The organism is Erwinia aeris (genome assembly GCF_041224955.1).
Classification (GTDB): Bacteria; Pseudomonadota; Gammaproteobacteria; order Enterobacterales; family Enterobacteriaceae; genus Erwinia; species Erwinia aeris.
Genome location: NZ_JBGFFX010000003.1, coordinates 115,344 through 172,875, shown reverse-complemented (window position 1 = coordinate 172,875; position 57,532 = coordinate 115,344). Strand labels below are relative to the sequence as shown.

General features: G+C 53.0%; 52 protein-coding genes, 1 tRNA gene and 2 pseudogenes (2 of these 55 only partly in view). 35 read left to right on the top strand and 20 right to left on the bottom strand.

Annotated features, from left to right (window positions below; translation table 11 throughout):
* Both asd and mscM read left to right on the top strand, forming a co-directional pair.
* On the top strand, window positions 1-732 hold the 3' portion of the coding sequence (asd, locus tag AB6T85_RS06945; protein WP_253455913.1) for an archaetidylserine decarboxylase. Its footprint begins 168 nt before the window's first position; the window shows 732 of its 900 coding nt (coding positions 169-900); its start codon lies beyond the left edge, outside the window; the stop codon is at window positions 730-732.
* Between the two features lie 9 nt (window positions 733-741).
* Window positions 742-4,071 (top strand): miniconductance mechanosensitive channel MscM, encoded by a 3,330-nt coding sequence (gene mscM, locus AB6T85_RS06940; RefSeq protein WP_253455916.1) that lies wholly within the window; start codon window positions 742-744, stop codon window positions 4,069-4,071.
* A 41-nt stretch (window positions 4,072-4,112) separates the two neighbouring features.
* Here the strand turns inward: mscM and epmA are convergent, their stop codons facing one another.
* A complete protein-coding gene (gene epmA / locus AB6T85_RS06935; RefSeq protein ID WP_253455919.1) occupies window positions 4,113-5,090 on the bottom strand; it encodes an elongation factor P--(R)-beta-lysine ligase in 978 nt (325 codons plus the stop codon).
* Between the two features lie 262 nt (window positions 5,091-5,352).
* Here epmA and frdA point away from each other — a divergent pair, with 262 nt between their 5' ends.
* The 5 genes from frdA (at window position 5,353) to AB6T85_RS06910 (ending at window position 9,227) form a co-directional block, all read left to right on the top strand.
* Window positions 5,353-7,134: a fumarate reductase (quinol) flavoprotein subunit gene (gene frdA / locus AB6T85_RS06930; protein WP_253455921.1), complete on the top strand. Its 1,782-nt coding sequence runs from the start codon at window positions 5,353-5,355 to the stop codon at window positions 7,132-7,134.
* Window positions 7,127-7,861 carry a succinate dehydrogenase/fumarate reductase iron-sulfur subunit gene (locus AB6T85_RS06925; protein ID WP_253455924.1) on the top strand — a complete coding sequence of 245 codons (735 nt, stop codon included), beginning with the start codon at window positions 7,127-7,129 and terminating at the stop codon, window positions 7,859-7,861. Before frdA ends, AB6T85_RS06925 begins: the two co-directional genes overlap by 8 nt.
* Before the next feature lie 11 nt (window positions 7,862-7,872).
* Complete coding sequence (gene frdC / locus AB6T85_RS06920) at window positions 7,873-8,277, top strand: fumarate reductase subunit FrdC (RefSeq protein WP_253455926.1); 405 nt, start codon at window positions 7,873-7,875, stop codon at window positions 8,275-8,277.
* On the top strand, window positions 8,277-8,630 hold the full coding sequence (gene frdD, locus AB6T85_RS06915; RefSeq protein WP_253455928.1) for a fumarate reductase subunit FrdD: 354 nt from the start codon (window positions 8,277-8,279) through the stop codon (window positions 8,628-8,630). Before frdC ends, frdD begins: the two co-directional genes overlap by 1 nt.
* Window positions 8,631-8,702: 72 nt before the next feature.
* Window positions 8,703-9,227: a lipocalin family protein gene (locus tag AB6T85_RS06910; protein WP_253455930.1), complete on the top strand. Its 525-nt coding sequence runs from the start codon at window positions 8,703-8,705 to the stop codon at window positions 9,225-9,227.
* Between the two features lie 54 nt (window positions 9,228-9,281).
* Here the strand turns inward: AB6T85_RS06910 and AB6T85_RS06905 are convergent, their stop codons facing one another.
* On the bottom strand, window positions 9,282-9,416 hold the full coding sequence (locus AB6T85_RS06905) for an entericidin A/B family lipoprotein (protein WP_034939964.1): 135 nt from the start codon (window positions 9,414-9,416) through the stop codon (window positions 9,282-9,284).
* A gap of 259 nt (window positions 9,417-9,675) precedes the next feature.
* On the bottom strand, window positions 9,676-10,242 hold the full coding sequence (gene efp, locus AB6T85_RS06900) for an elongation factor P (protein WP_125290277.1): 567 nt from the start codon (window positions 10,240-10,242) through the stop codon (window positions 9,676-9,678).
* 41 nt (window positions 10,243-10,283) lie between these two features.
* Here efp and epmB point away from each other — a divergent pair, with 41 nt between their 5' ends.
* On the top strand, window positions 10,284-11,312 hold the full coding sequence (gene epmB, locus AB6T85_RS06895; RefSeq protein ID WP_369895114.1) for an EF-P beta-lysylation protein EpmB: 1,029 nt from the start codon (window positions 10,284-10,286) through the stop codon (window positions 11,310-11,312).
* 56 nt (window positions 11,313-11,368) lie between these two features.
* On the opposite strand, the gene AB6T85_RS06890 is transcribed toward epmB, so the two are convergent.
* Window positions 11,369-11,719, bottom strand: coding sequence for a DUF4156 domain-containing protein (locus tag AB6T85_RS06890; protein ID WP_253455934.1), 351 nt, complete (start codon window positions 11,717-11,719; stop codon window positions 11,369-11,371).
* Window positions 11,720-12,612: 893 nt separating this feature from the next.
* Between AB6T85_RS06890 and AB6T85_RS06885 the strand changes: the two genes are divergently transcribed.
* On the top strand, window positions 12,613-14,730 hold the full coding sequence (locus AB6T85_RS06885; protein ID WP_369895112.1) for an autotransporter outer membrane beta-barrel domain-containing protein: 2,118 nt from the start codon (window positions 12,613-12,615) through the stop codon (window positions 14,728-14,730).
* Window positions 14,731-14,790: 60 nt separating this feature from the next.
* On the opposite strand, the gene groL is transcribed toward AB6T85_RS06885, so the two are convergent.
* The 3 genes from groL to AB6T85_RS06870 all read right to left on the bottom strand — a co-directional run bounded on the left by groL (window position 14,791) and on the right by AB6T85_RS06870 (window position 17,448).
* Window positions 14,791-16,437 (bottom strand): chaperonin GroEL, encoded by a 1,647-nt coding sequence (gene groL, locus AB6T85_RS06880; protein ID WP_125290274.1) that lies wholly within the window; start codon window positions 16,435-16,437, stop codon window positions 14,791-14,793.
* A gap of 44 nt (window positions 16,438-16,481) precedes the next feature.
* Window positions 16,482-16,775, bottom strand: coding sequence for a co-chaperone GroES (locus AB6T85_RS06875; protein WP_125290273.1), 294 nt, complete (start codon window positions 16,773-16,775; stop codon window positions 16,482-16,484).
* Window positions 16,776-16,986: 211 nt separating this feature from the next.
* On the bottom strand, window positions 16,987-17,448 hold the full coding sequence (locus tag AB6T85_RS06870) for an FxsA family protein (RefSeq protein WP_253455937.1): 462 nt from the start codon (window positions 17,446-17,448) through the stop codon (window positions 16,987-16,989).
* Between the two features lie 314 nt (window positions 17,449-17,762).
* Here AB6T85_RS06870 and aspA point away from each other — a divergent pair, with 314 nt between their 5' ends.
* From aspA to AB6T85_RS06845, 5 genes are all read left to right on the top strand, one after another.
* A complete protein-coding gene (aspA, locus tag AB6T85_RS06865) occupies window positions 17,763-19,193 on the top strand; it encodes an aspartate ammonia-lyase (RefSeq protein WP_253455939.1) in 1,431 nt (476 codons plus the stop codon).
* Window positions 19,194-19,308: 115 nt separating this feature from the next.
* Window positions 19,309-20,610, top strand: coding sequence for an anaerobic C4-dicarboxylate transporter (locus tag AB6T85_RS06860; RefSeq protein WP_301253285.1), 1,302 nt, complete (start codon window positions 19,309-19,311; stop codon window positions 20,608-20,610).
* 188 nt (window positions 20,611-20,798) lie between these two features.
* Window positions 20,799-22,775, top strand: a complete 1,977-nt coding sequence (locus AB6T85_RS06855; protein WP_369895110.1) for a protein-disulfide reductase DsbD — start codon at window positions 20,799-20,801, stop codon at window positions 22,773-22,775.
* A 63-nt stretch (window positions 22,776-22,838) separates the two neighbouring features.
* Window positions 22,839-23,417, top strand: a complete 579-nt coding sequence (gene dicD, locus AB6T85_RS06850) for a division control transcriptional repressor DicD (RefSeq protein WP_253455949.1) — start codon at window positions 22,839-22,841, stop codon at window positions 23,415-23,417.
* A 330-nt stretch (window positions 23,418-23,747) separates the two neighbouring features.
* Window positions 23,748-23,823: transfer RNA gene (locus AB6T85_RS06845), tRNA-Phe, on the top strand.
* A gap of 268 nt (window positions 23,824-24,091) precedes the next feature.
* Here AB6T85_RS06845 and AB6T85_RS06840 read toward each other — a convergent pair.
* Window positions 24,092-24,298 (bottom strand): annotated as a pseudogene (locus AB6T85_RS06840) (integrative conjugative element protein, RAQPRD family); the annotation flags it as partial.
* A gap of 231 nt (window positions 24,299-24,529) precedes the next feature.
* On the opposite strand from AB6T85_RS06840, the gene AB6T85_RS06835 reads away from it, so the two are divergent.
* On the top strand, window positions 24,530-25,366 hold the full coding sequence (locus AB6T85_RS06835) for a hypothetical protein (protein ID WP_301253281.1): 837 nt from the start codon (window positions 24,530-24,532) through the stop codon (window positions 25,364-25,366).
* Between the two features lie 103 nt (window positions 25,367-25,469).
* Here the strand turns inward: AB6T85_RS06835 and AB6T85_RS06830 are convergent, their stop codons facing one another.
* The 6 genes and pseudogenes from AB6T85_RS06830 to AB6T85_RS06805 all read right to left on the bottom strand — a co-directional run bounded on the left by AB6T85_RS06830 (window position 25,470) and on the right by AB6T85_RS06805 (window position 31,751).
* Window positions 25,470-25,754: a hypothetical protein gene (locus AB6T85_RS06830; RefSeq protein WP_253455955.1), complete on the bottom strand. Its 285-nt coding sequence runs from the start codon at window positions 25,752-25,754 to the stop codon at window positions 25,470-25,472.
* A gap of 63 nt (window positions 25,755-25,817) precedes the next feature.
* A pseudogene (locus AB6T85_RS06825) lies at window positions 25,818-25,993 on the bottom strand (IncC plasmid conjugative DNA transfer DtrJ family protein); the annotation flags it as partial.
* A 396-nt stretch (window positions 25,994-26,389) separates the two neighbouring features.
* A complete protein-coding gene (locus AB6T85_RS06820) occupies window positions 26,390-28,489 on the bottom strand; it encodes a peptidase domain-containing ABC transporter (protein ID WP_369895109.1) in 2,100 nt (699 codons plus the stop codon).
* A complete protein-coding gene (locus AB6T85_RS06815) occupies window positions 28,482-29,756 on the bottom strand; it encodes an HlyD family secretion protein (RefSeq protein ID WP_253455960.1) in 1,275 nt (424 codons plus the stop codon). The genes AB6T85_RS06820 and AB6T85_RS06815 overlap by 8 nt, the downstream gene beginning before the upstream one ends.
* On the bottom strand, window positions 29,746-30,204 hold the full coding sequence (locus tag AB6T85_RS06810) for a toxin-activating lysine-acyltransferase (RefSeq protein WP_253455963.1): 459 nt from the start codon (window positions 30,202-30,204) through the stop codon (window positions 29,746-29,748). Before AB6T85_RS06810 ends, AB6T85_RS06815 begins: the two co-directional genes overlap by 11 nt.
* On the bottom strand, window positions 30,201-31,751 hold the full coding sequence (locus AB6T85_RS06805) for an MchC protein (RefSeq protein WP_253455966.1): 1,551 nt from the start codon (window positions 31,749-31,751) through the stop codon (window positions 30,201-30,203). Before AB6T85_RS06805 ends, AB6T85_RS06810 begins: the two co-directional genes overlap by 4 nt.
* Before the next feature lie 544 nt (window positions 31,752-32,295).
* Between AB6T85_RS06805 and AB6T85_RS06800 the strand changes: the two genes are divergently transcribed.
* From AB6T85_RS06800 to AB6T85_RS06790, 3 genes are all read left to right on the top strand, one after another.
* Window positions 32,296-32,601 carry a hypothetical protein gene (locus AB6T85_RS06800; RefSeq protein ID WP_369895108.1) on the top strand — a complete coding sequence of 102 codons (306 nt, stop codon included), beginning with the start codon at window positions 32,296-32,298 and terminating at the stop codon, window positions 32,599-32,601.
* A 48-nt stretch (window positions 32,602-32,649) separates the two neighbouring features.
* Entirely contained in the window at window positions 32,650-33,105 is a 456-nt protein-coding gene (locus tag AB6T85_RS06795) for a hypothetical protein (protein WP_253455971.1), read from the top strand.
* 67 nt (window positions 33,106-33,172) lie between these two features.
* The gene (locus AB6T85_RS06790; RefSeq protein WP_369895106.1) at window positions 33,173-34,276 is read left to right on the top strand and encodes a nucleotide disphospho-sugar-binding domain-containing protein; all 1,104 of its coding nucleotides are present in this window, start codon (window positions 33,173-33,175) and stop codon (window positions 34,274-34,276) included.
* Window positions 34,277-34,709: 433 nt separating this feature from the next.
* On the opposite strand, the gene AB6T85_RS06785 is transcribed toward AB6T85_RS06790, so the two are convergent.
* The gene (locus AB6T85_RS06785; protein WP_369895293.1) at window positions 34,710-34,967 is read right to left on the bottom strand and encodes a helix-turn-helix domain-containing protein; all 258 of its coding nucleotides are present in this window, start codon (window positions 34,965-34,967) and stop codon (window positions 34,710-34,712) included.
* Between the two features lie 115 nt (window positions 34,968-35,082).
* Here AB6T85_RS06785 and AB6T85_RS06780 point away from each other — a divergent pair, with 115 nt between their 5' ends.
* The 12 genes from AB6T85_RS06780 (at window position 35,083) to AB6T85_RS06725 (ending at window position 47,409) form a co-directional block, all read left to right on the top strand.
* A complete protein-coding gene (locus AB6T85_RS06780) occupies window positions 35,083-35,343 on the top strand; it encodes a helix-turn-helix domain-containing protein (protein ID WP_253455977.1) in 261 nt (86 codons plus the stop codon).
* Between the two features lie 195 nt (window positions 35,344-35,538).
* Window positions 35,539-35,958 carry a translesion error-prone DNA polymerase V autoproteolytic subunit gene (gene umuD, locus AB6T85_RS06775; RefSeq protein ID WP_253455981.1) on the top strand — a complete coding sequence of 140 codons (420 nt, stop codon included), beginning with the start codon at window positions 35,539-35,541 and terminating at the stop codon, window positions 35,956-35,958.
* Between the two features lie 3 nt (window positions 35,959-35,961).
* The gene (locus tag AB6T85_RS06770; protein WP_369895104.1) at window positions 35,962-36,342 is read left to right on the top strand and encodes a hypothetical protein; all 381 of its coding nucleotides are present in this window, start codon (window positions 35,962-35,964) and stop codon (window positions 36,340-36,342) included.
* Window positions 36,343-36,430: 88 nt separating this feature from the next.
* Window positions 36,431-37,069 carry a transcriptional regulator gene (locus AB6T85_RS06765; RefSeq protein WP_369895103.1) on the top strand — a complete coding sequence of 213 codons (639 nt, stop codon included), beginning with the start codon at window positions 36,431-36,433 and terminating at the stop codon, window positions 37,067-37,069.
* A 377-nt stretch (window positions 37,070-37,446) separates the two neighbouring features.
* On the top strand, window positions 37,447-38,223 hold the full coding sequence (locus tag AB6T85_RS06760; protein WP_369895291.1) for a transcriptional regulator: 777 nt from the start codon (window positions 37,447-37,449) through the stop codon (window positions 38,221-38,223).
* A 191-nt stretch (window positions 38,224-38,414) separates the two neighbouring features.
* The gene (locus AB6T85_RS06755) at window positions 38,415-38,957 is read left to right on the top strand and encodes a fimbrial protein (protein ID WP_301730322.1); all 543 of its coding nucleotides are present in this window, start codon (window positions 38,415-38,417) and stop codon (window positions 38,955-38,957) included.
* Window positions 38,958-39,021: 64 nt separating this feature from the next.
* Window positions 39,022-39,705 (top strand): fimbrial biogenesis chaperone, encoded by a 684-nt coding sequence (locus AB6T85_RS06750; RefSeq protein WP_369895100.1) that lies wholly within the window; start codon window positions 39,022-39,024, stop codon window positions 39,703-39,705.
* Window positions 39,706-39,898: 193 nt separating this feature from the next.
* On the top strand, window positions 39,899-42,343 hold the full coding sequence (locus AB6T85_RS06745; protein WP_369895099.1) for a fimbria/pilus outer membrane usher protein: 2,445 nt from the start codon (window positions 39,899-39,901) through the stop codon (window positions 42,341-42,343).
* A gap of 43 nt (window positions 42,344-42,386) precedes the next feature.
* Complete coding sequence (locus tag AB6T85_RS06740) at window positions 42,387-43,331, top strand: fimbrial protein (protein WP_301730325.1); 945 nt, start codon at window positions 42,387-42,389, stop codon at window positions 43,329-43,331.
* A 281-nt stretch (window positions 43,332-43,612) separates the two neighbouring features.
* Window positions 43,613-43,969, top strand: a complete 357-nt coding sequence (locus tag AB6T85_RS06735; RefSeq protein ID WP_301730326.1) for a hypothetical protein — start codon at window positions 43,613-43,615, stop codon at window positions 43,967-43,969.
* A gap of 58 nt (window positions 43,970-44,027) precedes the next feature.
* A complete protein-coding gene (locus tag AB6T85_RS06730; protein ID WP_369895097.1) occupies window positions 44,028-45,320 on the top strand; it encodes an HlyD family secretion protein in 1,293 nt (430 codons plus the stop codon).
* Entirely contained in the window at window positions 45,310-47,409 is a 2,100-nt protein-coding gene (locus AB6T85_RS06725; RefSeq protein ID WP_253456004.1) for a peptidase domain-containing ABC transporter, read from the top strand. The genes AB6T85_RS06730 and AB6T85_RS06725 overlap by 11 nt, the downstream gene beginning before the upstream one ends.
* Before the next feature lie 53 nt (window positions 47,410-47,462).
* Here AB6T85_RS06725 and AB6T85_RS06720 read toward each other — a convergent pair whose 3' ends face one another.
* Together AB6T85_RS06720 and AB6T85_RS06715 are read right to left on the bottom strand one after the other, a co-directional pair.
* Window positions 47,463-48,047 carry a YceI family protein gene (locus AB6T85_RS06720; protein WP_253456007.1) on the bottom strand — a complete coding sequence of 195 codons (585 nt, stop codon included), beginning with the start codon at window positions 48,045-48,047 and terminating at the stop codon, window positions 47,463-47,465.
* A 218-nt stretch (window positions 48,048-48,265) separates the two neighbouring features.
* Window positions 48,266-49,123, bottom strand: coding sequence for an SDR family oxidoreductase (locus AB6T85_RS06715; protein ID WP_369895095.1), 858 nt, complete (start codon window positions 49,121-49,123; stop codon window positions 48,266-48,268).
* 112 nt (window positions 49,124-49,235) lie between these two features.
* Between AB6T85_RS06715 and AB6T85_RS06710 the strand changes: the two genes are divergently transcribed.
* On the top strand, window positions 49,236-49,637 hold the full coding sequence (locus tag AB6T85_RS06710) for a winged helix-turn-helix transcriptional regulator (protein ID WP_301252146.1): 402 nt from the start codon (window positions 49,236-49,238) through the stop codon (window positions 49,635-49,637).
* 166 nt (window positions 49,638-49,803) lie between these two features.
* On the opposite strand, the gene treF is transcribed toward AB6T85_RS06710, so the two are convergent.
* Entirely contained in the window at window positions 49,804-51,447 is a 1,644-nt protein-coding gene (gene treF, locus AB6T85_RS06705) for an alpha,alpha-trehalase TreF (RefSeq protein ID WP_253461146.1), read from the bottom strand.
* 503 nt (window positions 51,448-51,950) lie between these two features.
* Here treF and AB6T85_RS06700 point away from each other — a divergent pair.
* The 3 genes from AB6T85_RS06700 (at window position 51,951) to AB6T85_RS06690 (ending at window position 54,893) form a co-directional block, all read left to right on the top strand.
* The gene (locus AB6T85_RS06700; RefSeq protein ID WP_253456016.1) at window positions 51,951-53,249 is read left to right on the top strand and encodes an MFS transporter; all 1,299 of its coding nucleotides are present in this window, start codon (window positions 51,951-51,953) and stop codon (window positions 53,247-53,249) included.
* Window positions 53,250-53,373: 124 nt separating this feature from the next.
* Window positions 53,374-54,003 carry a LysE family transporter gene (locus tag AB6T85_RS06695; protein WP_301252144.1) on the top strand — a complete coding sequence of 210 codons (630 nt, stop codon included), beginning with the start codon at window positions 53,374-53,376 and terminating at the stop codon, window positions 54,001-54,003.
* On the top strand, window positions 54,003-54,893 hold the full coding sequence (locus AB6T85_RS06690) for a LysR family transcriptional regulator (protein ID WP_301252142.1): 891 nt from the start codon (window positions 54,003-54,005) through the stop codon (window positions 54,891-54,893). The genes AB6T85_RS06695 and AB6T85_RS06690 overlap by 1 nt, the downstream gene beginning before the upstream one ends.
* 28 nt (window positions 54,894-54,921) lie before the next feature.
* Here AB6T85_RS06690 and AB6T85_RS06685 read toward each other — a convergent pair whose 3' ends face one another.
* Complete coding sequence (locus AB6T85_RS06685; protein WP_125290242.1) at window positions 54,922-55,701, bottom strand: L-threonylcarbamoyladenylate synthase; 780 nt, start codon at window positions 55,699-55,701, stop codon at window positions 54,922-54,924.
* 244 nt (window positions 55,702-55,945) lie between these two features.
* Between AB6T85_RS06685 and AB6T85_RS06680 the strand changes: the two genes are divergently transcribed.
* The gene (locus AB6T85_RS06680) at window positions 55,946-56,476 is read left to right on the top strand and encodes a GNAT family N-acetyltransferase (protein WP_369895093.1); all 531 of its coding nucleotides are present in this window, start codon (window positions 55,946-55,948) and stop codon (window positions 56,474-56,476) included.
* Window positions 56,477-56,503: 27 nt separating this feature from the next.
* On the opposite strand, the gene AB6T85_RS06675 is transcribed toward AB6T85_RS06680, so the two are convergent.
* Window positions 56,504-57,532: the 3' portion of an SDR family oxidoreductase gene (locus tag AB6T85_RS06675; RefSeq protein WP_253456026.1), read on the bottom strand. Its footprint extends 39 nt past the window's final position; 1,029 of the gene's 1,068 nt are visible here — the last part of the coding sequence; its start codon lies off the right edge, out of view; the stop codon is at window positions 56,504-56,506.

The following is a 57,532-nucleotide window of genomic DNA, read 5'->3' as shown; positions in this document are numbered from 1 at the left end:
ACCGCCAGCTACCGGACCTTTAACGATTTCTTCGTGCGTCCGCTGCGTGACGAGGCTCGCCCGATTGAAACCGATCCTAATCTACTGGTGCTGCCATGCGATGGCGCAATCAGCCAGCTGGGCCATATCGACGAGGATCGCATCTTCCAGGCGAAGGGCCATACCTATACCCTGGAAGCGCTGCTGGCGGGCGACGTCGCGATGACCGATATGTTCCGCAACGGCGAGTTTGTCACCACTTACCTGGCGCCGCGCGACTATCACCGCGTGCATATGCCGTGCAACGGCATCCTGCGTGAGATGATCTACGTGCCGGGCGATCTTTACTCCGTGAACCCTTTGACGGCGCAAAATATCCCTAACCTGTTTGCCCGTAACGAACGCGTTATCTGCCTGTTTGATACCGAGTTCGGCCCGATGGCGCAGATTCTGGTCGGTGCCACTATCGTCGGCAGCATCGAAACCGTCTGGGCGGGCACGGTAACGCCGCCGCGCGAAGGCGTGATCAAACGCTGGCGCTGGCCGGGCGCGGAAGAAGAGGGATCGGTAGTGCTGCTGAAAGGCCAGGAGATGGGCCGCTTTAAGCTGGGATCGACCGTTATCAACCTGTTCGCCGAAGGTAAAGTGAAACTGGCGGAAAGCCTGACGCCGGAAACCACCACGCGTCTGGGCCAGCCGCTGGCTATCGCGCTGCAAAAAACCAGTGCTGAAGAAGTCTTACATCACCCATAGCAGAGACGTATGTTACGCCTGATAGTTATTCTTTTCGTGGGCTGGACGCTGCTCCAGCCCGCCTGGGCCGCCAGCGCCCCCGACGCTGCGCAGATTAAACAGGCCCTGGAAGAGGCGAAGTCCAGTCAGGACACGCCCAATCAGGCGGAAATCGTGGATGCGCTTCAGTCAGCGCTAAACTGGATCGATGACCAACAAAAGTCGCAGGCCAACGCCAGCGACTATCAGCAGGTTATTGACGATTTTCCCCGCCTTTCCCGCGAATTACGCCAGCAGCTGGTCGTGCTGGGCGACAGCAGCAAAACGGTGAGCGCTACCATGACGGCGGCGGAGCTGGATCAGGAGATCCTGCAGATCAGCAGCCAGCTGCTGGAAGAAGGCCGCCAGGCGCAGCAGGAGCAGGATCGCGCCAGGGAAATCAGCGACTCTCTGGCCCAGCTGCCGCAGCAGCAAACCGACGCCCGACGCGCGCTGAATGAGATTGAACGGCGCCTTCAGGCTCAGCCCACCCCCACCACGCCGCTCGCTCAGGCACAGCTCTCCGCTCGCCAGGCAGAGTCGGCAGCGCGTAAAGCCCGCGTCGATGAGCTGGAGCTGGCGCAGCTGTCGGCCAACAACCGTCAGGAGCTGGCGCGGATGCGCGGCGAGCTTCACCAGCGTAAAGCCACCCAGCTGGATGCGTATCTGCAGGCGCTGCGCAATCAGCTGAACAGCCGCCGTCAGCGCGAAGCCGAAATCGCGCTGGAAAAAACGGAACAGCTGGCGGAAAACAGCGGCGAGCTGCCGCAAAGACTCAGCGAACAGTTCCGTATTAACCGGGAGCTGTCCGCCGCGCTGAATGAACAGGCGCAGCGCATGGATCTGGTCGCCTCGCAGCAGCGTACCGCCGTTAATCAAACTATTCAGGTTCGCCAGGCGCTGAGCACTATCCGCGAGCAGTCGCAGTGGCTCGGCGTCTCCACGGTGCTGGGTGAAGCCCTGCGCGCGCAGGTGGCTCGCCTGCCGGAAATGCCCAAACCGCAGCAGCTGGATAACGATATGGCCCAGCTGCGCGTCCAGCGGCTGCGCTATGAAGATCTGCTGGAGCGCCAGCAGCAGCTGCGTCAGCTCCGCCAGGATGACGGCACGCCGCTAACCAGCGAGCAGCGCCGCATCCTCGACGCCCAGCTGAAAACCCAGCGCGAGCTGATTGGCTCGCTGCTTTCCGGCAGCGACAACCTGATCCTGGAAGTGACCAAGCTTAAAGTCGCCAACGGTCAGCTTGAGGACGCGCTGCGGGAAATCAAAGAGGCGACGCATCGCTATCTGTTCTGGACGGCGGATGTCGGCGCGCTGCATCTCGACTTCCCGCTGCTGCTGATGCGCGATCTACGCAATCTGCTGTCGCTGAATACGCTGGGCCAGCTGGGCGGCGCGCTGGTGATGATGTTTACCAACCGGGAAACCGTGCTGCCCATTATCGGTGCGGTTTTGCTGGTAGGCTTCAGCCTGAGTTCGCGCCGACACTATCGTGATTTCCTGGACCGTTCCGCCAGTAAGGTGGGCAAAGTCACTCAGGATCGCTTTGGGCTGACCATGCGCACCGTGTTCTGGTCGATTCTGGTGGCGCTGCCGCTGCCGGTGCTGTGGATGGCGCTGGGCTACGGTTTGCAGCACGCCTGGCCCTACCCCGTCGCCGTGGCGATTGGCGACGGCATCACCGCCACCGTGCCGCTGCTGTGGGCCTTTATGATCAGCGCGGGCTTTGCCCGCTCTAAAGGATTGTTTATCGTCCACTTCCGCTGGCAGCAGAATCGGGTGGCGCGCGCGATGCGCTTCTATACGCTCTGCATCGGCTTTGTGGTGCCGCTGATTATGCTGCTGATAGGCTTTGATAACCTGGACGAGCGCCATTTCTCCGCCACGCTGGGCCGCCTCTGCTTTATCCTGATCTGCGGCGCGTTGAGCCTGGTGACCATCAGCCTGAAACGCGCGGGCATTCCTCTTTACCTGGATAAAGAGGGCAACGGCGAAAACTTTATCAGCAATATCTTGTGGAACATGATGATCTGCATTCCGCTGATCGCCGCGCTGGCTTCCTGCATCGGCTATCTGGCCACCGCGCAGGCGCTGCTGGCCAGGGTGGAAACCTCGCTGGCTATCTGGTTCCTGCTGCTGATTATCTATCACATTATTCGCCGCTGGATGCTTATTCAGCGTCGCCGCATCGCTTTCGATCGCGCGCGCAACCGACGGGCGGAAATACTGGCCCAGCGCGCCAAAGGTGAAGAGGAAACCACGGCTACGCAAAGCACGGAAACGGAAGTCGACGAGCCGGTTATCGATCTGGACGCCATCAGCGCCCAGTCGCTGCGGCTGGTACGCTCCATCCTGACGCTGATTGCGCTGGTGTCGGTTATTGTGCTTTGGTCAGAGATCCATTCGGCGTTCGGCTTTCTGGAGAACATCAGGCTGTGGGATGCCAGCACCACGGTGCAGGGCGTGGAAAGCCTGGAGCCGATCACGCTCGGCTCGGTGCTGATTGCGATCCTGGTGCTGATTATTACCACGCAGCTGGTGCGTAATATGCCGGCGCTGCTTGAGCTGGCGCTGCTCCAGCACCTTAATCTGACGCCCGGTACCGGTTATGCCATCACCACGCTGACCAAATACACGCTGATTCTGGTTGGCGGCCTGGCCGGGTTCTCAATGATCGGCATCGACTGGTCGAAGCTGCAATGGCTGGTGGCGGCGCTGGGCGTGGGGCTGGGCTTTGGATTACAGGAAATTTTCGCCAACTTTATTTCCGGCCTGATTATCCTGTTTGAAAAGCCGATCCGCATCGGCGATACCGTTACCATTCGCGATCTGACCGGCAGCATTACGCGGATTAACACGCGCGCGACGACAATCACCGACTGGGATCGCAAAGAGATTATCGTGCCGAATAAGGCCTTTATTACCGAGCAGTTTATTAACTGGTCGCTCTCCGATTCGGTTACACGTGTGGTGCTGACTATTCCTGCGGCGGCGGAAGCCAACAGCGAAGAGGTGACCAACGTGCTGCTGACCGCCGCGCAGCGCTGTCAGTACGTGCTCGACACGCCGCCGCCGGAAGCGTTCCTGGTGGATTTGCAGCAGGGCATTCAGCTGTTTGAGCTGCGCATTCACGCGGCGGAGATGGGCCACAGGATGCCGCTGCGCCACGAGCTGCATCAGCTTATTTTGCAGGGCTATCACGAGCACGGGCTGGAGATGCCTTTCCCACCGTTCCAGGTGCGTATGGAAACCATCGGGCGCAAAACGCCGGTCAACAACGGCGTGCCGGCGGCCAGAACGTATAAATCAGGCGGGCTGTAGACGCAGGCCAGGGCGCAATCCCTGGCCTTTTTTCTGGCGACTTAACAGCGGTCGACGGAGAACGCGATCACTTCGCTCAGCTGCGACGCCTTAAGCGCCAGCATCACAATGCGATCCACGCCCAGCGCCACGCCGGAGCATTCCGGCATGCCGTGCGCCAGCGCGTCCAGCAGATTAGTGTCAATCGGCTGCTGCGGCAGGCCAAGCGCGGCCCGCTTGCGGTTATCCTGCTCAAAACGCTGGCGCTGCTCGCGGCTGTCGGTCAGCTCACGGAAGCCGTTGGCCAGCTCAATGCCTTTGAAATAGACCTCGAAGCGTTCCGCCACGCGGTGATCTTCAGTGCTGATCTCCGCCAGCGCCGCCTGGCTGGCCGGGAAATGGTACACAAACGCCGGTTTCTCTTTGCCGATTTGCGGCTCCACGCCCGTGACAAACAGCAGCTGAAGCAGCGTGTCGCGGTCTTCCTCGCGGTTAGCCAAATCGCCCACGCCCAGCTTTTCCGCCACTTCACGCATTTGCGCTTTATCTGCCGACAGCGGATCCATCTCCAGATGACGCAGAAAAGCCTGCTGATAGGAGAGCGTTTCCGCAGGCGCGCACTCCAGCACCTGCTGTAGCAGATCGTCCACCTCGTTCATCAGCCGGTACATATCGTAATGCGGCCGATACCACTCCAGCATGGTGAACTCAGGGTTGTGATGGCGTCCCGCTTCCTCATTACGGAAGCAGCGGCAAAGCTGGAAAATCGGCCCGCTGCCCGCTGCCAGCAGCCGCTTCATATGGTATTCCGGGCTGGTCATCAGGTAGAGATCCAGCCCCTGCGCCGCACCCGGCCCGACAAAACGCGTCTGAAAAGGAAACAGGTGGATGTCGGTTACGGTTGCCTGGCTCATCGCCGGGGTTTCCACTTCCAGCACCCCACGATCGGCAAAGAAACGCCGGATTTCAGCCATTATCGCTGCCCGTTTTAACAAGTTGGTGACGGGCGCGCTCGGCTGCCAGCTGGCCGTATCGCTCATAGTTTGTACTCCTCAGGGATCAGGGTGAAGCAGTCTACCCGAGGCGCTTCGTACAAACAAACCTGCGCCGGTAAAAAAAACGCGCGCCCGATACAGCGTCCACTGCGGAAAACGTTAACCCCTTAACATTATTGCCGTCATTTTTTCACCTGTTTGCCTGAGCATATCAATTTTACCCGCTACCGCCGGTTTTATACTGCTGTCTCCGTTAACCGAGGGTATCCCCTCATCCTTTCTATAACGGCCTGACAGGGAGAATATCGTGCAAACTTTTACTGCCGATCTGGTGATTGTCGGCGCGGGCGGTGCCGGGCTGCGGGCGGCCATCGCCGCTGCGGAGGCCCACCCCACGCTTTCCATTGCGCTGGTTTCAAAAGTCTATCCCATGCGCAGCCATACCGTCGCCGCTGAAGGCGGTTCCGCCGCCGTCACGCAGGCGCATGACAGCTTCGATCTGCATTTTCAGGATACCGTTTCCGGCGGCGACTGGCTGTGCGAACAGGATGTGGTGGACTACTTCGTGCAGCACTGCCCGCAGGAGATGGCCCAGCTGGAGATCTGGGGCTGCCCCTGGAGCCGTCGTGAAGATGGCTCGGTCAACGTGCGCCGCTTCGGCGGCATGAAAATCGAGCGCACCTGGTTCGCCGCCGACAAGACCGGCTTCCATATGCTGCATACGCTGTTTCAGACCTCGCTGAAATATCCGCAGATTACTCGCTTCGATGAGCATTTCGTTCTCGATCTGCTGGTGGATAACGGCGAGGCGCGCGGGCTGGTTGCCATGAACATGATGGAAGGCGCGCTGATAAAAATTCTGGCGAAATCGGTGGTGCTGGCAACCGGCGGCGCGGGGCGCGTCTATCGCTATAACACCAACGGCGGCATCGTTACGGGCGACGGCATGGGAATGGCGCTGCGTCACGGCGTGGCGCTGCGGGACATGGAGTTTGTGCAGTATCACCCGACCGGACTGCCCGGCTCCGGTATCCTGATGACCGAAGGCTGTCGCGGCGAGGGCGGCATCCTGGTTAATAAAGACGGCTATCGCTATCTGCAGGATTACGGTATGGGGCCGGAAACGCCGCTCGGCCAGCCCAAAAACAAATATATGGAGCTGGGGCCGCGCGACAAGGTGTCGCAGGCTTTCTGGCATGAGTCGCAGAAAGGCCGCACCATTCATACGCCGCGCGGCGAGGTCGTCCATCTCGATTTGCGCCATCTGGGCGAGAAAAAACTGCTGGAGCGGCTGCCGTTTATCTGCGAGCTGAGCAAAGCCTACGTCGGCGTCGATCCCGTTACCAGCCCTATCCCTATCCGTCCGACGGCGCACTACACCATGGGCGGTATCGCTACGGACGCCAGCTGTGAAACCACTATTCGTGGGCTGTTTGCCGTGGGCGAATGCTCGTCGGTGGGCCTGCACGGCGCTAACCGGCTGGGATCGAATTCGCTGGCGGAACTGGTAGTGTTTGGCCGTCTGGCCGGTGAAAACGCCGCCGTCAGGGCGCTGGAAAATCGTAACTTCGCCACCGCCGCGCTGGACGCCCAGGCCCGCGACTGCGAGCAGCGGCTGAAGGCGCTGGTTAATCAGCCCGGCGACGAGCGCTGGTCGACGCTGCGCGATGAAATGGGCATGACGATGGAGGAAGGCTGCGGTATCTACCGCACGCCGGAACTGATGCAGCAGACTATCGACAAGCTGGCGGAGCTGAAAGCGCGCTTCGGCCGCGTGCGCATCCGCGACAGCTCCAGCGTCTTCAACACCGAACTGCTCTATGCCATTGAGCTGGAGCACGGGCTGAACGTGGCGGAATGTATGGCGCACGCGGCTTTCGCGCGTAAAGAGTCGCGCGGCGCACACCAGCGTCTGGATGAGGGCTGCCGCGAGCGCGACGACGAGCGTTTTTTGCAGCACTCGCTGAGCTTTTTCAACGCGCAGGGCGCGCCGACCATCGCCTGGGGCGACGTCGTGATTACCCGGCTGCCGCCGGCGAAACGCGTTTACGGCGCGGAATCAGAACATAAGGAGGCGCAAAATGGCTGACCTGGCGCATTGCAACATTGCCATCCAACGCTATAACCCGGAAACGGATAAGGCACCTTACTTTGTCACCTACCCGGTTCCCTGGGACGAGCAAACCTCGCTGCTGGACGCGTTGGGATATATCAAAGACAACCTGGCCGGCGATCTGTCCTTTCGCTGGTCATGTCGCATGGCTATCTGCGGCTCCTGCGGCATGATGGTGGACGGCGTGCCAAAGCTCGCCTGTAAAACCTTCCTGCGCCACTATCCGCAGGGGATCCGCGTAGAGCCGCTGGCTAACTTCCCCATCGAGCGCGATCTGGTGGTGGATATGAGCCGCTTTATCGAGAGCCTGGCGGCAATCAAGCCCTGGATTATCGGCGATTCGTCGCAGGCGCAGAACGGCCCCAACCGGCAGACGCCGGCGCAAATGGCGCGCTACCACCAGTTTGCCGGCTGCATCAACTGCGGCCTGTGCTACGCCGCCTGTCCGCAGTTCGGGCTTAACCCGGAATTTATCGGCCCGGCCGCTATTACGCTGGCCCACCGCTACAACCTCGATAGCCGCGACAAAGGCAAACGCGCGCGAATGCCGCAGCTGAACGGCGATAACGGCGTCTGGCCCTGCACTTTTGTTGGCTTCTGCTCGGAGGTCTGCCCGAAACATGTCGATCCGGCCGCCGCTATCCAGCAGAGCAAAGTGGAAAGCGCCAAAGACTATCTGATCGCCAGCCTCAGGCCACAATAAGGAGTTGCCAGATGAGTTCTAAACGCAATGCTTATCACCGCCCGGTTACAGCCGACTGGTGGCGAAAAACGGGTTTCTATCGCTTCTATATGCTGCGCGAAGGCACGGCGCTTCCGGCGCTCTTGTTTAGCGTAGAGCTGATTTTCGGGCTGTACGCGCTAAAGCACGGAGCGGAAAGCTGGGCAGCCTTCGTGAATTTTCTACAGCATCCCGTGCTGCTGCTGTTGAACCTGATTGCGCTGGCCGCGGCGCTGCTGCACAGCAAAACCTGGTTTGAGCTGGCGCCTAAGGCGTCGATTATCGTTATTGGCGACAAGAAGCTGTCGTCCGGGCCGATTGTTAAAAGCCTGTGGCTGGCGATGGCGCTGATTAGCCTTGCCATGCTGGCCGCTGTTCTGCTGGTAAGGGAGGGATAATGAAAAATAAAAACCGTTCTGACGAGCCGTTGTTCTGGGGCATGTTTGGCGCGGGCGGCATGTGGGCCGCGCTGGTGTCGCCCGTTGTGGTGCTGCTGGCGGGTATCATGATGCCGCTGGGACTGGGCGCGCCGTCGGCCTTCAGCTTTGAGCGCATCCTTGGCTTTGCGCAAAGCTGGCCGGGCCGCCTCTTCCTTTTTCTGGCTATCGTGCTGCCGCTCTGGTGCGCGGTGCATCGGCTGCACCACATGACGCACGACCTGAAAATTCATCTTCCCGCCAGCAAATGGATTTTCTATGGCCTGGCCGCCATTTTAAGCATCGTCACCGCGATTGGCGTACTGACGCTTTGATAACCGGGCGGCTTCGGGCCGCCTGCGCAAAATGGCCTATACTTAAGCAGTTCAAACGCAAAGGAATCGCTTATGTCTCTCTGGAAAATGCTGGCCGCAGGCGCCGGCGCCCTTCTCTCTGTCGCCTGTACCACCACGCCGCCGAAAGGCGTCACGCCCATCGAAGGCTTCAACGCCGACCTTTATCTGGGCAGCTGGTATGAAATCGCCCGTCTGGATCACCGTTTCGAACGCGGCCTGGATCACGTGACCGCCACCTACAGCAAGCGCGACGACGGCGGGCTGAAGGTGATCAACCGCGGCTTTAACGTCAAAAAACAGCGCTGGCAGGAAAGCATCGGCAAAGCCTACTTTACCGGTTCGCCAAGCCAGGCGGCGCTGAAAGTCTCCTTCTTCGGGCCTTTTTATGGCGGCTACAACGTGATCGCGCTGGATAAAGACTATCAGCACGCGCTGGTCTGCGGGCCAAACAGAAACTATCTGTGGATTTTATCGCGCACGCCGCAGCTCGACGGCAAGGTAAAAGAAGAGCTGACGGCGAAGGCGCGTCAGGCCGGTTTTGACGTGAACAAGCTGATTTGGGTGAAGCAGGATTAATACCCTGTGAAGGCTGAAAACAAGAAGGCCGGTGTGCAAACACCGGCCTCTCTTTTACTGAGCGCTTCGCTGGATCGCTCGTCCGCCTGCGGACACGTCTTCGCCTACCCCACGGGTGGTATTACAGGCGGTAAGCGCAGAAGAGAGCACAAGAACGGAAAAGATCGCGACAATACTTTTCTTTAACATAACCAGTTCCTTTTAATTAGAAGTAAAGTACAGCGAGTTAAGCATAGTCGTAATTTCGCGAATGCGTCTGGCGAGGCGGAAAGGAAGACGGGAACTCAGCTGACAGCGTGTGAGATGACGCCGCCTGGGTGCCGGGCGTCTTTACCGAAGCCGTGGAAAATATTGCGCTCAGCGCGCAGGCCGTTAGAGTGACAGCAATAAAAGAGGCGGTTTATGGGGCGGGAAAAAATAAGGGCCCGCGCAGGCAGGCCCATACCACTTATTTTACGCGAGAAACGTATTCGCCCGAACGGGTGTCTACTTTAATCACTTCGCCAATCTGTACGAACAGAGGCACTTTCACTACCGCGCCGGTAGAAAGTTTGGCTGGCTTGCCGCCGGTACCGGCAGTATCGCCTTTCAGGCCTGGATCGGTATCCACGATCTCCAGCTCAACGAAGTTTGGCGGCAGAACCTGAATCGGCTTGCCGTTCCACAGCGTCACGATACACTCTGCGTTGTCCAGCAGCCATTTTGCCGCGTCGCCAACGGTCTTCTCTTCGACAGGGTGCTGTTCGAAGGTTTCCGGGTGCATAAAGTGGTAGAACTCGCCGTCGTTGTACAGGTAGTTCAGGTTGGTATCTACTACGTCTGCGCCTTCGGCGGAGTCGGTAGACTTAAAGGTCTTCTCAACGCGAGTGCCGGTCAGCAGACGACGCATTTTCACACGTGCGAACGCCTGGCCTTTACCTGGCTTAACAAACTCGCTGGATTCGACGGCATAAGGCTCGCCTTCGAACATGATTTTAAGACCGGGACGGAAATCGTTGCTAGAATAAGTCGCCATAAAGGCCCTCTACAATTTAATACTGGTACTTAGCCAAAAAAATGGCACACATTGTAACCCTAAATACCCCTTCGCGAGAAGAATGGTTGCATCAACTTGCAGATGTAATCACCGACCCTGATGAATTATTACAGCTTTTAGGCCTTGATTCACATCCTGAGCTTCGGGGCGGCGCCAACGCGCGCCGTCTTTTTGCTCTGCGCGTGCCGCGCGCTTTTGCGGCAAGAATGCAAAAGGGCGATCCGCAGGATCCGCTGCTGCTCCAGGTGATCACCCAAAGCCAGGAGTTTATCGATGCGCCAGGTTACAGTACCGATCCGCTCGACGAGCAAAGCAGCGTAGTGCCGGGTCTGTTACATAAATATCATAATCGCGCGCTGCTGTTGGTGAAAGGCGGCTGCGCCGTCAACTGCCGTTACTGCTTCCGCCGTCATTTTCCCTATTCGGATAACCAGGGCAACAAGCGCAACTGGCAGCAGGCGCTGGAGTATATCCGACAGCAGCCGCAACTGGATGAAATAATTTTCTCCGGCGGCGATCCGCTGATGGCGAAAGACAGCGAGCTGGCGTGGCTGATAACCGAGCTGGAGCAGATCCCGCACGTGAAAAGGCTGCGTATCCACACTCGTTTGCCGGTGGTTATCCCTGCGCGCATCACGGCTGCGCTTTGCCAGCGGCTGGCAGAGACACGGCTGCAAACGCTGCTGGTCACCCATATCAATCACGCGCGCGAGATTGACGACGAGCTGCGGGAAGCCATGCGGCAGCTGAAGCGAGCGGGCGTCACGTTGCTGAACCAGAGCGTGCTGCTGCGCGGCATCAACAACAGCGCCGCCACGCTGGCGGAGCTCAGTAACGCGCTATTCGACGCCGGGATCCTGCCCTACTATCTGCACGTGCTGGATAAAGTCCAGGGCGCGGCGCACTTCTACGTTTCCGACGAGCAGGCGAGGAATATTATGCGGGAACTGCTGAGCCAGGTTTCCGGCTATATGGTGCCGAAGCTGGCAAGGGAGATTGGCGGCGAGCCAAGCAAAACGCCGCTTGATTTGCAGCTGCGTCAGCAATAAAAAAACAGGAGAAGCGGCAATCTTCTCCTGTCCGGGTAATCCGTGCTGCTAACGCCTCAGGGACACTTATAAACCTGACCGCTCATTTTGCTGTCCAGCGGCGCGAAGCTTGACCAAATGTTCTGCGTTGGGCTGGTTGCGCCGTAAATCACGTTGCCGCCCATTTCCGCCGCGCGATTGCGTAGATCGTTAGCCGCGCCGCGCAGAGAGCTGCTTTCACCGCCGCCCGCACCGCTCAGCCAGTTGCTTTGTGAGCCGGTCAGGTTGCCCAGCAGCTGACAGCTGCTTGCCGGTTGTTGGTCGGTGAAGGTGACGCGTTCACCTGCTGAACTCAGTTTGGTAGAGCTGCTACAGCCCGCCAGCAGCACCGCCGCGACAGAGAGCCCTAGCAAGACGTTAATCCGCATTTTAATCTCCATTATTATTAACAGACTCATCCGCAGATTAACATAAAATCGGCGATACGCCTGAACTTCTGCTGCGCCGATGAAAAAAAGAGTCGACGGGCATGGCAAAAGAAAGGGGAAAGCGCCTGCTTGATCATAAAATGCCAATATTAGTTTTCATAACTATCGCATTTTATATACATACCCATTGCAAGATGCCGTCGCAACCCGATGATGTTTAGGATTATTCTTTATAGCGTTGAATGCCGGTTTAATTTAATAAGAAAAGGGATGTTATTATAAATAAAATAAATCCTACCCACCCCGCTTTCTCCTTTATTTCTTAAGGCATCACAATGTTTTCAACACCGGTAATAAAAAAACTGAAACTCGTTGGCACAGGGTGCAGCTTATTAATTTTAACAAATTACTTACCTCTCGCCTTTAGCGCCCCTAATATAGTCAACATTAATAACGAGCATGTTTATATTTATACGCCGCAAAGCGAAGAAACCCTTTTTAACGTTACCAATGGCGGCAGCTTAACCATCAGCAACGCGGAAGCGGGGTTTACCCCCTCGCCGCAATCGCATCTGTTTAGCGATTCAACGCTGTCGTTGAACAGCAATGCGATCTTTTCAGGCGATATAGACAGCAATAACAGCCATATTATTTTTTCTGACAGTACCTATACCGGAAATATCAGGCCGCTCTCCTCAGCCAGTCTGGGTGACATTTATATTAATGCCTCTGTCGTAAACGGCAGTATCAGGACCGGACAAAATAACCATAATAAAACGGTAACCATTAAGGACGATGTTTTTAATGGACAGGGACTAGTTTCCCCTTTATCTGTCTATAGCGGCAGCCTGATTGTTGAAAACAGTAAACTTAATAACCATAACTTTGCGGTGATGGATATCAGAAATACTGATTCCGCCATTTTGCAAAAGATTGATATCAACAGCACCAGTGATTATACGGGCGCAATGGCGATAGGCGTCACCGGCATCCTGCTTCAGGATGTCGATAACGTTGATATTATGAATTCTGTTATTACCAGCGACGGAACGGCGATCAGAATGCGTAACAGCGCTGACGACGGCGTGCTGGACAATTTGTTTATCAGCAACTCCACACTGTCGGCTAAGGCAGCCTCGGCGCTCGAAGCCGCTAACAGCGATATGATCATTTATAACTCAACGTTAAATACCGCCAGCAACGGCGATGAAATAGCCTGTTATGCGGGGAGCGCCGCCATCAACGGCTGCGGGGCGTTGCATGTGGAAGGCGCTAATGTTTTCGTCAGTCAACACTCCGTTATCAACAGCAACAACGTTGGCGTATTTATAACGGGAGAAAATAAAACCCAGTTTGACGTCAGCGACTCTTCCATCAACGCACAGAAAGCCGTTTTCAGCGTTAACCAGGGTAATGCCGCCATCGCCCTCCGCAACAATTATTCGTCAGGCTCCCCTTCTGTCACCAGTAAACAAGGTAAGCTGCTGGAAGCGCTTAATAACAGCCGGGTGGATTTCTCACTCTATAACATTTATGCCAGGGGTGATATTTTTGCGGATGACAGCAGCCGGGTGAACGTTCTTTTAAGCGGCGCCAGCCAGCTGGAAGGCAATATAACCGGTGTGGGTACGCTGGAGATCGGCCGAAGCGCGCAGTGGAAAATGACGGCGGATAACCACATTAAACAATTGTTATTTATCGGCGGCTCGATTCTGATGCCGGATGTTGACCCGAATGATAAATATCATACCTTAACGATCGACAGCCTCACCGGCGCCGGCCTGTTTGCGCTGAATACCAGTTTGCAGAAGATGCAGGGCGATATGCTCAATATTACCCGCGACCTCTATGGCACGTTTTTACTGCGCGTGGCGAACAGCGGTGCGGAGCCTGACGATCCAGACGCCATGCTCAAGGTAGTGCAGGGACCGACCAATACGGCGCTGTTTGCGCTGTATGGCGGGAAAGTGGATGCGGGCGTCTGGCAGTACGATCTGATCCAGAAAGATAATGCATGGTATCTGGCTAACAGCGCCCGGCCTGATGCGCCCGATACGCCTGACGCGCCCGATGCGCCTGATAACCCTCCGCAGCCTTCGCTTACGCCTTCGGCAGATGCCGTATTGAACATGGCTGCGGCGCCAGGGCTTATTTTTACTAACGAACTGCAAAACTTGCGTCAGCGTCGGGGCGATCTTCGTGGTCGGGAAGCCGGCGATGGCGGGCTCTGGGGCCGTTATCTTCACCAAAACACCCGGATAAACAGCGCGACGAGCCGCTGGAAGCTGGGCCAGAACGGCTTTGAACTGGGCGGTGATAAAGCCGTTGCGGCAGGACAAGGCAACTTGCTTGTCGGCGTAATGGCCTCCATCACCAATAATTCCGTCAGGGATGTTAGTGGCGGCAACAGCCAGATTGACAGCTACGGTATCGGGGCGTACGCCAGCTGGTTTGCCGATAGCGGCCTGTATCTGGATACGACAATCAAAATGAACCGCTTTAATAGCCGGCTGCACACGCGCATGAGCGACGGCGTGGCGGTCAGCGGCGGCTACAATCAGTACGGCCTGGGCGGCGCACTGGAGGGCGGCTGGCATGTCGTACTGGCGGATGACTATTGGGTGGAGCCTTTTGCCAGAATGATGGCTTTTCGGGCTGACGGAAGCCAAATGACGCTGAGCAACGGCATGAGAGCGCAAATTTATCAGCCATCCCTGGTGCAGGCCGAAACAGGATTGCAGATGGGTAAACGCGTCCGGCTCGGTAAAGCCGTGCTTGATCCTTACCTGAAGGCCAGCGTAACGCACGGACTCGCCAAATCCGCTAAAGTCCGGCTGAACGATCGCTGGGATTTTAACGATGCCGCTAACGCCAGCGCAGGAAGCTACGGCGCGGGGATCGATATCAGCCTTGCCAGGGATGCTTCACTGTATAGCGAACTCAACTATCAAAAAGGGCGTGCTGTTGAATCCCCTCTGACCGCCAATCTGGGCTTTCGCATCGGATTTTAGGCATAAAAAAAACCTGCCATCGCTGGCAGGTTTTTTTTCTTACAGGGGCTGGGTGCCGACTTACATCATGCCGCCCATGCCGCCCATACCACCCATGCCGCCGCCTGCACCTAAGTCTGGCGCGTCAGCTTTTGGCAGGTCAGTGACCATGCACTCGGTGGTGATCATCAGGCCCGCAACGGAAGCCGCGTACTGCAGCGCAGAACGGGTAACTTTAGTTGGGTCCAGGATACCGAAGTCGATCATGTTGCCGTATTCTTCGGTCTGCGCGTTGTAACCGTAGTTACCGTCGCCCGCTTTCACGTTGTTAGCGACCACAGATGGCTCTTCGCCTGCGTTAGAAACGATCTGACGCAGTGGGGATTCCATTGCGCGCAGCGCAACTTTGATACCCACGTTCTGGTCTTCGTTCTGGCCTCTCAGCTCGGACAGCAGAGCCGCCACGCGCACCAGCGCCACGCCGCCACCGGCAACCACGCCTTCTTCTACTGCCGCACGGGTAGCGTGCAGAGCATCTTCAACGCGAGCTTTCTTCTCTTTCATTTCAACTTCAGTTGCTGCGCCCACTTTCAGCACGGCCACGCCGCCTGCCAGTTTCGCTACGCGCTCCTGCAGTTTTTCACGATCGTAGTCAGAGGTCGCTTCTTCGATCTGCTGACGGATCTGCGTTACGCGGCCAGAGATCACAGACTCTTCGCCCACGCCATCGATGATGGTAGTGGTGTCTTTGTTGATCACAACGCGTTTTGCCTGACCCAGGTCTTCCAGCGTCGCTTTTTCCAGCTCCATACCGATCTCTTCAGAGATAACGGTACCACCGGTCAGCACAGCGATATCCTGCAGCATAGCTTTACGACGGTCGCCGAAGCCAGGTGCTTTAACCGCAGCCACTTTCACGATGCCGCGCATGGTGTTAACCACCAGAGTCGCCAGCGCTTCGCCTTCAACGTCTTCAGCGATGATCAGCAGCGGCTTGCTTGCTTTTGCCACAGCTTCCAGCACCGGCAGCATTTCGCGGATGTTGGAGATTTTTTTGTCAGCCAGCAGGATGAACGGTGATTCCAGCTCAACCGCACCGGTTTCCGGCTTGTTGATGAAGTAAGGAGACAGGTAGCCGCGATCGAACTGCATACCTTCAACCACGTCCAGCTCGTCCTGCAGGCCGGTGCCTTCTTCAACGGTGATCACGCCTTCTTTGCCCACTTTTTCCATCGCCTGAGCAATCAGGGTACCCACGCTCTCATCGGAGTTAGCGGAGATGGTACCAACCTGAGCAATGGCTTTGGAATCGGAGCAAGGAACGGAAAGTTTTTTCAGCTCATCAACCGCAGCGATAACGGCCTGATCGATACCGCGCTTCAGATCCATCGGGTTCATGCCCGCGGCTACGGCTTTCAGACCTTCGGTGATGATAGACTGTGCCAGCACGGTGGCGGTGGTGGTGCCGTCGCCCGCTGCGTCGTTCGCTTTAGAGGCAACTTCTTTCACCATCTGCGCGCCCATGTTTTCGAACTTGTCGTCCAGCTCGATTTCACGTGCAACGGAAACGCCGTCTTTGGTGATGGTTGGTGCGCCGAAGGATTTATCCAGCACTACGTTACGGCCTTTCGGGCCCAGGGTTACTTTTACTGCGTCTGCCAGTACGTTAACGCCGCGGAGCATTTTAACACGAGCGTCGTTGCCAAATTTTACGTCTTTAGCTGCCATTATCAATATCCCTTAAATTCGTTTCGTTCAATGAGTTACGTAAATTACGCTTCAACAATTGCCAGAATGTCGCTTTCAGAAATGATCAGCACTTCCTGGTTGTCGATTTTCTCAGTTTTCGCACCGTAGCCTTCGCTGAAAATCACGACGTCACCGACTTTTACGTCCAGTGGCTTCACTTCGCCATTTTCCAGGATACGGCCATTGCCAACAGCCAGCACTTCGCCGCGGGTAGATTTCCCTGCTGCTGAGCCGGTCAGAACGATGCCACCAGCCGATTTAGATTCCACTTCTTTACGCTTGACGATAACACGGTCGTGCAATGGACGAATTTTCATTGATAGCTCTCCTTTGAGAAGTCCAATCAGTCATTTTGGGATGAATGCCGGGCTTCACTGGCACCGGCCTCGTGACGCAAGAGATAGGGACAGCGCCCGACCCTTTCAAGGGGTAAAAAATAAAAATTTTGCTTCTGCGTCACAACTGCACAAATAACAATCAGCGAAACGGCGGATAAAAGAAAAGGCGGGTTGCCCGCCTTTCTGAAGATTACTGCCTGTCGTGCTTGTCGTCGTGTTCGATAAGCGTGGTGTCTTTACGCTCATACTCGCCGTCCACGGTATAGCCGCTGTCCGGCCCCGCGCCAGGCCCGCGCCAGCTACGCAGGTGCGGCATCAGCTTCAGCGTCAGGTGTTTTTGCACCGGCGGCAGCAGCAGCAGCAGGCCCAGGAAGTCGGTAAAAAAGCCGGGGAGCAGCAGCAGAAAACCGGCCAGGATCAGCGAGACGCTTTTTAGCATCTCTGCCGCCGGGCTTTCCCCCGCCGCCAGCTTTTGCTGCATCAGCATAAAGTTCTTCATGCCTTCGTTTTTCACCAGCGAAATACCGATGCACGAGCTGAACACCACCAGCAGCAGCGTCAGCAGCACGCCCATCACATGGGCGACCTGGATAAAAATAGTGATCTCAATCCAGGCGAGAACAAAAAGTACTAAAAACGGTAACCAGCGCACCGCAGTCTCCTGTCGGTTAGAGCCGCCATGCGCCAGGCATAGCGGCGAAAAAAGGATCGTATCGATTAAAGATGGGCACGTCGCCCCGTCTTTTCAACCGTCAGCGGAAAATTCCCTGCCGCCTCGTCAGATAAACAACGGCAACACGACGGCCAAAAAAACCTCGCGATAAAGTGAAAAGCGTCAATATTTTAACGAATATAGTGATGCTCCTGATGACGCAAAACGTTAACATATCGTCCCGGACTGATGGCGACTCATGGATCATTCTGACTCTGGCTAGTATAACCGGCAGCAATCACAAGAAGGTGCTCATGGCTAACGACATTCGTATCGAAGAAGACCTGTTAGGTATGCGAGAAGTTCCGGCGGATGCTTACTACGGTGTTCATACGCTGCGTGCGATCGAAAATTTCTATATCAGTAACAGTAAGATCAGCGATATTCCGGCCTTTGTTCGCGGCATGGTGATGGTAAAAAAAGCGGCCGCCATGGCCAATAAAGAGCTGCAAACCATTCCCCGTAATGTTGCCAACGCCATTATCAAAGCCTGCGATGAAGTGCTGATTAACGGCAAATGTATGGATCAGTTTCCGGTTGATGTCTATCAGGGCGGCGCCGGGACCTCGGTCAATATGAACACCAACGAGGTGCTGGCCAATATCGGCCTGGAGCTGATGGGCCATCAGAAAGGGGAATATCAGTTTCTGAACCCCAACGATCACGTCAATAAATGCCAGTCCACCAACGACGCCTACCCTACCGGTTTCCGCATCGCGGTTTACAGCTCGATCCTGCAACTGCTGGACGCTATCGGCAACCTTAGCGAAGGCTTCGAGCGTAAAGCCATTGAGTTCAACACCATCCTGAAAATGGGCCGTACCCAGCTACAGGATGCCGTGCCGATGACGCTGGGCCAGGAATTCCACGCGTTTAACGTGCTGCTGAAGGAAGAGATCAAAAACATCCTGCGCACCGCCGAGCTGCTGCTGGAAGTTAACCTGGGCGCAACGGCTATCGGCACCCGCCTTAACACGCCGGATGGTTATCAGCAGCTGGCCGTACAGAAGCTGGCGGAAGTCAGCAATCTGCCGTGCGTACCGGCGGAAGATTTGATCGAGGCGACCTCGGACTGCGGCGCTTACGTCATGGTGCATAGCTCGCTGAAGCGCCTGGCGGTGAAGCTGTCGAAAATCTGTAATGATTTGCGCCTGCTCTCTTCCGGCCCGCGCGCCGGCCTGAACGAAATCAACCTGCCGGAACTGCAGGCCGGCTCTTCTATTATGCCTGCCAAGGTCAACCCGGTCGTGCCGGAAGTGGTTAATCAGGTCTGCTTTAAGGTTATCGGCAATGACGTGACGGTGACGATGGCGTCAGAAGCGGGCCAGCTCCAGCTGAACGTAATGGAGCCGGTCATCGGCCAGGCGCTGTTTGAGTCGGTGTCTATCCTGACCAACGCCTGCGCCAACCTGCTGGAGAAATGCGTGGACGGCATTACCGCCAATAAAGCGGTTTGCGAAGCCTACGTCTTTAACTCAATCGGCATCGTTACCTATCTGAATCCTTATATCGGCCACCATAACGGCGATATCGTCGGCAAGATTTGCGCCGAAACGGGTAAAAGCGTGCGCGAAGTGGTGCTGGAGCGCGGCCTGCTGACCGAAACGGAGCTGGACGACATTTTCTCGACCCAGAACCTGATGTATCCGGTTTATAAAGCGAAACGCTACACCGATGAAGAGTAATCCGCCGCGGTAAGCGAAAAAAGGCACGTTGGTTCACAGAACGACGTGCTTTTTTTATGCCGCAAGTTACATGCTATCAACCAATTCATAACCAAACAGACCAGGGGAGCAAACTATGATTTTACCTGAGCTTATTGTCGTGCTGGCGGCGATCTATCTGGGCGCGCGACTGGGCGGCATCGGCATCGGCTTCGCTGGCGGCGTGGGCATGCTGATCCTGACGCTGGGGTTTCAGATTAAGCCAGGTGCAATCCCGTTCGATGTGATTGAAATCATCATGGGCGTGATCGCGGCTATTGCGGCAATGCAGGTCGCGGGCGGAATGGATTATCTGGTCAGCCTGGCCGAACGCCTGCTGCGCAAGCATCCGCGCTATATCACTTTTCTGGCGCCGCTGGTGACCTACGCAATGACGCTGCTGGCCGGCACCGGCCATACGGCATTCTCCACGCTGCCGGTGATTGCCGAGGTGGCGAAGGAACAGGGCGTTCGCCCTTCCCGCCCGCTTTCTATTGCGGTAGTCGCCTCGCAAATCGCCATTACCGCCTCGCCTATTTCCGCCGCCGTGGTGTTCCTTTCCGGCATTCTGGAACCGAAGGGCGTCAGCTATCTGGGCCTGCTGGCCGTGGCGATCCCTTCCACGATGGTCGCAATCTTCATCGCCGCGATGATCACCAATTTTCTGGGCAAAGAGCTGCATGAAGATCAGGTTTATCAGCAGCGTCTGGCAAAGGGCGAAGTCACGCTGCGCGGCGAAACGGTATTTAAAGAGAAACCGGGCGCGAAGCTATCCGTACTGCTGTTTTTGATCGGCATTATAGCCGTCGTGCTTTACGCTACCGCGATTAGCGAAACCGTTGGGCTGATCCAGAACCCCGTGCTGCCGCGCAACGAAGCTATTGTGATTTTTATGCTGACCATTGCGGCGCTGATCTGCCTGAGTTGTAAAGTAGATACCGCAAAGATCCTCTCCGCCAGCACGTTCCGTTCCGGCATGAGCGCCTGCATCTGCGTGATGGGCGTCGCCTGGCTGGGCGATACCTTTGTCAAAGCGCATATCAACGAAATTCAGGATTTTGCCGGCAGCCTGCTGCGCGACTATCCATGGATGCTGGCGGTGATCCTCTTTTTTGCCTCCACCCTGCTTTATTCGCAGGCCGCCACCACCAAAGCATTGATGCCTGCGGCGCTGCTGCTGGGCGTGTCGCCGCATACCGCGATAGCCTCTTTCGCCGCCGTCTCGGCGCTGTTCGTGCTGCCTACCTATCCTACGCTGCTGGCCGCCGTGGAAATGGACGATACTGGCTCGACACGCATCGGAAAATTCGTTTTTAATCATTCTTTTATCGTGCCCGGCACGCTGGCGATTGCGCTGTCGGTCGCCTTTGGCTTTCTCTTCGCCAATCTGTTCCTGTAGCGATAAGGGCGGGCTGCGCTGACGGCCCGCCTGGTTAAACCCCGCCTTAACCACACCCTTTCCGTTGCTTCCAGTGCGACATCCTGCAACAGCCGCAGCCGCCAGGCCGTGATATAGTCTGCGCCTTGCATAAGATCTCCGCCGCGTCGGAGTCTGCCTGTTTTCTGGTTTATATCGGTAGTGGAAAAATGATCCCTGTCATGATGAAACGCATCACAACCTGCCTGCTGCTGGCGCTGATCGCCTTCTTTAGTACGAGTGCCAGCGCCTCGCTGTTTGGCAACAACGCCAACAGCCACTTCGGCACCGTCGACCAGGCCTTCAGCTTTGATTTCAGCCAGCGGGCCGATCGGCTGACGCTCAGCTGGACGGTGAAGCCCGGTTACTACCTTTATCGCCAGCAAATCTCCCTGACCGCACAGGGCGCGAAGCTGGCCGACTGGGCGCTGCCCGCGGGCAAACCGCATGAAGACGAGTTTTACGGCAAAACGGAAATCTATCCCGACAGCCTGACGGTGCCTTTAACGCTGCTGGAAGCGAAAAAGGGCGCGACGCTCAGCGTAACCTGGCAGGGCTGCGCCGCCGCCGGTTTTTGCTATCCGCCGGAAACCCGCAGCGTGCCGCTGAACGAAGTGACGGCCGCCAGCCAGCCGCCAGCGGATGCGGAAAGCGCGGCCTCCGGCACGCAAACTGAGGCAGGTAACGCGATTTCCAATACGCAAACTAATGCAGAAAATGCTGCTTCCGGTACGCAAGCCGATGCGGGCAAGGTGGCCTCGGATGCACAAACTAATGCAGACAATGCGGCCTCCGCTATGCAGACCGATGCAGGCAATGCGGCCTCGGATGCGCAAACTAATGCAGGCAATGTTGCCTCCGCTATGCAGACCGATGCAGGCAATGCGGCCTCCGGCACGCAGACCGACGCCCTCGTCGGGCAACCCGCGCAACCGGATCATAAACTGCCCTTCTCGCCGCTGTGGGCGCTGCTGATCGGCATCGGCGTTGCCTTTACGCCGTGCGTGCTGCCGATGTATCCGCTGATCTCCGGGATTATCCTTGGTGGCAACCGTCGCTATTCGCTGAAGCGCCTGTTTGCGCTGGCTATGGTCTATGTACAAGGTATGGCGCTGACCTATACCGCGTTGGGCGTGATCGTCGCCGCTGCCGGGCTGCGTTTTCAGGCCGCGTTGCAGTCGCCAGCGGTGCTGATTGGCCTCTCCGTGCTGTTTATTCTGCTGGCGCTGTCAATGTTCGGGCTGTTTACGCTCCAGCTCCCCTCTGCGCTGCAAACCCGGCTAACGCTGTTAAGCAATCGTCAGCAGGGCGGCTCGCTGCCGGGCGTCTTTTTGATGGGCGCGCTGGCCGGTCTGATCTGCTCGCCCTGTACTACCGCGCCGCTCAGCGCCATCCTGCTTTATATCGCGCAAAGCGGCAACATGCTGGCCGGGGCGGGCACGCTCTGGCTCTACGCCGTGGGCATGGGGCTGCCGCTGATCCTGGTGACGCTGTTCGGCAACCGCCTGCTGCCGAAAAGCGGCGCGTGGATGCAAACGGTAAAAGAAGGCTTTGGCTTCGTGATTTTGGCGCTGCCGGTCTTCCTGCTTGAGCGCGTGGTGGGCGACGCCTGGGGACTGCGTCTGTGGAGCCTGCTGGCCGTCGCCTTCTTCGGCTGGGCCTTTATCAGCCTGAAATCCGCTAACGGCTGGCTGCGCCTGGGGCAGATCCTGATGCTGGCGGCGGCGCTGGTCGCGGCCCGTCCTTTGCAGGATTGGGCGTTCGGCGCGCCTGCAACGGCAAGCCACACGACGTTAAGCTTTACGCGCATCGCCACCGTCAGCCAGCTCGATCGGGCGTTGCAGCAGCATAACGGCATCACCATGCTGGATCTCTATGCCGACTGGTGCGTAGCCTGTAAGGAGTTTGAAAAATATACGTTCAGCGAGCCGCAGGTACAGAATGCGCTGAATAAAACGCAGCGGCTACAGGCGAACGTCACGGCTAATAATGCAGAAGACAAAGCGCTGCTGGCACGGCTGAACGTGCTGGGGCTGCCTACCATCCTGTTTTTTGACGCCAGCGGCAAAGAGATCCCCGGCTCGCGCGTGACCGGTTTTATGGATGCCGCAGCCTTCCGGGAGCATTTGCAGAAATTGTCGCAGTAAACGACACTAGAGAAGAATTTTACGGTCGCGACCGTAAAGTAATGCATTCAAGAGGAGAGTCGCTTGCAACGTGAACAGGTACTCGAGCATGCACTGAACGTACTCGAGCAGAACGGGCTGGCCCCCTCCACCTCTTTCGCCATGATGGCGGAGGCGGCAGCCTGCCAACAGGAAGATTTGCAACGCTACTGGCCCGACCGCGAGGCGCTGCTCTATGACGCCCTGCGCTATCACAGCCAGCAGGTTGATATCTGGCGGCGCAAGCTGCTGCTGGATGACACTATGGGGCCAGCACGCAAGCTGCTGGCGCGTTATCAGGTGCTGGAAGAGGCCGTTAACAATAACCGCTATCCCGGCTGCCTGTTTGTGGCCGCGTGCAGCTTTTATCCGCAGCCGGACCACCCTATCCATCAGGTTGCCGAACAGCAGAAGCGCGCTTCCTGGCAATATACCCACGAGCTGTTGACCCAGCTGGAAACCGATAACCCGGAACTGCTCGCTCATCAGATGGAGCTGATTCTGGAGGGCTGCCTGAGCCGGCTGCTGGTGAAACGCAACGTGCAGGAAGTGGTGACGGCCCGTTCGCTGGCGGAAGACGTGCTGAGTATCGCGCTATGCCGTAAGAATGGCGCACTGAGCTAGTGCGCTGAGCCGTAAGCGCGGAAGCCTTCCGTGACCTTAGAGCGGCGCGCTAAACTGTAAACATGGAAGCCTTCCGTGACCTCAGAGCGGCGCGCTAAATTGTAAACATGGAAGCCTCCTGCAACCTCAGAGCGGCGTGCCGCACAGGCTCATGCGCTCTTTGGCAAAGAAAGCGCACACGACGGAAGCCTGAAAGACAGGCTGTCCCGAATGGATTTGCATAACTTTCAGGCTGACTGTCTGAAAAGCAGGCAGTCAGTCACGCTTTAACGCTTTTTTATGACAAAGCCGTTGACGGCGGGCAGCCTTTACGGTTTAATGCGCCCCGTTGCCCGGATAGCTCAGTCGGTAGAGCAGGGGATTGAAAATCCCCGTGTCCTTGGTTCGATTCCGAGTCCGGGCACCACTATTCCAAACCCTCGCTTATGCGGGGGTTTTTGCTTTATGCGTCAAAAAATCACTGGTTTACCAGTAGATATTATCCTTCTCTCTCGTCTGCCCCCGCTTCCCGATGGTGCCAAATGGGCATTCTGCCCCACGTATTTTGTTGTGCTGACGCCTTGCGGCGCCCGTAAATCTTTCACCAGCGTAAAATTCCGTTCCGGCGACGTTATCAGCTCCGTCGTGAGGTTATGGTGAAAATAATATGGCGAGACGGCAAAACCACATTCCTATCCGGTATTGATGGTTTTGAGATCCGATGTGACACGGGAATAGTCGAACCAGAAACGCCCCTGTTCTGGCCGGTCAGCCTGAACGGCAGCAACGCGAGCACGTTCAAGTGCTGCCTGTATTTGAATCAATAGGTGCTGGGCAGACGCCAGCTCATCTTTTTCAGATGCATGGACGGGTAACGCGATCAGCAATGTCAGCCCCAGCAAACAGCCGGCTCGTCAGGTTAAGCACTCCTCAGTGATTTAGGGTGCTGTGAGGGTGCGATAAATGTGAAGACGGGTCAGGGGATAACTGTTTATGGTTTTTTGATAATTTTCGTATTAACAAATAGCAAGCCAAAGCGCTATACAAGTTGATTAGTAGAGACAACAATATATCTATCGCTGCGTTATCATTAGCGAATTATTACTGTCTGATCCAGAAGGTTAGAAAATAGCATGACGTTATCATCAGGTAGGGTGGAGTTCACAGAAGCAACCAGAAAAATGGTCATGGAGGAAGCCGGATATTGTTGTGCAAATCCTGGCTGCCGTATGCATTTACTTGAGTTCTACACCGAACAAAATAAAACTCGAAAACTGGGCGATGTAGCCCATATTTATTCTGCTGTTAGCCTGTCGGGAAGTGGCCCTCGATCCAACCCACATATGACGCCTGAACAACTCAGCGCTCAAACTAACGGAATATACCTTTGTACAACTTGCCATCGTCGTGTCGATAATTGTGAACTGATGTTCCCAGCAGAACATCTTTTTCAGTGGAAAAGAGAGGCGCAACAGAGTAATAACCCCGAGGGGAGAGACCGCTGGAAGAATCCAGGATATGGACGAACGACGCTTGACGACTGTCGGGAAACAGAAAAATACCTCCACTTCACCAGTCCTTTTATTGACACTATCTATCAATTTTGTTTAAAGGTTCAAGGAACTCAGTTCCGAACTTTCAGAGTTGATCACAAGATTATCGTAACGCTCTGGGGGCTTGCCAGAAGAGGAATAGGCCTGCCTACCTTTAATATATACTCCCACCAATTTAGAAATAAAATCTTTGAACTACAGCGAATAGCAGAAGAACTTATCAAGCTGCTTCCCGAAAATACACAACTGGATTCGGGATCCTATTATAAAGGCGATGAACCGCCATTTTTACCAGGTTTTCCCTCTGGCGTACTTGTTTATATTGACGGTCGAGTACAGGCATTATCTGAGTTAATACAGCAATGGCGGATGATTCAGCTATGCTGGGAAAATGAAGTGAGTATGTATCAAATTTAAAATACTTCCCTTACTGACGCGCCAGTAACCGTTTTTACAGGGCTTGTCTGCTGACGACAGCGCACAAAAGCCAGTTTTGTGCGCCGCCGCCCAGCTTACTACTCTAGTACGAAGGAGCTGACTGCGCGCTCTGCACTTCTTTCCGATACTGGTTTGATATTTGCTCAGCCTTATAAGAAGAAGCGATACTGCAAGACCGTAAGTTATCTAATCTAAACACCTTGTTTTCATTACATTTAACTAAAAATGTATTGAACTCCTCGGGGTTCGAATCAGCCCACTGTTCAATCTTTATAGTTTGAGCATCTTGTTGTTGAGCATTGCTGGCCAGAACTGGTGCGCTTAGCACTATCGTTCCCAGCATGAAACTAAAAATGAATCCCTTCATATATTCTCTCCTGTCATTAATCACCTGCATATTTTTCACTCAGATATCAATCAGGATCAACTACTAAAGGTACTTTTTAAACGAAGCTGTGGTCACCGTCACTGCAATACCCAGCAAAATAGCGGCGGGCAACAGCAGCAGGTTGGGATATACCGCCGTTGGCCACGACAGATACAGCATACAGGGACATAAATTGCGGGTTTCACCATTCGTTTTGCATGGTGATACACAAAACTCGACGCCTACCCGACGCGTGGCGGCTGTTTCATTACATGCCACAGGATTTTTACCGCGACGTCAGTTCGATGAGCAGACCAAAGTTGACGATGAAAATTATCGGTTATGGCCCTAATGCAAAAATCATCTTCGCCTTACAAGGGATTACCCTAAATACTATTTTTAATAGAGATGGCTGACGCGCAGTAAGCTGAAACGTTATCCATCAGCCAGTAAAGAAGCTCCGACGGTATGGCCCCGCTCCCGAATCTGATCCAGGCATGACTGGTTGCCTATTCTGGCAAACGGCCGGTTTTTCGGCAAATCCAGCAGGTGTCATCCAATCCCGTGCAAAATGGAGCCGACATTGGCTATAAGATATGCACCACGCCTCCATGTTGCGCCGTGCATACAAGCAACTAATTTATTGCAATAATTCTGTCGACAGCCTTAAGCGTTTTTTCCCGATGTGCAATAATAACTCTTGTAATATTGAGCTTTTTAATTTCTCCATTTACAAACCGCTCACTATTACTATCAAGAGAGCTTGTCGCCTCATCCATGAACAGAATAGAAGGCTTTTTATAAAGTGCGCGGGCAATAAAAACTCGCTGCTTTTGCCCACCTGACAGTCCTTCACCCAGTTCTCCAATTAGCGTGTCATAACCCATAGGCATTTTCATAATCACATCGTGAATATAGCTGGTTCTGGCGCACTCTATCATCCAGCTTTCATCTACATTCTCTACAAATCCGCAGATATTTTCACGTATTGAACCAGAGAATAACCTGTCGTCCTGCATGATACAGGCAATCATTTTATGATAGTTATTTATTCCCGTCTGACGGATATCAATCCCATTAACGATTACCTTACCGGTATCAGGTTCAATCAGCCCGCATAATATTTTCATCAATGTGGTCTTGCCCGAACCAGAGTTACCTGTTATCGCTACACTTTCGCCTGGTGAAATTGAAAACGACAGGCTGCTGAATATCGCAGCTGACTGACTATCGTAGCTGTAGCTGATATCTGATATTTCCAGCGATACCGGATTCATAGTCGCGATATAGTCGATATCCGCTTTTTTTTCTTCCCGTTGATGTAAAGCGATATCCGCAATACGTTCATTATGCAGACTCATGATGCGCAGTTGCAGGAGAAAGTTTGTTAGTGAAGCAATCCTGTCGGAAAACTGGCCACGAAACGCACCAAATGCTACAAACATACCTATGGTCATTTGGTTATCGATAACAAGCCCAGCGCCCAGCCATAAAATAGCAATCTGATCGCATGTAGCTACAAACGTATTTACTCCGCCAAAAAGGAGATCCATCTTATTTAATTTGATACCAGAATTTATCGCATCAATTTTCAAATTCAGCCAGTGTGTTCCGCGCCTTTCCGTCATTCCCTGTATTTTGACCGTGGCTATACCATACAATGTCTCCATAAAATAGGAGCTGGCACGCGCACCTCTGACAAGCGTTTCTTCTGAAACCTGACGGTAATGACCATAGGTCAATAGCCGAATAATAACATAGACCGCAGTAAAACCCAGTACAAACCAGGTTAACCAACCACCATATAGCGCCATCATTATCAGGACACTGACGACCATAATACTGTCTATGATGGCGCCAACAACGCTGGTCGTAAAGGTAGAACGTAGCGTATCCAGCGAGCCAAAACGAGAATTAATATCACCCAGCCTGCGCCTTTCAAAATAAGTTAAAGGAAGCCTTAACAAATGATTAAACAGGCCAGACTGCCATTGCACATTAATAAAAGTCCCCATAACCAGTGAAGACCAGGCTCGAACAATGCCCGTTGCCGCTCGCAGAAATATAAAGAACATTAATCCGAAACAAATCAAAGTTAATAATCCTTTATCGCTTGCCGGAATAGCATGATCCATCACCAGCTGCGTACCTATCGGCATCACCAGATTGATGGCCTCAATAATTACTGACAGGAAAAATATTTTTGCCAGCATACTTTTAATGCCATAAATACTACTAATCAGCGTACGCAGGCTCAGGCGATTCTTAACCGTTTGTTCTGTAAATTCACTGCCGGGCCAGACTTCCAGCGCGACACCGGTAAAGTGTTGCGACATTTCTTCAAGCCCTATATGCCTTCGTCCTCTGGCAGGATCGTGCAGAATAAAACGGTTGCGTTTCACGCTGACCAGCACGACAAAGTGGTTAAAATCCCAGTGAAGTATGCAGGGCATTTTCAGCGCGCCCAGCTCGCTTAGGGCCAATGACAGAGGACGGGTCGCCATCCCCAGCTGTTCTGCAATACCGTTGAGACCAGCAAGATTGGCACCGCGCGTCGATAAATTGAACCGCTGTCGCAACGATATCAAATCAATGTTTTTGCCGTAGTGTCCGCATACCATCGCCAAACAGGCGAGTCCACATTCTGAAGTCTCTGTCTGATGAATAACCGGAACTCGCCGTTGCCACCGCAAATCCAGTTGATTCACAATCTTTTTAAAAGCAGTGCTACTCATCTACCTGTCCTGTGGCGCTGTGCTTCATGTCATAGAGTGGTGAAAGCATCCACTGGTAAATTTTTCTTTTTTCCAGAAATAATGTGCTTTGCGCTTTCATACCATTTTCCAAAGGCAGAAATTTCCCGTCATAAGTAATAATCTGCTTTTCAGGTTTAACGATTACCTTATACCAGGGGCCAGAGGTGCCTGATGAATACCCAGGAGATCCCTGATAAGTGAGCATCTCTTTTGCTGTGGCTGGCGTCCTGGTGATGGTCGTCACCGTTGCGGAAAACTGGCCGAATTTTTCTGCCGGAAAAGCCTCATAACGGATATTAACTTTATCTCCCGGTGAAATATAAGGTACAGCATCATTAGGCACCCAAATAATGAGATAATAATGATCAATGACCTGAGGGAGAAGCTGTAGCAGACTGTCCCCAGCATTTACCATTTGCCCTGGCGTGACGCTCATTGAATCTATTTTTCCGTCAGAAAGAGCACGAATAACGATTTCTTCGCCCTCGTCGGTGTCAACCAACTCTTTTTGTAAGTCGAATTGCTGTAGTTCCATCTGATAAATGCGATTATCAAATTCTGCCGCCTGCGTCTGAACCTGGCTTGCAAGATTGGTTACCTGTAACGCATTTTGTTCATTCTGCCCGCTCAGGTTAAGAAGATTATTTTGCTGCTGATAATACAGTGCCACCTGATTAGTCAACTGATCTTTGGTGATCAGTCCTTTTGATTGGTATTTCCGGTAGTTCTCCATATTACCTTTCATGATATTTATGCCCTCTTCAGCTCGTCTGATAATATCTGATGAGCGTCGGAATGCATCACTGTATTGCATATGTTGTTGTTCTAACATAGCCAGTGTGACTTTTTTATTTTCTTTCAGGTGGGAGATAATATTCCTTACGCGAACCAGCTGGCTTTCAATATCCCTCCGACGATTTTCACTGACGACGCCGCCTGGCGTGCTTTTGCTAACGTCCAGTTGATAAACAGGGTCACCTTTTTTTATGATATCCCCTTCATGGACAAACTGCTTCACCACGATCCCTTGTACGCTGGAGTAAATATTAATCGCCCGTGGCCAGGTAGTAATTTCTCCGCTGACATTAACTCGACGCGTATAGGTTCCTTCCGTAATAAATACCAGAAAAGCCACCATGAAAGTGACAGAGACTAATATAACCAACCAGAGCGGAATGCCCGGCAATAAGATCGCACGCCCATGCCATTGCATTTTCCTGTTTTCTATTGCTTCCTTACGAAACAAATTTTCTTCCTCGGAATGTTTCGACTCTAATTTTCTTCCTACGGCTTAACCAGCGCACTGGTTCTTCACCCCAAGGTCGTAGTTGGGAAAAACGCTCAATAGCCTTGCGGCCAAAACCGGGTTTGCAGCAAAAATCGAGGATCCAAACCCTGCCGTCTTCATTCCATTCAGAAGGGTGCAGTCGGAATTTTGGATCGTCAAGCAATCTCTTTTCCGTATCTGCAGCCAGGTATGCCCAGGTGATATAGGCCAGTGGAAAACCCTGCACGTCGAAAAGAAATTTTATTTGGTGGTGCTGTATCGCGTATTCAGTCCAGAGCTGAATAGTTAAAACCGGATAGAGGCTGTAATTACGGTTATGGAGCATACAGCTAACGGCAAAACCAATCTGTTCCTGGGCTGACCATGTATCCTGGCCATCTACGGTTTCCTGTATATACAATGTCATTGTTTTCTCGCCTGGTGCCCGTGAATGGCTAATGCGCTACTGCCTAATACGTCGTTAGCAAATGTCTGCATTTTGATCCCCATTGCGACGAATGCCTGCCTCAGAGACACAATATCTTTTTCATGCGTTTTTAGCAGATGCGCTATTTCTTCAAACATTTGCACTTTGCCTAAACAGGCTCGGGGCAGCAGTTTTTGTCGCGCGCTCTGCTCCACTTCTTTTATCATTGCGGCGTTATCAACTCCCTGCTCATGGCAAGTGCTGGTCAGCCAGCCTATGGCGTCGGTATAACTTCGCAACAGTTCCGGAAAGCGGTTATCCTCCTCCAGGTCATTATCATGTAAACCTCTTTGTCCCTGGCAGCGCTGGATTAAACCTGTAACAATGTTTTCCAGTGAAAATCTATTCTTTTCAACGCGATACGGCATGTTGCCAGGCCTGGCAATAAATGCCACAAAGTTTTTAACTAAAGGTTTTAGCGTTTCAGGCACTGGTTTCTGTAAGGGAATGGTTATACCCAACAATTCCAAATAGCCACGGTAGCAAGCGTCCTGGAAAGCCTGTTGAAAGACGTCTTCTGTCTGCTGACGGGCAGTCACCGTGAATCCCGGATCGAACAGATATTTACCTGCGTACAGGCAAAGATTGGATAGCCCCTTTTGCAACGTTGCTGGCTCTTTCATCAGCGCCATAAGCCTGAGATGGTATTCAAAGCTATCGCTACTTTCGTCCGGGAACAGACAGTTCAGGCCATTAAAATCCAGCAGCTTGCCGTCCATTGAGATATTGGATGGCGACGTCGTTAACCTCAAAAAACGTGTCCGGCAAAATGCCATTTGCCGTGCCTGGCGTCTGGCAAGCTCACATAATCCTTCGATGCAGTAACGCTGCGGATCGCGATAAGCCCGCTCGCTAAAGCCATCTGGCGGCATCGGCAAACTTATCGGCAACTGGCGGATGACAGAACTCACCCGTCGGGCATCATGCAATAGTTGCCCGGCATAGTCAGGCTGCGGCCGAAAATAGGGTGCCCGTTCGAAATGAGCCGGACGCACTACAGGCTCACGGATCAGCAGCGCCCGCCGCGAAGAGCCTGCCGCAAGTTCACCGGCGTTGGCAATATCATTGTCGATAAGTAAAACTGCGCGCGTTTGCACCGCGCCATAAGGGAGAATTTGCCCCAGCACTTCGCTCCATAAAGCTTCATAAAGCGCATGAACGGCGCTCAATGTACCATTTGAGTGACGTTCGTCTGAGCCCTTACCCACCAAGGGATTAGCCCCCATTCCTTTCACCTGATAATGCCCGTCAAAACCGCAGCGGGCACCGCCGCCGTTGCGCTGAATGCCGCTACCGCCATAACGCTCCGCATAAAACTTTTTGGTCGCAGCGGAACGGGCTGGATCGATCAGATAGCTACAGGCGTTGCGTAGTGCTTCTGGATCTTCAACGTCCGCAGCGCACCACAGCAACGAGGATGACACTTGTTGGGCATAAAAAGGCACCAGATTTTCTGCCAGGCCTGAAAGCAAAGAGGAATGACTCATTTGCTGGCATTCTCCAACGTGTTTTGATGATATGCGTTTTGCTTCTTTTTAGGCGGGTAATTTCCAACGCGCTTAAATAGGGTCATAAGATACATAATAAGCAGCGGGTATTTTATTGAGCATTTTCTTATCCAAAAAGAAATAGCAGAAGATAAAAAGGGTACAGAATTTATAATAAAGAGCCTTTAGACACCACAGGAATAAAATTAAATTTTTTTTAAAGTTATCAAAGCGTCAGTATTGCGTCAATGATTACGCTAGTGCCAGCTAATGATAATTTCATTTAATATAATTTAACTGCGTTATTTTTTAGGACCATGTATACATAAACTACCCGAGCATAATTTAGCCAGACAAAAATAGACTGCGGTATCATTTTCATTACCTCTCAATCCCGCTGGGAAAATAGCGACCAATTAAAAGGTAAGGTTTGTAGAACTTATAATCACGAACAGATGAAACTAATTTTTTATTGCTTACTGTAAAGATAGCGTTATTATACTTTACAAAAATGTACAATCAGACAACATCAAAGGAGAATAAAATGCGCAATTTAAGTATTGAAGAAATGCAGTTAGCCAGCGGGGCTGCGGATATTGTGAGCGCTGCTCAGACTATCGGTTCTGCCGTTGGTGGCACCGCTGGCGCCTATGCAGGAGCAGAAGAAGGAGCCTTAATCGGTGCCGGCATGGGCGGGCCTGCCGGTGCCATTATTGGTAGCGGTGTAGGTGCAGGCGTTGGTTACTTTGGCGGTGATGCCATTGGCTCGGCTATCTCTGCCGGTTACGATGCCGTCGGTAGCTATTTTGGCGGCGATTCAGCCTCTTCTTCATCGTCTTCAGGCGCTTAACCTGTTTTACCTGCGGGCGGCTGCTCTGTATTGAAAGGAAATTAGTAAGTGAATACTCGCTATACGCTTCATCGACTGAGCCTGCTTGACCAGTGGCGTTTTGACCGTTTTCGCCTGCTCTTTTGCATCGCCGTCGTGCTTATTTTTTCCGCCGTGATTTACTGGGTTCTGCCTTTGTTTGGTCATGGCAATGTACAGAACGGTTTTGTCGGAATGTTGTGCGGACTTTCCGTTAATTTCTGGCTGACTTGTATAGGCCGCCTGCGTATTGATTCTGTCGATTATGTGGACAAGCTGGCAGTAATCCTGGAGCGTTACAAATATAAAAAAAATGGTTTGGGCTATTACGACATCCCGGCGCATCGCTATATGAAATTTAAATCTCAGCGGATTTATCTCAACAGAAAAAACGAAACCCTGGTGATTACCGGTCCCTATAACATCCTGAAGAAAGTTATTAAGCAGCTTAATGCCGGCGCACCTTCTGAAGATGCGACTAAATAGTCTCAATCTGAGGCGTACCTGACAGACAAAACGCTGATCATTATTTCTTGTAGAGAAGGGTTTTCCCATGCGCGTTCTTTTTATCGGCCCTCCTTTATATGGCCTGCTATTTCCCGTGCTATCTCTGGCTCAGGGATTTCGCGCTAACGGACATGAAGTGCTAATCGCCAGCGCCGGAAAGTTTGCACAGAAGGCTGCCGAAGCAGGTCTGGTGACGTTTGATGCTGCGCCAGGACTTGATTCCGAATCCGAATACCGACGTCAGGAAGAGAAACGAAAAAAAAGCAATAAAACAGGAAACTTCTCTTTTTACAGTGACCAAATGGCCGATCGGCTTATAGAGCTGGCCGGCAAATGGCGGCCCGACCTGATCGTCTATCCTCCGCTTGGCGTGGTCGGCCCTCTGATCGCGGCCAAATACCGTATTCCTGTTGTGATGCAGTCGGTGGGTTTTGCCCATACGTCATGGCATATAAAAATGGTGACGCAATCGTTAGCCGATGCCTATGCTCGTCATGGCGTTACTGCACCGCCGCGCGATCTTGCCTGGATTGATGTTACACCGCCGAGCATGAGCATCCTGAAAAATGAAGGCGAACCCGTCATTTCTATGCAGTACGTTCCCTATAATGGAGGCGCCGTCTGGCAAAAATGGTGGGAGAGAACCCCGACACGAAAGCGTTTATTGGTTAGTCTTGGCACCGTCAAACCCATGGTCGATGGTCTGGATTTGATTTCGTGGGTCATGGACTCGGCAGATGACGTGGATGCTGACATTATTCTTCAGCTGGCGGCCAATGCACGCGTTGGCCTACGTCAGCTTCCGCCAAATGTAAGACTGGTCGACTGGATCCCGATGGGCGTATTTCTCAACGGCGCAGATGGATTTATTCATCACGGCGGCGCAGGCAACACCCTGACAGCCCTACGCAGCGGCATCCCTCAGATAGTGTTTGGCGAAGGTGCCGACCGGCCTGTTAACGCCAGAGCTGTTGTTGAGCGAGGCTGTGGGATCATACCCGGCAAAAATGGCATAACAAGCGAAGGGATCAATACCTTTTTGGGCAATAGAGCATTGCGCGAAGCTTCGGCACAGGTTGCTGTGGAAATGGCTGCACAAGCCAGCCCTTCAGACGTTGCAAAAGAGCTTGTTACAAGGCTAAGCGGTTAATCATCGTCAGCTGCGCTATTTGATCCTTACGCCAACAGATAATAACTATGGCCAGTCAGGCTTTTGGCTGGACTCTATACTGCAAAAACAGCTTCGATTTCATTAACGCAAATGAATGTTAGCAACGTTTGCTTTTAACGCTTTGTTGTCTGTTCATGCCTCGGGCTTAGTTCTTATTCTCATCAGTGCCTGTTCAACTTTCTCCGCATTCTGCTCCGGTATAACTTCTTTATTAGCTATGCCGGTTTGGTCACCTGACGCTGTGCGGTATGTCTGAACATAATGTTCTGACCGGCAGCTACAGCAATAAATTTATCTTGCTGGGGTATGTGATAAAGATTTGTCGATCCGGAGGGACGAAGTCGATGCTGATAAAGAAGCCATTTGATGAAAAAAGGGTTGCGTAAGCGCAGAAATATCACAGGCGATACGCTCACCGGTTACACATTCGGCTAATCATTTTAACGCCGCCATCCTTACCTGAGTTATTATATCGCGAAGGCCAGATGCGCTCCGGCTCGGTGTCCAGAGCTATGGCAATCAGCCTCTCCCCTTTTGGCCAGTGGCGGTTCAGCGCGTTGGCCAGCGTGGACGAGGCCAGCCCAGCCTCGCGGGAAACGGCAGACAGCGTCGTGCCTCTCTTCTTCAGCTCGGCAATGATATCTGCCGGGTGCCAGTCCTTATCGGTTATCTCTGTCATCCTTGTCAGCTTCCATCAGACGTTGCTTGTTGAGTATCACTAAACAACTACGATGTTAAGTAATGCTAAACAGTAAGTCAATGTATGATTGTTGATGGTGTTACTGATGATCCCAGCTCGTTTGAAAGCCGCCCGTCTCCATGCTCGTCTGACTCAGGAAAAGCTGGGCGTTCTGGCGGGCATTGAAGAGGAAACGGCGCGCTCGCGCGTTTCGCAATACGAAGGCGGGATCCATCGTCCAACGTTTGAAACGATGTGCGCCTTTGCAAAAGTGCTCAACGTGCCGGAATGCTATTTTTATACGATTGATGACGCCTTCGCCGAGACGATTTTAGCGCTCTGGCACCAGAGACAACGTCCCGCCTGACGCCGCTTTAACAGTGGCCCTGTCGCTTTTCAGACAATCGCCAGCCCTGCGGTCGCTCCCCTTATTTCACAAGCTGTACGCCTGTTCCGATGTCTTTTCCTCTGTCGCCAGAAGCAAAAAAACCATCGTCAGGCTTGATCGTTTCCCGTAAATGATAATACTGTGTTTATATACAGCTTATTTCGGGATAACCCCATGAATTTACTTCGTCCGGTCGAAGTCCGCGCGCTTCTGCGGCTGCCGCTCTTTATGAGCCGCGTGCCCTGCGGCTCACCTGCCAGCGCGCACGACCATGTTGAACAACGTCTGGACTTAAACGATCTGCTGGTGCAGCGGCCGGAGAGCACCTATTACATTCGCGTCAGCGGCGACTCAATGAAGGATGCCGGGATCGATGACGGCGACCTGCTGGTGGTCGATAACGGTATTGCCGCCGATCACGGCGATATCGTGGTCGCGGCGGTAAACGGCGAGTTCACGGTAAAAAAGCTGCAGCTGCGCCCGGACGTGCGGCTGCTGGCGATGAACAAGGCCTGGCCGCCGATAGTGCTGGCGGAAGAAGAGCAGCTGGATATTTTTGGCGTGGTGACCTTCACCATTAAGGCGATGGAGTAAGCCATGTTGAATAATCGGGTTTACCGCGCCTGCGCCTCTGACGTTCAGACTTCGCCGCCGCATCAGGTTAAGTTTTTGTTCAGTCGGCTGCACGAGCTGGTGCCGACTAATAATGATTGCTATCTCTGCGCCTGCAACGGCAGCTTTTACATTATCGATCGTTACCGGCCTGCCGTAGCGGGCAGCCGCGTGCTGATTGATGTGGCAGGCCGCTGCGAATGGGCGCGTATCGGAAATAATCCACAACGAATCGTCACCGATTGCGGGCAAACGATTGAGGGTAATCAGCTACAGGAAGCGATCATACTGGGGGTAGTAATCCGCGAGGTGGTGCCCACCTACCCATTTAATCGCTCTGACATAAGCTTAATTGGCAACGATTAGGAAAATTCTTAAATCTCTGTTGCTGAATAAAAGAAATGTGGTATTTTTATTCATACAAAGGGATATGAAGAGGATATTCAGAGGGAACATGAACAATTCTTATGTTATCAATAATGCTATAAAGTTTAGCCCGGCTGATAATAAGCTATTTTTTTTAAACGGTACAGCTGATGCCATTACTCTTAACCACCCGGCCAGCCTGTGTTTTCTTGAATTAATAAGAAAACAGGGTGAGATAATCACTCAGCAGGATTTTATGAATGAGATATGGCATAAAAATGGAAAATATGTAACAGCCAATACTTACTATCAAAATATTTGCCTGCTACGTAAATGTTTAAAAAAAACCGGGCTGGACGAGAACACTATTGTCACGGTGCCCCGTAAAGGACTGATGCTGCCACGATCCGTTGAAATCAAAATCCTGCCCGTAGCTTCAGCAGACCCGCTTAATCATATGGAAGGCAGGCTGGCGGCCTGCAGCCAGCCTGAACCTACCGTCGGAAACGCCCCGACTGGAGTCGCTTCGCCGGGCATTAAGCCCGCGGCAGAACAAGCTTTCTCCGATTCGCCAGGAGTTAAGCCATGTGCATTGATACAAGGAACGCAGAGAAAAAAAGCAATGCTGAAGTTCCCCCATGCAGGCTGGAAACGATATAAAACATCTTTCTTATTCACGCTTTTATTCTTTTTTGATTTTATTATAACCATCAAAGTTTTCCCTTAAACACCTACCATAAATATTAATTAACAGTTCCGGATGGATTTTATCCATTCGGATCAAAAAGCACAAAACACCATAAGAAGAAGGAAAGCTTCACACTCTTTAATACGTGGATGGGCGGCCATCTTTTCTGCTGTTGCATATAGCAGATAAGAAGGAAGATCGGCGAACGCCGTTCTGAAAAAAATCTCCTGTGAATAAGATATAATTCAACAGCCCTGCTGTAGACTTCACTATCTTGTTACTATAAGAATAGCGATAGGCCAGACCACTTCAGGCGCCTGCTTCACTTATTTTTATCATTAAATGGCGCGATGGATCTTAAACAGTGGACTGAGCAGCAATGACTTTGACAGGTGCAGGAGGCATCAGTGATAACTATGGGAAAAAATCTTATCGGTAAAAAAAATGGCGTGATCTTCATTATCAATGAAGAGATCACGTTTGATCCTGATAAATGCATTATAAGGAATATCATGCATAACCAGGAAATCAGGCTGAATATGCCTGCCAGCCGTTGTCTTACTCTGCTGTTAATGAATCCGCATTCCGTGATATCCAGGGAGCATTTCCTTGAAGAGGTTTGGCAAAAAAACGGCGTTGTCGTCTCACAAAACACTTATTACCAGAACATATCAATATTGCGCAAAACTTTAAAGCAGGCCGGATTAAGTGGTGAATTTATTGTTACCGTTCCTCATAAGGGGCTAACCTTATGCCAGAACATTACGATAACACACCAAAAAATCAGAGAAACGGATCCGGAGAATGATGTTATTAAAATGTCATACAATAAAATCCATAATATGAAAATAGCACCACAAGCGGAGAAAAAGGAGAGCTCCCGGAAGGCCCTTCCTTTTTTTAATCGAGGGGAAATCCGATTTTTTTTCACGGACGGAGATGAATGCAGGCACATCTTCTCGATGATCCTTATCGCTTTGATAATCTCTGTCATCATAACATTGATTAACAGTTATGCTGTAAATGCCAAAGGGATCACCCCCACCACGAAAGAGCAAAAAAGCGAATTACCTTTTTGTTTTGCAAAACAAAAGACCGGCTGTTCTGAAATTGTTTTAATGAGCAGAAGGTTCTCTCTTTCACAAAATCACGCTGTGATTCACAAGTCCCCCAAGCTTAGTCTGTTCAGATGAATCTCATCAACAACATAAATTCACAATGCTTCATATAGACTACTTCCAAATCTTACGATTATATTATCGGCGCTGCATCAGCTTGCAGGCAACAGATAATTCCCGTTGCTTTTAGCGTATCGGCTATAGGTTACCGGGAATGCCTTATTTAAATTGCATTATCAGGATTATTATTAACAAGGAATAGCACTATGAAAATTTATAACGCGCTGTCAGCGCTGGCTTTATTAACCATTTTCTCTACTACTTCCGCAGCTGCCGCAGACGGGACAATTAACTTTAAAGGCAGCATTATCGATACTGCCTGTACTGTTGACCTCGACGGTGCTGGCGCGACAACCATGGATGTTATCATGGGAAATGTTCATAAATCCGCGTTTAGCGGCGTAGGATCAACGGCTGGCGGCAGTGCCAGCGCCACTAAATTTACTCTTACCCTGAAGGACTGTCCGGCAACCGCAGCCACGGCAAAAATAAAATTTGATGGTATCGCCTATGCAGGTGATAACACCGTGCTGGCTTTGACTGATGAAGCAGGCGTTGCAACAGGCGTAGGTATTCAGCTCTCCGACAGCAGTGGCGTTCTGCCTTTATATACCGAGTCAGCTTCCTATCCGCTGACTTCTGGTACCACTTCCAATACTCTGGACTTCTATGCTCGCTATATCCAGAAAGCGGCTACCGTCACTGCTGGCCCGGCTAACTCCGTAGCAACTTTTACCGTTAATTATTAATTTGCTGAACATTAACACCATCCGTTACGGATGGTGTTTTCCATCGCTCCCAGGAGGATAAAACATGCGACATTTCCATATTTTCCTGTTTTTTATTGGGATGTTAAGTATCTCAGGCGCCAACGCTGGCGTCATTATTGGGGGTAGCCGGCTGATTTATGAAGGAAACAAAAAAGAAAAAGCGATCGGTATAGAAAATCCGGATACCTCTCCTTATTTAATCCAGTCATGGATCGAAGATGAACAGGGGAATACCATTAAAGATACGCCCCCTTTTATTGTCACGCCGCCTTTATTCAGAATGGATGGCGGTCAAAAGAACCTGCTGCGTATTATTCGGGGAGCACGTGCATTGCCTCAGGATAAAGAGTCTCTCTATTGGCTCAATATCAAGTCTATTCCCTCATCATCAGAAGAGAACAGAAACACGCTGCAAATAGCCGTGCGCGCCCGACTCAAACTGATTTACAGGCCAGATGCCCTGTCGGGAGAAACAGCGGAAAAGCATACTGATGAGCTGGTCTGGAAAACAGAAGGAACAACCTTAACCGTTACTAACCCTTCTGATTACTATATGAATTTTATGTTTATAAAAATCAATAATAACAGTATTACCGAAGGTGGACTGGTCGCGCCACGCTTATCCGCAACCTTTAAACTTCCGGCCAGCAATGTTGCTGGCAATATTAGCTGGAAGTTAATAAATGATTATGGCGGTATCGGCGAGCTGCATCAGGCTTCACTTTAATTTTAAAGGATGAATCACGAAAGTTTTCTTAACTTTTGCAACTTTCGACCCACCTGTACTTACGCAATGGAATGTGATTATGTATGGAACCTCATCTGCCAGATGTAAGAAAAAAATTAGCCGTTGCCTTTGGCCACTGATGCTGCCAGCCCTGCTGGCTGGCCTGATTGAAAAGCAGGCTAATGCGAGGGAGATGTTCAACCCCATTTTTCTCCAAACCAGCAGCGGAAGTACGGAGATAACCGATCTGTCGGTATTCGAGAATCCGCAGTCTCAGGCGCCGGGCGATTATGTAGTCGATATTTTTATTAACGATAGCTTTGTCGAAACTAAAAAAATCACCTTTTTTAACCACGAGCTGTCAGCAAGCGAGAAGGTTCTACAGCCCTGTTTAAGCCTGCAACTGCTGGCTTCCTACGGCGTGCGCACCACGGCCTTTCCGGATTTAAAAGAGAACGCGGCGGGATGCGTTGCGGTTACCGCGATACCGCAGGCCTCTGTCACCTTCAATTTTAATACTCAGCGACTGATGTTAAGTATTCCGCAAGCAGCACTGCGCACCAGCGTCAGGGGATTTATTTCGCCAGAGCAGTATGATGAAGGGCTGACGGCGCTTTTCCTGAACTACCGATTTTCTGCGGCTAATAATTATGCCCGTGACATTCATGCTCACGACAGCGACAGCCAGTACCTTAATCTGCGCCCCGGATTGAACATGGGAGCATGGCGGCTACGCAATTACACCGCCTGGAACCGCAGCAGCACCTCAAAAGATAAAGGCAAATGGGATGCCGTCTATACCTATCTGCAACGTAATATTATTCCGCTGAAAGCGCAGCTTACCGTAGGCGAAAGCACCTCGCCTGCCGATATCTTCGAAAGCGTGCCTTTTCTTGGCGCGCAGCTGGTTACAGATGATGAAATGCTACCGGAGAGCCTGCGCGGTTACGCTCCGGTAGTACGAGGAACGGCCCGGACAAATGCTCAGGTTATTATTCGCCAGAACGGCTATATCATTTATCAAAGCTATGTTGCGCCGGGCGCTTTTGAGATCGCCGACCTGTACGCTACCGGCGGCAGCGGTGATTTATACGTCACCATCAAAGAAGCCGATGGCAGTGAGCAGAATCTGGTTGTGCCTTATGCTTCCCTGCCGGTACTGGCGCGTGAAGGCTATCTTAAATACAGCTTCACCACGGGTAACTATCGTCCTTACGACAGCGCCGTTGATGAAAGATATTTCAGCCAGGCGACGGTTATCTACGGCCTGCCCTGGAATATTACGCTGTTTGGCGGCTTACAGGCTGCCGCAAACTACCAGTCGCTCGCCTTCGGCATCGGTAAAAATTTTGGCGGCCTGGGCGCGTTCTCTGCCGACGTGATTAATGCCTGGTCAACGGTAAAAGACCAAGGCAAAACCGACGGCCAGTCCGTACGACTCCGCTACAGTAAAAACTTTTATGAAACGGGGACTAACTTTGCCATTGCCGGTTACCGCTATTCGACCCGTGATTACTATTCTCTGCCCGAGCTGATGGATACCTGGCGTTCAGGCTACAGCTCATTGTACCGGGAACAGGCGCGTAACCGCACGGAGCTGACGCTGAACCAGCATCTGGGCCAGTCCGCAGGCGCCCTGAGCCTCAGCCTGTTACGGGAAGACTACTGGCGTACCAACCGCCGGATGGAGTCGGTTTCTACCAGCTACAACAACAGTTATAACGGCATCAGCTACGGCGTAAGCTACAGCTTTAACCGTAATTCGTCTGACTTCTCCGGCAATCGCACTGACGCCAAAGATCGGATCTTTTCCTTCAACGTTTCTATGCCGCTGAGTCGCTGGCTGCCCAACAGCTGGGCGAACTATACGGTGACCAGCAGCAAACCGGGAAGCGTCAGCCACAGCGCTGGCCTGAGCGGTACGGCGCTGGAAAACAACAACCTTGCCTGGAACCTGCGCCAGGGGTATGCCAGCCAGGGGACGGGCAACAGTGGCAATCTTGACGCCGATTATCGCGGTACTTACGGTGAGGTCACCGCCGGTTATGGCTATGATCAGACGATGAAAAGAGTGAGCTATGGTGCCGAGGGCGGCGTGATTATCCATAGTAAAGGCGTCACTTTGAGCCAGCCCTTTGGCAATACGGCAGCGTTAGTGGAGGCGGAAGGCGCCAGCGGCGTACAGTTAATTAACCAGACCGGCGTTAAAACGGATTTCCGTGGTTATACCGTTGTACCGAACGTTGCTCCTTATCGTCGCTCAGATATTGCGCTTGATACCACCACGCTGTCTGAAGATGTCGATCTGGCGTTAAGCACTCAAAGTGTAGTGCCCACACGAGGTGCGATTGTTCATGCCCGTTTTTCCGCCCGGGTAGGCGGCAGAGGGATCATGACGCTGACGCATAACGGCCAGCCGGTTCCTTTTGGCGCAATGGTGGTGGAGGCTAATGAACAGGATAAGCAAGGATATATTGTCGGAGAAGCCGGTCAGGTTTATCTCAATGGGCTTAAACCTTCAGGGACTTTGCTGGTGCAATGGGGTAAAGCCAAAGAACAGCAGTGTCGCGTGAACTATAAGCTATCTGAAAAGAAAACCGGGAACGGTGTTCAATCTTTGACTGGCGTCTGTCGGTAATCGGAAAGGATTCATTCTGCTGGGCAGAAGGAGTATTGCAGCAATGAGAGTTTTTAAATTTAGCCTGAAAGTAAGAATAATTTTTTTATTATTATCCCTGCCCTCGTTTTCTTGCGTTGGAAGCTGCGTAATGGGTTCGACAGTTAAAGCCTCGACCGGCGCATTAACATTAGCGGTGGATCCAAGAGTGAATATAGGGGAACAAATAGGTATCCGCTACGGTAAGGGATTTGCCGGTCAGACATTTACCGTTATCTGCACAGGAAGCACGCCTTATCGCTCCGCCTCTCTGTTAACGGCCAGTACAACTGTAGCAGGTGCCTATGAAACAGGAATTGCAGGTGTGGGCGTCATCATTAGCGATCTTTACAAGGCAGGCGTAAACGTTCCTCTTAATACATCCGTTTCACCCAATTCGCTGACGCCCTGGGTAAACCAGAATGAAGTCAAACTGACCTTTGTAAAAACTGGCCCAATAACGCCTTCAGCAATCGGTAGTAAGGTTTATGCCAATTTCTATCTGAACGGCGGAGCCTTTGCAACGCTGACGGTAAACAGCCTGGCCATTATTCAAAAAAGCTGTCTGGCGGATGTGAATTCACAAAATCAAACTGTGAACCTCGGCAGCCCAAACCGCAGTGAGTTCAGCGGCGTGGGCAGCACGGCTGCCTCTTCAGAACGCAACTTTAGCGTAATACTACAGTGTGAAGCAGATAATATTCCGGTTCAGGTAACGTTCAATCCGGTAGGAAATTCATCCGCTGACGGCCTGCTGGAAATTGATGCGGATGCGGAAGCAGCGGCGGGCGTCGGCATTGAGGTTCTGGACAGTAGCAGAACCCCGCTTACTTTTGCTGCGGCAAAGACTTACCACGCCGCAGCGGAAAAAAGCATCGAAATCCCATTGATTGCCCGCTACAAACAAACCGGAGAGATTTCACCAGGGAAAGCCAATGCCGCCATGACTTTTACTATTACTCAAAATTGATGCTGGCTGACATTTGAAGTTAAAAAATTTATATTCAATTCAGAATTCATAAGATATACATGCAGTCAAAACTAACAAATTAATTCCTCAAGAGTGCGTTTAACCTGCATTCTGAACAATGACCATAGAACTTTTCAGGAAAAATTCACATAAAACGGTATTAAAGCCACTTGAATGACGAAGGAAAAACGCATTAATATTTACGCCTCGGTTTTACACGAGAAGTAAAAACAGGAAGGGCTTATTTATATAAGTCCATAAAATAAAAAAGGAGTAGTAAAATGAAAGAACTTTCAGTAATGGAAATGAACGATGTTTCTGGCGCCTATAGCTGGGACTTCACTAACTTCTGGACTGCTGGCGCAAGCCTTATCGGTAATGCTGCCGAACTGGTTGGTTCTGCAGCACTTGGCGCTGCCGTTGGTGGCGCAGCTGGCGCAGTAATTGGTGGTAAGCACGGCGGAGATGGCGGTGGTATCCTGGGTGTGGGTATCATCGGCCAGGGAGTTGGTATGATTGGTGCTGGCATTATTGGTTCAATTTGCTTCGGTATCACGGGCGCATTATTTGGTTGGGATAACACCACTAAATATGCAGAAAACGCAATCAATGGCCTGATAAACGGAACGATTTACTAAATCCGCATGGTTATCAAGAGCCACTCCGGTGGCTCTTTTTTTCTCTCTGGAAACTCCTATGGATAACAATAAAAATAAAAGCCTGTTCCGCAGCGACGCGTTGGATTATCAGCGCCAGAAGTGGACAGGAAAGGCGCTGCTTATTTCTAAGATACCAGCATCTGTTATTACAGGATTTTGCCTGCTTTTTCTTATCGTAGTTATACTGGCTATGGTCTTCTTTGATTACAGCAGACGTATTGATGTTGATGGTGAAGTGATTACCCTTCCTCATGCTATCAATATTAATTCACCACAGCAGGGTTATATCACCACCACCTTTGTTAAGGTTGGCGATCGCGTTAAAAAAGGCGATCCGCTGTATGAACTGGACGTTGCCCGTATTACCTCTTCAGGAAACGTCAGCAGCGCCGCCGTCGAATCCATTAAAATTCAGACGGCTAATCTTCATGCAATGATTGCTAAATTAGAAAGTAATAAAGCGTCTACGCTGGAAAACCTGCAGTCGCAGATAGACAGCTATGCAAAGGCCCATAAAGAAACCGAGAAGATGGTTAACAGCGCCCGCGAAGGCGTAAAAAAAATGAATGAAAGCCTGAATAACTATGAAAAGTATTTAAAAAAAGGGTTAATCACTCAGGATCAGCTTAATTATCAGCGCGCGCAGTCGCTTTCCCAGCAGAGCGCCTATCAGGCGCTGAACAGTCAGAGTATTCAGGAAAAAATACAGCTTTCGCAATTACGCAGCGATAAATTTACGCGTGCCGCAGATTTTGATAACCAGATTATTCAAAATAAATCTCAGCTAAGCGATCTGGAACGACAGCTGGCAGAATATAAAGCGAATAACAGTATCATTATCAGTGCAAAGCTTGACGGTATTATCGAATCGCTTAGCGTAACGCCGGGCCAGATGGTGGAGACCGGCGCCAGCCTGGCGCAGATTAAGCCGGTGGATAACGTGCACTATTTTTTATTGCTCTGGCTTCCGGATAACAGCCTGCCCTATGTCAAAGTGCAGGACGGCATTAATATCCGCTACAACGCTTTCCCTGCTGATAAGTTTGGGCAATTCCCAGGAAAAATCATCTCGATTTCCTCTGTCCCTGCCTCGCCGCAGGAGATGAGCACCTATAGCAGCGGTGCCCGCCAGGAGAAAGGCTCTTATTACAAAGTTCTGGTTGCCATTAACGATATAGAATTCAGTGATAAGGGAAAAAAACTGCAAATATCTGGCGGCCTTCAGGCCAGGGTCATCGTCTTCCTTGAGAAAAAGCCGTTATATCAATGGGCGATTGCGCCTATAAATAAAATAAAAAATAGCGTGAGTGGAGTTGTCAATGACAGGTAAGTCGCTTTTTGAAAAAATTAACAGCAAAATAAATTTTTCACTGCGCCGTAAAGTTCCGAAAATTTTGCAGTCGGAGTCCTCAGAGTGCGGGCTGGCTTGCCTGGCGATGGTCTCTTCTTACTACGGTCTGAACGTCGATTTATTTAACCTTCGTCAGAAGTTCGGCGTATCAACCAAAGGCGCGACCTTAAATCTTGTGGCCGGCATCGCCTCGCAGCTTCAGCTGAAAACCCGCGCGCTTTCGCTGGATATCAATGAGGTCGGTAAGCTGAGAACGCCCTGCATTTTGCACTGGGATATGAACCATTTTGTTGTCCTGGTAAAAGTGCGCCACAACTCATTTGTGATCCACGATCCGGCCTTCGGGCGGCGGGTGGTGGGTATGAAGGATATGTCCAACCACTTTACCGGCGTGGCGCTGGAGCTGTGGCCGGATAAGGAATTCCACAAAGAGACGGTAAAAACCCGGCTGCGCCTGCTGGATCTGATGAAAAACATCAATGGTCTGCCCGGCGCGCTGTTAAAAATATTCGCGCTGTCAGTCGTCATTGAGTCGATTAATCTGCTCCTGCCGGTAGGAACTCAGCTGGTGACTGACCATGTTATTCAGGCGCATGATTACGATCTGCTAACCGTGATCTGTCTCGGCCTGATTATCTTTACCCTGTTTAAAGCCTTTGTCAGCGTAATACGGGCATGGACCTCGATCGCGCTGGGCACGTTGACGGATGTGCAGTGGAAGACCACGCTGTTCGATCATCTGATGAAGCTGCCTTTATCCTTTTTCGAAAAGAGACATCTTGGCGATATTCAGTCCCGTTTCTCCTCGCTGGACGCCATCAGAACAACATTTACCAACAGCATCGTTACCGGGATTATCGATACCATTATGACTATCGGGCTTTTTGCGATGATGATGGTTTACGGCGGCTGGCTGGTCTGGGTCGTGATGGGCTTTACCCTTTGTTATGCACTGATGCGTCTGGTTACCTATCGCCTGTATCGCCAGCTGTCAGAAGAACAGATTGTCAAAGGCGCCAAATCCAGCTCCCACTTTATGGAAACGCTTTACGGTATTTCCACCGTAAAATCCCTTGGTATCGATAATATTCGCTCCAGCCACTGGCTTAATCTGAATATCGACGCCACCAATACCGGCATTAAAATTACCCGGTTTAATATGATGTTTGGCGGCATCAATACCCTGGTCAGCACGCTGGATCAGGTGGCCATACTCTGGCTGGGGGCTTCCATGGTGATTGATAATAATATGACCCTGGGGATGTTTATGGCTTTTAACTCCTACCGGGGACAATTTTCCCAGCGCGCTGGCAGCCTGATCGATCTGGCGCTGAGTCTGCGAATGCTCTCGCTTCATAATGAAAGGATTTCCGACCTTATTTTCACCGAGGCAGAAGAAACCGTCGCGCCACGGGCTATTTTCAGGCCCGGAGAAGGTATTGCGCTTAACGTCAAACAAGTCAGCTATCAATATGATGCGTTATCAAAACCGATTTTTACCGATCTGAATATTGCCGTTCAGCCCGGGGAAAGCGTTGCTATCGTCGGCCCTTCCGGCGTCGGGAAAACGACCTTGCTTAAAGTCATGAGCGGTCTCCTTATGCCCACCAGCGGCGAAATTCTGGCCGGAGGCCTGGATATTCATAAAATCGGGTTGAATAACTTCCGGCAAAGCATTGCCTGCGTGCTGCAGGATGACCGGCTTTTTTCAGGATCTATCGCGGACAATATCTGCGGTTTTTCCCCGGATGCTAACCGGGAGCTGATTATGGCGTGTGCGGTTTACAGCAATATTCACCACGAAATAATGAGTATGCCGATGGGCTATGAAACCCTGATTGGCGAGTTAGGCGCAGGCATTTCCGGCGGTCAAAAACAGCGGCTGTTTATTGCCCGGGCGCTTTACCGGCGTCCCAGCATCCTGTTTATGGATGAAGCAACCAGCCATCTTGATATCGAGAATGAAAAGGCCATTAATAACGCCATCTCCTCGCTTAAAATCACCCGCATTATCGTGGCCCACCGCCCTTCCACCATCGCCTCTGCCGATCGCGTAATTGAGCTATAGCGGCCCGATTTAAAGCCCGCTGAAAAGCGGGCTTCAGAGCAGCCGATGCGGAATTACTTCGCGTAGGCTTCGGTAGTAATGGTCAGCTTCACGTCGTCGCTGACGGCCGGCACATATTTATCCAGCTTAAAGTCGGAGCGTTTAAAGGTGGTGGTGGCATCAAAGCCAACCGCTTCCTTCTTCACCATCGGGTGCATGCCCTGCTTGTTCAGCACCGCATGCAGCACGACAGGTTTGGTGATGCCCTTAATGGTCAGGTCGCCGTGTACATCCAGGGTATTTTTACCGGTGCTGACCACTTTTGTGCTTTTAAAGGTCGCATTCGGATATTTGGTCACGTCGAAATATTCCGGGCCTTTGAACTCTTCGGTCAGCTTGTCTACGTGCGTATCAATGCTGTTGACCGGAATAGTCACGTCCACTTTAGAATCGCTGACTTTAGCGGCATCAAAATCAATATTGCCGGTAACATCAGACAAATCGGCCGTTGGATGGGAAAAACCGAAGTGGGTCCACGAAACAACAACGGAGGTATGCCCGCTGTCCATTGCGTAATTAACGGGCGCGGCGGCAGAAAATTGTGACCAGAGCGCGGAGCTGATTAATAACGGTAAAGCGACTTTCTTGATTAACGTCATGCCGGTTGTCCTTATTTTCACCAGGAATGTTTAAGGATAGTGCAGCATTAACGGTTTGCCCGATAGTGAAGATATTTGACCGGCTTTGTCAAAAAGATTAGCCAACAGCAAAGGATCCTGGCGATCGAGCGGGACGACCGGGGATCCCTTTTGCAAGATTATCCGGACGCAGCAATGCTTTAACAGCTATCACCGCGTCCCGTGCGAAAAGCGCGGCTTTAAGCTTTGGCCACAAACGCTTTTACCACATCCTGCCACGGCGTGGTCGCCCGGCCGATCAGGCGGCTTAAAGTATGGCTGTCATCATACAGCGCGCCTTTGGCCGCATTGGCATCCGAATCCGCCAGCATCTCTGCCAGCCCGTCAGGCAAACCGGCCGCTTTTAACGCGGCGGCAAAGTCGTCCTGAGGCAAATTTTGATAACGTACGGCTTTACCGCTGGCCTGGGCGATTTCCGCTGCGAACTGCGTCAGCGTATAGGCCTCGTCGCCCGCCAGCTCGTAAACTTTATCAACAGGCGCGTCGCTGGTCAGTACAGCAGCCGCCGCTTCAGCATAATCCTGACGGGTAGCAGAAGCGATTTTGCCCTCGTCGGCCGCACCAATAAACACGCCGTGCGTCAGCGCTGGCGCAATGCTGGCGGCATAGTTTTCGCTGTACCAGCCGTTGCGAAGAATAACGTAAGGCACGCCGGATGCAATCAGCGCCTGCTCGGTTGCCCGGTGTTCATCGGCCAGCCCCATCGGCGAGCTGTCGGCATGAAGCAGGCTGGTATAGGCCAGCAGCTTAACGCCTGCTGCTTTGGCCGCCTCGATGGCCGCTTTATGCTGCGCCTCACGCTGGCCGATCTCGCTGGAGGAAATCAGCAGCACTTTATCCACGCCGCGAAAAGCGTCGGCCAGCGTCTGCGGTTGGTTATAATCGCCCTGGCGTACCTGAACGCCCAGCGCGGCGAGGTCGGCCGCTTTCGCCGGCGAACGCACCACGGCGACCAGCTCTTCGGCAGACGTTCTTTTCAGTAAAGCATCAATCACCAGGCGGCCAAGCTGGCCGGTTGCTCCGGTTACTGCAATCATAATGTTCTCCTTAGCGGTGATAAAAGCGCATCCGGCTTAGCCCCGGAAGCGTTGTGTTCAATCAGCCTATGCCATACACTAACCAAAAGTAAGTACTTACAGGTTTGTTAGTATGGAAAAAAATAGTTCCTCAATCGTTTCGCTTCGCGACAGGCTGCAACGCGGCGAATTATTGAACCGCGACTGTCCGTCGCGCGAAGTATTAAAACGCCTGACCGGCCGCTGGAGTTTGCTGGTGCTGATTGCGCTGGAGAACGACACGCTGCGCTTTGGCGAACTGCGGCGCAAAATAGGCGGCGTCAGTGAAAGAATGCTGGCGCAAACGCTGCGTTTTATGGAGGAAGACGGCTTTGTGGAGCGTATCGCTTATGAAGTGATCCCGCCGCACGTTGAATACAAACTTACCGTGTTGGGTCATGAAGCGCGCGACCGCATTACGGGCCTGGCCGACTGGATCGAGGATAATCTGCATCAGATTATTGATAACCGCCGCCAGTTTTCAGCAGAGGAATAAATCTGTATTCGGCGGCGGCCAACGCCATGCTGCTGATTTGCTCCTTTTCCCTTCCCGGCAAAACGGTTGATAAAGTTCACCTTACCCAGTGATGGCATATTATTTTCGCCGACCCTGAATAAAAAAGGCCTTCATAATGAAGGCCTTTAATAATTAAGCGCGCCATTTATCGCTTCGGCGCCGCATCCGGATACATCGCCAGCAGGCGACGCGTAACGCCGTTTGTCCAGCCGAATCCATCCTGCAACGGATATTCGCCGCCGCCCGCTAATACCGGCGCGCGGCCGGCAACGTTATATTTCTCCACCATCTTATGGTGACGATGATAGGTAGCGCCCGTTACCTGAAGCCAGCGTGCGGCTATTTCTTTCGCCAACAGCTCTTCACCGTAGTTATTAAAACCCTTGATCGCCATCCACTGCATCGGCGCCCAGCCGTTGGGTTTGTCCCACTGCTCACCGGTTTCTTCTACCGTAGTCAGCACGCCACCCGGCGCCAGCAGATGCGAGCGTACCGCCGCAGCGGTGGCAGCCGCCTGCTCCAGGCTGGCCATTCCTACGTAAAGCGGCGTCACGCCAGCCGCCGAGAAAGCGCCTTTTTCGCGCTCCCGCCAGTTGTAGTCGCGGTACAGCTCGGCCTGTGCGTCCCATAACCAGGCATCGACCGCTTCACGGCGGCGCACGGCTTTTTGCTGAAACAGTTCTGCGGTCGCACGATCGTTTTTACGGGCAGACAGGCGAGCGATCGTGGTTTCCAGCTTGTAGAGAAACGCGTTTAAATCGATCGGTACAATGCTGGTGGTCTGGATGCTTTCCAGCCGTCCTGCTTCGCTCAGCCAGCGGGAGGAAAAGTCCCAGCCGGAGGCCGCGCCCGCTCGCAGATCGCGATAAACCTCGCTGGAAGGCCGCGCCGAGTTTCTGGCGGTTTCCACGTCTTCAATCCAGGATTCGTCGCGCGGCGTATCGCGATCGTCCCAGTAGCGATTCAGTACCGATCCGTCCGGCATCATCACCACATGACGCCATGCTTCGCCGGGCGTCAGCGACTCCGTGCCGTCCATCCAGAAGTCATATTCACGCTTCAGCTGACGAAGATAACGCTGCGCCTGGCTAACGCCATCTTTTTCAAACAGTTCGACCATCAGCGCAAACACTGGCGGCTGCGAGCGGCTCAAATAATAGGTGCGGTTGCCGTTTGGAATATGGCCATATGTATCGATCATCCACGCAAAGTTATCCGCCATCTGGCGCAGCAGATCGGTCTGTCCGCCAGCCGCGAAGCCCAGCATGCTGAAGTACGAATCCCAATAGTAGGTTTCGCCAAAGCGGCCGCCCGGCACGACATAAGGTTCCGGCAACGGCAGCAGCGAAGAAAATTCAGAATGCTTTTCCGGCTTGCGCGTCAGTACCGGCCACAGCGAGTCAATATGCTCGCCCATGCTTTTTGCCGGATCGGCCACGTAGCGGCTGTCGTTAATTTTCGGCAGGTCGAAATTCTCCAGCACAAAGGCCAGCAGGTTAAAATCCTCTCGCTCGCGCTGAATAAAGTAGCGGTAGAGGATCATCTCCGGTTCGATTTTCGGCGCGCAGTCTGCAAAGGTTTTGCTGTCGGCAAAGATCCTTGCGCTCTGCACGGCTTCAAAGAGTTCCTGGTAGCGATCGGAAGGCGTCAGAATATCCGGCGCAGGCAGTCCCTGAATAGGTTCAGGCTGCGGTTCGGCCAGCATATCCAGCGCTTCATAATCGTGATAATAAGCTTCGTAATCTGCCAGGTTATTGTCAATGGTCAGGTCGTTATGATTAAAAGCGATAAAAACCTCCTGATGTCGATGATTGACAATGTGGTGTACGGTTAATTATGTATAAGGTTAAGTATAGTACTCGTGTCTCATAGTGCAAATAAGCGCGAATATGACAGAAGTTAAGATAATATTTCAAAAAATAAACAAACAAAGAATAATCGCTATTTCCCTCCTTGATTAAAGGAATAGCAAGAGGTGAAACCCCTCTTACATTTTCTGAAAAAAATGAAATAAAGCAGCCGCCCTCTCTTTAGCAGGTTCAGGCCCACCTTGCCCCATCTTTCGGGCTTCCGCCTGTTGCTTCTTTCTGCTTGCCCGCAGTCGGTACAAAGCAGCTTCAATCGAAAATTAAAGCGATGCTTTTTCATTCTTTGAAAAATTATTTAAATTTCTCATTTACATTAAATTTAAACGGCCGAATACTAATGCGGGTCAAATGCTGTTATGGCGATGGCAGCGATAAGTTTATCTGATAGCAAACCAGCCCTTTCAAATACGATTAAGGAAATCTCGTGGCACCGGTAGTAAATAAATCCGCAGCGTTGCACTCGGAAAGTCTTACAGATGAAGACGACAGTTTAGTTTCTCCCGTTAATTCTCCTGATATAAATAAAACCTATATTATTCGCGGCACGCGCAGATTTATGCACGCCACGCTGGCGCTGTTCTGCGCCGGCCTGTCCACCTTCGCCGTACTGTACTGCGTGCAGCCTGTGCTACCTGTTTTTTCGCAAAGCTTTCATCTGACGCCTGCGCAAAGCAGCCTGTCGCTGTCGGTCACCACCATCATGATGGCGCTGGGGCTGCTGGTGACCGGGCCGCTGTCGGACGCCATCGGCCGTAAATCGGTGATGTCCGTTTCGCTGCTGCTGGCCGCCTGCTTTACGCTGATCTGCGCCACCATGAGCAGCTGGGAAGGCGTGCTGGCGATGCGCGCGTTGACCGGGCTGGCGCTAAGCGGCGTCGCGGCGGTGGCAATGACCTGGCTGAGTGAGGAGCTGCACCCGGTTTTCCTCTCTTTCTCTATGGGCCTTTATATCAGCGGTAATTCGATTGGCGGCCTGGTTGGGCGGCTCTCTACCGGCATGCTGGCCGATCACTTTTCCTGGAACGTTTCGCTGTTCGTGGTCGGCCTGTTCGCGCTGACGGCCGCCGGGCTGTTTTTCCGCCTGTTGCCCCCTTCGCAGCACTTCCGCGCCACTTCGCTGCGGCCGCACCAGCTGCTGGTCAACTTTATGTTCCAGTGGCGGGATATGGGATTACCGATGCTGTTCCTGGTCGGCTTTATTCTGATGGGCAGCTTCGTGACGCTGTTTAACTATGTCAGCTTTCGCTTTCTGGCCGCGCCTTTTTCCCTCAGCCAGACGGTGGTCGGTCTGCTCTCCGTCGTCTATCTGACCGGCACTTACAGCTCGCCGAAGGCGGGCGTGATGACCGCTCGCTACGGGCGCGGCGTGGTGCTGATGGCTTCGCTGCTGTTGATGCTGGCCGGCCTGATCGCTACCCAGTTCACCACGCTGTTGCTGGTGCTGCCAGGCCTGATGCTGTTCGCCGCCGGTTTTTTCGCCGCGCATTCGGTCGCCAGCAGCTGGGTCGGTCACCGCGCCCGTCGCGCCAGAGGCCAGGCTTCTTCGCTCTACCTTTTCTTTTATTACCTGGGATCGAGCGTGGCGGGGACGCTGGGCGGCGTGTTCTGGCACGGCTACGGCTGGGCTGGCGTCTCCGCATTTATCGCCGTGATGCTGCTGGGCGGGCTATGGCTGGCTAACAAACTGCGCCAAATTCCCGTGCTGGTGAAAAAAGTCCGTTAGTTTTACGGGGCGGCTCGCATTCTCCGCCCCGAACCGCTTCTGCTTAATTTACTTCCCCCTGCGCAGCCATTAAGCTACGGCCACCCGAAAGGTTCCTGTCGCTCATTGTTCAAGGAATAGTGTTATGTCGCTCCACCTCTGGCTTGCCTATGCCGGTATTATTGCCGTTCTTATCGCCGTTCCCGGCCCTTCTGCGTTGGTCAGCATGACGCACGGGCTGCGCTACGGCCGACGCCGCGCGCTGGCGACGGTGATCGGCGGCGTGATGGCGGCCATGACGCTGATGACCGCATCGGCGCTGGGGCTGGGCGCGATCCTGGCGGCCTCCACTACCGCCTTTACCGTGCTGAAAGTGGTCGGCGCCGCCTATCTGATCTGGCTGGGCATCAGCGCCTGGCGCAACAGCGCGCCGGCAGAAAGCATCGTTATCAGCGGCCAGCCGCAGGCGATGCCCGGCCTGCTTAAACTGTTTCGTAAAGGCTATATGGTCGGCATCAGCAATCCCAAAGACCTGCTGTTTTTCGCCGCGCTGTTTCCTAACTTTGTGGAAGCCAGCCAGCCGCACGCTGTCCAGTTCGCCACGCTGGCCGTCACCTGGGCCGTCACGGACTGCGGCCTGATGTTCGCTTACGCCTGCGCCGGTCGCCGCCTTTCTGGCGTATTTGCCAACCCGTCGCGCCTGCGCCTGCTTAATCGTGCCGTCGGCAGCCTGTTTGTCTTTGCGGGCAGCGCGCTGGCAATCTCCGCCCGCTAATGAGCGACGTCGAAAACCTGCACGCGATGGTGATTTTTGCCCGCGTGGTAGAAACGCTGAGCTATACCGAAGCGGCAAAACAGCTGGGGATATCCAAGTCGGCGGTCAGCAAAGAGATCGCCGCGCTGGAAATACGCCTGGGCGCAAAGCTGCTGCTGCGCACCACGCGCAAGATCGCCGTAACCGAGGTCGGCATGACCTGGTATCACTACTGCGCGCGCATTCTCAGCGAGGTAAAAAGCGCCGAGCTTTTTATTCGCCGCTTCCACGAGGAGCCGACCGGCAGCCTGCGCGTCGTCGCGCCGGTTACCTTCGGCTGCCAGTGCATCGTGCCGGTGCTGAACCAGTTCGTGGCGGGCAATTTGCACGTCAGCGTAGATCTCGACCTTACCGACAGGCCGGTGAATCTGGTGGACGATAATCTCGATCTGGCTATCGTCATCCGCCGCGACAGGCCGGAACATCCGCACTGCCTGCCGCTGATGGATATCAGCTGGGGGCTTTACGCCGCGCCAGCCTACCTTGAGCGTTTTAGCGCTATCCAACGGCCGGAAGATCTGACGCGCCACGACTTTATCCTGTTTCGTGGCCCGGCCCATACTATCTCGCTGCCCTTTCGCAAAGAGAAGCAGAAGCGGGATATCGAGGTGCGCAGCCGGTTTCGCGCCAATAACAGTACCGCGCTGGTTAATTCAGCGGTGGCGCAAACGGGGATAGCCTATCTGCCGGATTACGTTGCCCTACAGGCGGTGGAGGAAGGAAAACTCTGTCGGGTACTGCCGGAATGGGAAATGGATCTTTATAAATCCTGGATCCTGACCAAAGAGAACGGCCTGATTGCGCCGCGCGTCAGACTGTTTATCGCCGCGCTGCAGAAAGCGCTGAGGTAAGGCGGAACCGAAGCTCCGCCCTGCATAATCAGTAGTAGTTGCCGTGGCGGTAATCCCAGGTGGTAAAGGTGTCTGACAGCATCGACATGATTTTATCCACGTCCAGCCCTTTACGGATCAGCACCGGACAAGGCGTAATGTTGCGCTCACCCTTCTGCTCCGGCACCAGCTTGCCGTTTTCATCCACCATCGCCACCATCACGCCCTGCTCGTAGCGGGTTTTCTCCGATTCGTTAGGCTGGATAGACTTCACATAGTCGTTGGCTTCGATAATCAGATCCGCCTGGGATTCGATACGCTCGCCGATGCCTTCGACCAGGCCACGGTTGCCTTTGCCTGATGGGTTAGCCGAGCTGGCGAAGGAGAATTTACCGTGGTTTTCCCACAGCTCTTTCGCCAGTTTCTCGCCGGGCACGCCGAATTTAATCACGAAGCAGCTGGTCTGACGGCGATCCATCATCAGATCTTTTGAACCGTCTTCCGGGATACGCGCCACCGCCTCTTCTTTCCACGGCAGGATGCAGCCCAGCAGCACGTCTTTGTCCCAGTGCTGCTGATACAGCGATTCAATTTCCGGGTTCAGCTGCGCCAGCTCTTTCAGCTGCTCCAGCGAGCCACACAGCACCACGCCCGGCTTATTGCGGTTGCGCTGCTTGGCGTCGAACTTGCGCTCCAGGCCTTTCGCATCGGAAGTCATGATGATGTAGCCCACTTTGGTCGGGCAGACGATCATGCCGCCGTCGGCAGACAGGATATTTACCGCTTCCGGCTGCAAGCCGCCGTTCCAGTGAATGGTTTTATTGCTCATGATTGCCCCTGCCAGTATAAGAGTCATGTGGGGGTCAGCGCCTTTTTGGCCTGCCCGGATAACTTCATCCTAACGCAGGCGGCTTTTTTCGCAACAGTCAGGCGCCTCTTTCGGCTATTGTTTCCACCAGGAAACAATTGTTGCAGAATGAGGCCGGATAGCGCCGCCAGACCTGCGGAACAAAGAAAGTTGAACCCTTCGCGGATTTTCGCCACTCACCTTTTTTAGCCTGAGCGAGCACCCTATGCAGATTGCCTTTTTCGCCGAGCAAGATCGGCTTGCCTTAAGCAGTTGGTTTACGTCGCAGGCCGACGTTACGCAGTGGGCCGGGCCGGGCGTCGCCTGGCCGCTGGAAGAGTCGTTTCTCGCCACGCTGCTGGATTCCGCCAGCCAGCAGCCTGCCAGGCTGCTTACTTTTGCCGGAAAACAGGCGGGCGAACTGGCTGCCGTGGCGCAGACAGGCTTTGACTGGAACAACCATCTGGCCTGCCTCTGTCGCGTGGTGGTCAATCCAGCGATGCGGGGACAAAATCTGGCGGAGCACATGCTGCGCCAACTGATTGCGACGGCTTTTCAGCAGGAAGGCATCGAGCGTATTGAGCTACGCGTCTACACCTTTAATCAGGCGGCGATACGTACCTACGAGAAGCTGGGTTTTGTGCGGGAAGGCGTACAGCGGCAGGGCGTGGCGGTAGGAGAAGCGCGCTGGGACTGCGCGCTCTATGGCATGCTGCGTCAGGAATATGTGCAGCCTGAAGCAGCGCGCCGCGCGTAATGGCCGTCACGCGCGGCGCCTGTAGCATCAGGCCGGGATAAGTTTTTCCGCCTTCAACCTGTCAAACAGCGCGAAAAACGCATCGCGCGTGGGCTGATAACCGGTAAAGCCCGCCTTGCGGCTTTTGCTGACGTCGGTAAAGACCTCCATCGGGCGGCCCAGATCGGCGTCGGTATGCCACCAGGAAACCAGCCGGTTGATATCCGCTTCCTTGAGGTCGAACTGCTGCGCGATGGCTTTCCACTGCTCTGCCGCCGCATCCATCCGCCCTTCCAGCGGCTGCATCTCGTCCGGGTAAGGCGCGGCTTCCACGCCAAAATAGTCGGCGATCTGGCCCCACATCCATTTCCAGCGGAACACGTCGCCGTTGACCACGTTGTAATCTTCATTCTGCGCCGACGGCGTGGTCGCGGCCCATTCCAGCTGCTGCGCCAGCACGCTTGCGCTGGTCATATCGGTCACGCCTTCCCACTGCGCTTTCGAGCCGGGGAAGATAAACGGCTGGCCGGTCTGCTTGCAGAGGCTGGCATAAACGGCCAGCGTCTGGCCCATGTTCATCGCGTTGCCCAGCGCAAAGCCGATAATGGTATGCGGACGGTGCACGCTCCAGGTGAAGCCATACTTCTTCGCGCCCGCAAAGACTTCATCTTCCTGCGCGTAATAGAAGTTATCGACAGGCTGGCGGCCCTGCTCTTCGCGGAACGGCGTCATTGGCACCGCGCCTTTGCCATAGGCGTCAAACGGCCCCAGATAGTGTTTAAGGCCGGTGACCAGCGCCACGTGGCCGCCTTTCAGGCCGTCGCCCAGCGCGTCGATCACGTTACGCACCATCGCGCCGTTTACGCGGATATTCTCTTTTTCATTGGCCTGACGCGACCAGACGCTGAAGAAGACCTTATCAACCTTCAGGTCAGCCAGCGCTTTCTTAACGGATTCAGCATCGGTAAGGTCGGCGGTCAATGCCGTGCAGCCCGCCGGCACCGCCGTGCGGCCGCGTGAAAGGCCATAAACTTCCCAACCGTCGCCGGTCAGCTGCTCTGCCAGTGCGGTACCGAT

Excerpts from the sequence above, each read along its gene's own strand:
- AB6T85_RS06765 (WP_369895103.1), top strand. The coding sequence starts at position 36,431 with ATGAACAATTCTTATGTTATCAATAATGCTATAAAGTTTAGCCCGGCT.
- AB6T85_RS06830 (WP_253455955.1), bottom strand. The coding sequence starts at position 25,754 with ATGAAGGGATTCATTTTTAGTTTCATGCTGGGAACGATAGTGCTAAGC.
- AB6T85_RS06690 (WP_301252142.1), top strand. The coding sequence starts at position 54,003 with ATGAGCGACGTCGAAAACCTGCACGCGATGGTGATTTTTGCCCGCGTG.
- efp (WP_125290277.1), bottom strand. The coding sequence starts at position 10,242 with ATGGCGACTTATTCTAGCAACGATTTCCGTCCCGGTCTTAAAATCATG.
- epmA (WP_253455919.1), bottom strand. The coding sequence starts at position 5,090 with ATGAGCGATACGGCCAGCTGGCAGCCGAGCGCGCCCGTCACCAACTTG.
- AB6T85_RS06855 (WP_369895110.1), top strand. The coding sequence starts at position 20,799 with ATGATCCCTGTCATGATGAAACGCATCACAACCTGCCTGCTGCTGGCG.
- aspA (WP_253455939.1), top strand. The coding sequence starts at position 17,763 with ATGGCTAACGACATTCGTATCGAAGAAGACCTGTTAGGTATGCGAGAA.
- umuD (WP_253455981.1), top strand. The coding sequence starts at position 35,539 with ATGAATTTACTTCGTCCGGTCGAAGTCCGCGCGCTTCTGCGGCTGCCG.
- AB6T85_RS06820 (WP_369895109.1), bottom strand. The coding sequence starts at position 28,489 with ATGAGTAGCACTGCTTTTAAAAAGATTGTGAATCAACTGGATTTGCGG.
- AB6T85_RS06735 (WP_301730326.1), top strand. The coding sequence starts at position 43,613 with ATGAAAGAACTTTCAGTAATGGAAATGAACGATGTTTCTGGCGCCTAT.
- AB6T85_RS06780 (WP_253455977.1), top strand. The coding sequence starts at position 35,083 with ATGATCCCAGCTCGTTTGAAAGCCGCCCGTCTCCATGCTCGTCTGACT.
- groL (WP_125290274.1), bottom strand. The coding sequence starts at position 16,437 with ATGGCAGCTAAAGACGTAAAATTTGGCAACGACGCTCGTGTTAAAATG.
- AB6T85_RS06755 (WP_301730322.1), top strand. The coding sequence starts at position 38,415 with ATGAAAATTTATAACGCGCTGTCAGCGCTGGCTTTATTAACCATTTTC.
- AB6T85_RS06860 (WP_301253285.1), top strand. The coding sequence starts at position 19,309 with ATGATTTTACCTGAGCTTATTGTCGTGCTGGCGGCGATCTATCTGGGC.
- AB6T85_RS06910 (WP_253455930.1), top strand. The coding sequence starts at position 8,703 with ATGTCTCTCTGGAAAATGCTGGCCGCAGGCGCCGGCGCCCTTCTCTCT.
- AB6T85_RS06790 (WP_369895106.1), top strand. The coding sequence starts at position 33,173 with ATGCGCGTTCTTTTTATCGGCCCTCCTTTATATGGCCTGCTATTTCCC.
- AB6T85_RS06720 (WP_253456007.1), bottom strand. The coding sequence starts at position 48,047 with ATGACGTTAATCAAGAAAGTCGCTTTACCGTTATTAATCAGCTCCGCG.
- AB6T85_RS06805 (WP_253455966.1), bottom strand. The coding sequence starts at position 31,751 with ATGAGTCATTCCTCTTTGCTTTCAGGCCTGGCAGAAAATCTGGTGCCT.
- AB6T85_RS06685 (WP_125290242.1), bottom strand. The coding sequence starts at position 55,701 with ATGAGCAATAAAACCATTCACTGGAACGGCGGCTTGCAGCCGGAAGCG.
- AB6T85_RS06750 (WP_369895100.1), top strand. The coding sequence starts at position 39,022 with ATGCGACATTTCCATATTTTCCTGTTTTTTATTGGGATGTTAAGTATC.
- AB6T85_RS06715 (WP_369895095.1), bottom strand. The coding sequence starts at position 49,123 with ATGATTGCAGTAACCGGAGCAACCGGCCAGCTTGGCCGCCTGGTGATT.
- AB6T85_RS06885 (WP_369895112.1), top strand. The coding sequence starts at position 12,613 with ATGGATATCAGAAATACTGATTCCGCCATTTTGCAAAAGATTGATATC.
- AB6T85_RS06680 (WP_369895093.1), top strand. The coding sequence starts at position 55,946 with ATGCAGATTGCCTTTTTCGCCGAGCAAGATCGGCTTGCCTTAAGCAGT.
- frdC (WP_253455926.1), top strand. The coding sequence starts at position 7,873 with ATGAGTTCTAAACGCAATGCTTATCACCGCCCGGTTACAGCCGACTGG.
- AB6T85_RS06740 (WP_301730325.1), top strand. The coding sequence starts at position 42,387 with ATGAGAGTTTTTAAATTTAGCCTGAAAGTAAGAATAATTTTTTTATTA.
- AB6T85_RS06835 (WP_301253281.1), top strand. The coding sequence starts at position 24,530 with ATGACGTTATCATCAGGTAGGGTGGAGTTCACAGAAGCAACCAGAAAA.
- AB6T85_RS06695 (WP_301252144.1), top strand. The coding sequence starts at position 53,374 with ATGTCGCTCCACCTCTGGCTTGCCTATGCCGGTATTATTGCCGTTCTT.
- AB6T85_RS06745 (WP_369895099.1), top strand. The coding sequence starts at position 39,899 with ATGTTCAACCCCATTTTTCTCCAAACCAGCAGCGGAAGTACGGAGATA.
- AB6T85_RS06725 (WP_253456004.1), top strand. The coding sequence starts at position 45,310 with ATGACAGGTAAGTCGCTTTTTGAAAAAATTAACAGCAAAATAAATTTT.
- AB6T85_RS06800 (WP_369895108.1), top strand. The coding sequence starts at position 32,296 with ATGCGCAATTTAAGTATTGAAGAAATGCAGTTAGCCAGCGGGGCTGCG.
- mscM (WP_253455916.1), top strand. The coding sequence starts at position 742 with ATGTTACGCCTGATAGTTATTCTTTTCGTGGGCTGGACGCTGCTCCAG.
- AB6T85_RS06710 (WP_301252146.1), top strand. The coding sequence starts at position 49,236 with ATGGAAAAAAATAGTTCCTCAATCGTTTCGCTTCGCGACAGGCTGCAA.
- AB6T85_RS06875 (WP_125290273.1), bottom strand. The coding sequence starts at position 16,775 with ATGAAAATTCGTCCATTGCACGACCGTGTTATCGTCAAGCGTAAAGAA.
- AB6T85_RS06925 (WP_253455924.1), top strand. The coding sequence starts at position 7,127 with ATGGCTGACCTGGCGCATTGCAACATTGCCATCCAACGCTATAACCCG.
- frdD (WP_253455928.1), top strand. The coding sequence starts at position 8,277 with ATGAAAAATAAAAACCGTTCTGACGAGCCGTTGTTCTGGGGCATGTTT.
- AB6T85_RS06905 (WP_034939964.1), bottom strand. The coding sequence starts at position 9,416 with ATGTTAAAGAAAAGTATTGTCGCGATCTTTTCCGTTCTTGTGCTCTCT.
- AB6T85_RS06730 (WP_369895097.1), top strand. The coding sequence starts at position 44,028 with ATGGATAACAATAAAAATAAAAGCCTGTTCCGCAGCGACGCGTTGGAT.
- AB6T85_RS06760 (WP_369895291.1), top strand. The coding sequence starts at position 37,447 with ATGGGAAAAAATCTTATCGGTAAAAAAAATGGCGTGATCTTCATTATC.
- AB6T85_RS06890 (WP_253455934.1), bottom strand. The coding sequence starts at position 11,719 with ATGCGGATTAACGTCTTGCTAGGGCTCTCTGTCGCGGCGGTGCTGCTG.
- epmB (WP_369895114.1), top strand. The coding sequence starts at position 10,284 with ATGGCACACATTGTAACCCTAAATACCCCTTCGCGAGAAGAATGGTTG.
- AB6T85_RS06770 (WP_369895104.1), top strand. The coding sequence starts at position 35,962 with ATGTTGAATAATCGGGTTTACCGCGCCTGCGCCTCTGACGTTCAGACT.
- AB6T85_RS06810 (WP_253455963.1), bottom strand. The coding sequence starts at position 30,204 with ATGACATTGTATATACAGGAAACCGTAGATGGCCAGGATACATGGTCA.